65 protein-coding genes (1 of these 65 running past the window's edge) are annotated in these 57,671 nt (G+C 27.1%); 58 read left to right on the plus strand and 7 right to left on the minus strand.

What is annotated here, in order from left to right; all coding sequences use genetic code 11:
• Positions 1–68 precede the first annotated feature (68 nt).
• From rsmB to ACTHUW_RS00680, 8 genes are all read left to right on the plus strand, one after another.
• On the plus strand, positions 69–1,406 hold the full coding sequence (gene rsmB, locus ACTHUW_RS00645) for a 16S rRNA (cytosine(967)-C(5))-methyltransferase RsmB (protein ID WP_442196519.1): 1,338 nt from the start codon (positions 69–71) through the stop codon (positions 1,404–1,406).
• Positions 1,407–1,457: 51 nt separating this feature from the next.
• A complete protein-coding gene (gene rlmN / locus ACTHUW_RS00650; RefSeq protein ID WP_442196551.1) occupies positions 1,458–2,492 on the plus strand; it encodes a 23S rRNA (adenine(2503)-C(2))-methyltransferase RlmN in 1,035 nt (344 codons plus the stop codon).
• A gap of 10 nt (positions 2,493–2,502) precedes the next feature.
• Positions 2,503–3,243, plus strand: a complete 741-nt coding sequence (locus tag ACTHUW_RS00655; RefSeq protein WP_442196518.1) for a Stp1/IreP family PP2C-type Ser/Thr phosphatase — start codon at positions 2,503–2,505, stop codon at positions 3,241–3,243.
• An 11-nt stretch (positions 3,244–3,254) separates the two neighbouring features.
• On the plus strand, positions 3,255–5,081 hold the full coding sequence (pknB, locus tag ACTHUW_RS00660) for a Stk1 family PASTA domain-containing Ser/Thr kinase (protein WP_442212310.1): 1,827 nt from the start codon (positions 3,255–3,257) through the stop codon (positions 5,079–5,081).
• A 25-nt stretch (positions 5,082–5,106) separates the two neighbouring features.
• Positions 5,107–5,979 carry a ribosome small subunit-dependent GTPase A gene (gene rsgA, locus ACTHUW_RS00665; RefSeq protein WP_442199812.1) on the plus strand — a complete coding sequence of 291 codons (873 nt, stop codon included), beginning with the start codon at positions 5,107–5,109 and terminating at the stop codon, positions 5,977–5,979.
• A gap of 1 nt (position 5,980) precedes the next feature.
• Positions 5,981–6,634, plus strand: a complete 654-nt coding sequence (gene rpe, locus ACTHUW_RS00670) for a ribulose-phosphate 3-epimerase (RefSeq protein ID WP_442199810.1) — start codon at positions 5,981–5,983, stop codon at positions 6,632–6,634.
• Positions 6,635–6,665: 31 nt separating this feature from the next.
• The gene (locus tag ACTHUW_RS00675; protein ID WP_442199813.1) at positions 6,666–7,286 is read left to right on the plus strand and encodes a thiamine diphosphokinase; all 621 of its coding nucleotides are present in this window, start codon (positions 6,666–6,668) and stop codon (positions 7,284–7,286) included.
• Positions 7,287–7,356: 70 nt separating this feature from the next.
• Positions 7,357–7,536 (plus strand): hypothetical protein, encoded by a 180-nt coding sequence (locus ACTHUW_RS00680; RefSeq protein ID WP_442196515.1) that lies wholly within the window; start codon positions 7,357–7,359, stop codon positions 7,534–7,536.
• A gap of 41 nt (positions 7,537–7,577) precedes the next feature.
• Here the strand turns inward: ACTHUW_RS00680 and rpmB are convergent, their stop codons facing one another.
• Positions 7,578–7,769 (minus strand): 50S ribosomal protein L28, encoded by a 192-nt coding sequence (rpmB, locus tag ACTHUW_RS00685; RefSeq protein ID WP_442199811.1) that lies wholly within the window; start codon positions 7,767–7,769, stop codon positions 7,578–7,580.
• Between the two features lie 187 nt (positions 7,770–7,956).
• Here rpmB and ACTHUW_RS00690 point away from each other — a divergent pair, with 187 nt between their 5' ends.
• From ACTHUW_RS00690 to ACTHUW_RS00715, 6 genes are all read left to right on the plus strand, one after another.
• Positions 7,957–8,313, plus strand: a complete 357-nt coding sequence (locus ACTHUW_RS00690; RefSeq protein WP_442196513.1) for an Asp23/Gls24 family envelope stress response protein — start codon at positions 7,957–7,959, stop codon at positions 8,311–8,313.
• A gap of 18 nt (positions 8,314–8,331) precedes the next feature.
• The gene (locus ACTHUW_RS00695) at positions 8,332–9,969 is read left to right on the plus strand and encodes a DAK2 domain-containing protein (protein WP_442212313.1); all 1,638 of its coding nucleotides are present in this window, start codon (positions 8,332–8,334) and stop codon (positions 9,967–9,969) included.
• Between the two features lie 50 nt (positions 9,970–10,019).
• On the plus strand, positions 10,020–12,068 hold the full coding sequence (gene recG / locus ACTHUW_RS00700) for an ATP-dependent DNA helicase RecG (protein WP_442212315.1): 2,049 nt from the start codon (positions 10,020–10,022) through the stop codon (positions 12,066–12,068).
• A gap of 205 nt (positions 12,069–12,273) precedes the next feature.
• The gene (rsmD, locus tag ACTHUW_RS00705; RefSeq protein WP_442212318.1) at positions 12,274–12,825 is read left to right on the plus strand and encodes a 16S rRNA (guanine(966)-N(2))-methyltransferase RsmD; all 552 of its coding nucleotides are present in this window, start codon (positions 12,274–12,276) and stop codon (positions 12,823–12,825) included.
• Between the two features lie 2 nt (positions 12,826–12,827).
• Positions 12,828–13,310: a pantetheine-phosphate adenylyltransferase gene (gene coaD / locus ACTHUW_RS00710; protein WP_442210261.1), complete on the plus strand. Its 483-nt coding sequence runs from the start codon at positions 12,828–12,830 to the stop codon at positions 13,308–13,310.
• On the plus strand, positions 13,310–13,753 hold the full coding sequence (locus tag ACTHUW_RS00715) for an ATPase (protein ID WP_442196508.1): 444 nt from the start codon (positions 13,310–13,312) through the stop codon (positions 13,751–13,753). Before coaD ends, ACTHUW_RS00715 begins: the two co-directional genes overlap by 1 nt.
• Before the next feature lie 267 nt (positions 13,754–14,020).
• Here the strand turns inward: ACTHUW_RS00715 and ylbJ are convergent, their stop codons facing one another.
• A complete protein-coding gene (ylbJ, locus tag ACTHUW_RS00720) occupies positions 14,021–15,043 on the minus strand; it encodes a sporulation integral membrane protein YlbJ (RefSeq protein WP_442210259.1) in 1,023 nt (340 codons plus the stop codon).
• Positions 15,044–15,093: 50 nt separating this feature from the next.
• Positions 15,094–16,317 (minus strand): nucleotidyltransferase, encoded by a 1,224-nt coding sequence (locus ACTHUW_RS00725; protein WP_442198932.1) that lies wholly within the window; start codon positions 16,315–16,317, stop codon positions 15,094–15,096.
• A 172-nt stretch (positions 16,318–16,489) separates the two neighbouring features.
• On the opposite strand from ACTHUW_RS00725, the gene ACTHUW_RS00730 reads away from it, so the two are divergent.
• The 21 genes from ACTHUW_RS00730 (at position 16,490) to trmD (ending at position 35,578) form a co-directional block, all read left to right on the plus strand.
• Positions 16,490–17,683, plus strand: a complete 1,194-nt coding sequence (locus ACTHUW_RS00730) for an acetate/propionate family kinase (protein WP_442198931.1) — start codon at positions 16,490–16,492, stop codon at positions 17,681–17,683.
• 81 nt (positions 17,684–17,764) lie between these two features.
• Positions 17,765–18,268: a YceD family protein gene (locus tag ACTHUW_RS00735; protein ID WP_442196505.1), complete on the plus strand. Its 504-nt coding sequence runs from the start codon at positions 17,765–17,767 to the stop codon at positions 18,266–18,268.
• An 18-nt stretch (positions 18,269–18,286) separates the two neighbouring features.
• Complete coding sequence (rpmF, locus tag ACTHUW_RS00740) at positions 18,287–18,466, plus strand: 50S ribosomal protein L32 (protein ID WP_442196504.1); 180 nt, start codon at positions 18,287–18,289, stop codon at positions 18,464–18,466.
• Positions 18,467–18,672: 206 nt separating this feature from the next.
• Positions 18,673–19,230, plus strand: a complete 558-nt coding sequence (gene fapR, locus ACTHUW_RS00745; protein WP_442196503.1) for a transcription factor FapR — start codon at positions 18,673–18,675, stop codon at positions 19,228–19,230.
• A 10-nt stretch (positions 19,231–19,240) separates the two neighbouring features.
• A complete protein-coding gene (gene plsX / locus ACTHUW_RS00750; RefSeq protein WP_442196502.1) occupies positions 19,241–20,236 on the plus strand; it encodes a phosphate acyltransferase PlsX in 996 nt (331 codons plus the stop codon).
• A gap of 1 nt (position 20,237) precedes the next feature.
• A complete protein-coding gene (locus ACTHUW_RS00755; RefSeq protein ID WP_442196501.1) occupies positions 20,238–21,233 on the plus strand; it encodes a beta-ketoacyl-ACP synthase III in 996 nt (331 codons plus the stop codon).
• 16 nt (positions 21,234–21,249) lie between these two features.
• Complete coding sequence (gene fabK, locus ACTHUW_RS00760) at positions 21,250–22,188, plus strand: enoyl-[acyl-carrier-protein] reductase FabK (protein ID WP_442196500.1); 939 nt, start codon at positions 21,250–21,252, stop codon at positions 22,186–22,188.
• Positions 22,189–22,207: 19 nt separating this feature from the next.
• Positions 22,208–23,140, plus strand: a complete 933-nt coding sequence (gene fabD / locus ACTHUW_RS00765) for an ACP S-malonyltransferase (RefSeq protein ID WP_442196499.1) — start codon at positions 22,208–22,210, stop codon at positions 23,138–23,140.
• A 13-nt stretch (positions 23,141–23,153) separates the two neighbouring features.
• Positions 23,154–23,897 (plus strand): 3-oxoacyl-[acyl-carrier-protein] reductase, encoded by a 744-nt coding sequence (fabG, locus tag ACTHUW_RS00770; protein ID WP_442212320.1) that lies wholly within the window; start codon positions 23,154–23,156, stop codon positions 23,895–23,897.
• Positions 23,898–23,916: 19 nt separating this feature from the next.
• Positions 23,917–24,144: an acyl carrier protein gene (gene acpP / locus ACTHUW_RS00775; RefSeq protein ID WP_442196497.1), complete on the plus strand. Its 228-nt coding sequence runs from the start codon at positions 23,917–23,919 to the stop codon at positions 24,142–24,144.
• A gap of 60 nt (positions 24,145–24,204) precedes the next feature.
• Entirely contained in the window at positions 24,205–25,446 is a 1,242-nt protein-coding gene (gene fabF, locus ACTHUW_RS00780; RefSeq protein ID WP_442196496.1) for a beta-ketoacyl-ACP synthase II, read from the plus strand.
• Positions 25,447–25,576: 130 nt separating this feature from the next.
• Positions 25,577–26,290, plus strand: coding sequence for a ribonuclease III (gene rnc / locus ACTHUW_RS00785; RefSeq protein WP_442196495.1), 714 nt, complete (start codon positions 25,577–25,579; stop codon positions 26,288–26,290).
• On the plus strand, positions 26,290–27,357 hold the full coding sequence (locus ACTHUW_RS00790; RefSeq protein WP_442196494.1) for an elongator complex protein 3: 1,068 nt from the start codon (positions 26,290–26,292) through the stop codon (positions 27,355–27,357). The genes rnc and ACTHUW_RS00790 overlap by 1 nt, the downstream gene beginning before the upstream one ends.
• Before the next feature lie 26 nt (positions 27,358–27,383).
• Positions 27,384–30,968 (plus strand): chromosome segregation protein SMC, encoded by a 3,585-nt coding sequence (gene smc, locus ACTHUW_RS00795; RefSeq protein WP_442198928.1) that lies wholly within the window; start codon positions 27,384–27,386, stop codon positions 30,966–30,968.
• A 13-nt stretch (positions 30,969–30,981) separates the two neighbouring features.
• On the plus strand, positions 30,982–31,998 hold the full coding sequence (gene ftsY, locus ACTHUW_RS00800; protein ID WP_442196492.1) for a signal recognition particle-docking protein FtsY: 1,017 nt from the start codon (positions 30,982–30,984) through the stop codon (positions 31,996–31,998).
• A 94-nt stretch (positions 31,999–32,092) separates the two neighbouring features.
• Positions 32,093–32,467: a YlxM family DNA-binding protein gene (gene ylxM, locus ACTHUW_RS00805; protein WP_442196491.1), complete on the plus strand. Its 375-nt coding sequence runs from the start codon at positions 32,093–32,095 to the stop codon at positions 32,465–32,467.
• Complete coding sequence (gene ffh, locus ACTHUW_RS00810) at positions 32,467–33,810, plus strand: signal recognition particle protein (protein ID WP_442196490.1); 1,344 nt, start codon at positions 32,467–32,469, stop codon at positions 33,808–33,810. The genes ylxM and ffh overlap by 1 nt, the downstream gene beginning before the upstream one ends.
• A gap of 29 nt (positions 33,811–33,839) precedes the next feature.
• On the plus strand, positions 33,840–34,109 hold the full coding sequence (rpsP, locus tag ACTHUW_RS00815; protein WP_442196489.1) for a 30S ribosomal protein S16: 270 nt from the start codon (positions 33,840–33,842) through the stop codon (positions 34,107–34,109).
• 21 nt (positions 34,110–34,130) lie between these two features.
• Positions 34,131–34,358, plus strand: a complete 228-nt coding sequence (locus ACTHUW_RS00820; RefSeq protein ID WP_442196488.1) for a KH domain-containing protein — start codon at positions 34,131–34,133, stop codon at positions 34,356–34,358.
• A gap of 51 nt (positions 34,359–34,409) precedes the next feature.
• Positions 34,410–34,901 (plus strand): ribosome maturation factor RimM, encoded by a 492-nt coding sequence (rimM, locus tag ACTHUW_RS00825; RefSeq protein ID WP_442196487.1) that lies wholly within the window; start codon positions 34,410–34,412, stop codon positions 34,899–34,901.
• Positions 34,898–35,578 (plus strand): tRNA (guanosine(37)-N1)-methyltransferase TrmD, encoded by a 681-nt coding sequence (trmD, locus tag ACTHUW_RS00830; protein WP_442196486.1) that lies wholly within the window; start codon positions 34,898–34,900, stop codon positions 35,576–35,578. Before rimM ends, trmD begins: the two co-directional genes overlap by 4 nt.
• Before the next feature lie 37 nt (positions 35,579–35,615).
• On the opposite strand, the gene dapA is transcribed toward trmD, so the two are convergent.
• Positions 35,616–36,491 carry a 4-hydroxy-tetrahydrodipicolinate synthase gene (gene dapA / locus ACTHUW_RS00835; RefSeq protein WP_442196485.1) on the minus strand — a complete coding sequence of 292 codons (876 nt, stop codon included), beginning with the start codon at positions 36,489–36,491 and terminating at the stop codon, positions 35,616–35,618.
• Positions 36,492–36,690: 199 nt separating this feature from the next.
• Between dapA and ACTHUW_RS00840 the strand changes: the two genes are divergently transcribed.
• Entirely contained in the window at positions 36,691–37,689 is a 999-nt protein-coding gene (locus ACTHUW_RS00840) for an aspartate kinase (RefSeq protein ID WP_442196484.1), read from the plus strand.
• Between the two features lie 36 nt (positions 37,690–37,725).
• On the opposite strand, the gene ACTHUW_RS00845 is transcribed toward ACTHUW_RS00840, so the two are convergent.
• Both ACTHUW_RS00845 and dpsA read right to left on the minus strand, forming a co-directional pair.
• Positions 37,726–38,301: a dipicolinate synthase subunit B gene (locus tag ACTHUW_RS00845; RefSeq protein ID WP_442196483.1), complete on the minus strand. Its 576-nt coding sequence runs from the start codon at positions 38,299–38,301 to the stop codon at positions 37,726–37,728.
• The gene (gene dpsA, locus ACTHUW_RS00850; RefSeq protein WP_442196481.1) at positions 38,301–39,149 is read right to left on the minus strand and encodes a dipicolinate synthase subunit DpsA; all 849 of its coding nucleotides are present in this window, start codon (positions 39,147–39,149) and stop codon (positions 38,301–38,303) included. Before dpsA ends, ACTHUW_RS00845 begins: the two co-directional genes overlap by 1 nt.
• A 187-nt stretch (positions 39,150–39,336) precedes the next feature.
• Here dpsA and rplS point away from each other — a divergent pair, with 187 nt between their 5' ends.
• From rplS to ACTHUW_RS00880, 6 genes are read left to right on the plus strand one after another with little or no spacing between them, the layout of a single operon-like run.
• Positions 39,337–39,684, plus strand: a complete 348-nt coding sequence (gene rplS, locus ACTHUW_RS00855; RefSeq protein ID WP_442196480.1) for a 50S ribosomal protein L19 — start codon at positions 39,337–39,339, stop codon at positions 39,682–39,684.
• Positions 39,685–39,744: 60 nt separating this feature from the next.
• Positions 39,745–40,590, plus strand: coding sequence for a ribosome biogenesis GTPase YlqF (gene ylqF / locus ACTHUW_RS00860; RefSeq protein WP_442210248.1), 846 nt, complete (start codon positions 39,745–39,747; stop codon positions 40,588–40,590).
• Positions 40,591–40,606: 16 nt separating this feature from the next.
• On the plus strand, positions 40,607–41,212 hold the full coding sequence (locus ACTHUW_RS00865; protein ID WP_442196478.1) for a ribonuclease HII: 606 nt from the start codon (positions 40,607–40,609) through the stop codon (positions 41,210–41,212).
• 11 nt (positions 41,213–41,223) lie between these two features.
• A complete protein-coding gene (locus ACTHUW_RS00870) occupies positions 41,224–42,621 on the plus strand; it encodes a hypothetical protein (protein WP_442196477.1) in 1,398 nt (465 codons plus the stop codon).
• 8 nt (positions 42,622–42,629) lie between these two features.
• Positions 42,630–42,896 carry an EscU/YscU/HrcU family type III secretion system export apparatus switch protein gene (locus tag ACTHUW_RS00875; protein ID WP_442196476.1) on the plus strand — a complete coding sequence of 89 codons (267 nt, stop codon included), beginning with the start codon at positions 42,630–42,632 and terminating at the stop codon, positions 42,894–42,896.
• Entirely contained in the window at positions 42,893–43,249 is a 357-nt protein-coding gene (locus ACTHUW_RS00880; protein WP_442196475.1) for a YraN family protein, read from the plus strand. The genes ACTHUW_RS00875 and ACTHUW_RS00880 overlap by 4 nt, the downstream gene beginning before the upstream one ends.
• Positions 43,250–43,264: 15 nt before the next feature.
• Here ACTHUW_RS00880 and ACTHUW_RS00885 read toward each other — a convergent pair whose 3' ends face one another.
• The gene (locus ACTHUW_RS00885; protein WP_442196474.1) at positions 43,265–43,573 is read right to left on the minus strand and encodes a putative ABC transporter permease; all 309 of its coding nucleotides are present in this window, start codon (positions 43,571–43,573) and stop codon (positions 43,265–43,267) included.
• Between the two features lie 221 nt (positions 43,574–43,794).
• Here ACTHUW_RS00885 and ACTHUW_RS00890 point away from each other — a divergent pair, with 221 nt between their 5' ends.
• The 16 genes from ACTHUW_RS00890 to ACTHUW_RS00965 form a co-directional block, all read left to right on the plus strand.
• Entirely contained in the window at positions 43,795–44,703 is a 909-nt protein-coding gene (locus ACTHUW_RS00890; protein ID WP_442198926.1) for a dihydrofolate reductase family protein, read from the plus strand.
• A 158-nt stretch (positions 44,704–44,861) separates the two neighbouring features.
• The gene (locus tag ACTHUW_RS00895; RefSeq protein ID WP_442196473.1) at positions 44,862–46,394 is read left to right on the plus strand and encodes a YifB family Mg chelatase-like AAA ATPase; all 1,533 of its coding nucleotides are present in this window, start codon (positions 44,862–44,864) and stop codon (positions 46,392–46,394) included.
• A gap of 35 nt (positions 46,395–46,429) precedes the next feature.
• A complete protein-coding gene (dprA, locus tag ACTHUW_RS00900; protein ID WP_442196472.1) occupies positions 46,430–47,524 on the plus strand; it encodes a DNA-processing protein DprA in 1,095 nt (364 codons plus the stop codon).
• 15 nt (positions 47,525–47,539) lie between these two features.
• Complete coding sequence (topA, locus tag ACTHUW_RS00905; protein WP_442196471.1) at positions 47,540–49,615, plus strand: type I DNA topoisomerase; 2,076 nt, start codon at positions 47,540–47,542, stop codon at positions 49,613–49,615.
• 13 nt (positions 49,616–49,628) lie between these two features.
• Complete coding sequence (gene hslV / locus ACTHUW_RS00910) at positions 49,629–50,159, plus strand: HslVU peptidase proteolytic subunit (RefSeq protein ID WP_442196470.1); 531 nt, start codon at positions 49,629–49,631, stop codon at positions 50,157–50,159.
• A gap of 10 nt (positions 50,160–50,169) precedes the next feature.
• Positions 50,170–51,552, plus strand: a complete 1,383-nt coding sequence (hslU, locus tag ACTHUW_RS00915) for an ATP-dependent protease ATPase subunit HslU (RefSeq protein WP_442198925.1) — start codon at positions 50,170–50,172, stop codon at positions 51,550–51,552.
• A 246-nt stretch (positions 51,553–51,798) separates the two neighbouring features.
• Complete coding sequence (gene flgB, locus ACTHUW_RS00920) at positions 51,799–52,194, plus strand: flagellar basal body rod protein FlgB (RefSeq protein ID WP_442196468.1); 396 nt, start codon at positions 51,799–51,801, stop codon at positions 52,192–52,194.
• 29 nt (positions 52,195–52,223) lie between these two features.
• Complete coding sequence (locus ACTHUW_RS00925; RefSeq protein WP_442196467.1) at positions 52,224–52,532, plus strand: sigma-70 family RNA polymerase sigma factor; 309 nt, start codon at positions 52,224–52,226, stop codon at positions 52,530–52,532.
• A gap of 21 nt (positions 52,533–52,553) precedes the next feature.
• Complete coding sequence (locus tag ACTHUW_RS00930; RefSeq protein WP_442196466.1) at positions 52,554–52,958, plus strand: DUF6115 domain-containing protein; 405 nt, start codon at positions 52,554–52,556, stop codon at positions 52,956–52,958.
• 148 nt (positions 52,959–53,106) lie between these two features.
• Complete coding sequence (rpsB, locus tag ACTHUW_RS00935; RefSeq protein ID WP_442196465.1) at positions 53,107–53,811, plus strand: 30S ribosomal protein S2; 705 nt, start codon at positions 53,107–53,109, stop codon at positions 53,809–53,811.
• Positions 53,812–53,897: 86 nt separating this feature from the next.
• A complete protein-coding gene (tsf, locus tag ACTHUW_RS00940) occupies positions 53,898–54,545 on the plus strand; it encodes a translation elongation factor Ts (RefSeq protein ID WP_442196464.1) in 648 nt (215 codons plus the stop codon).
• A 109-nt stretch (positions 54,546–54,654) separates the two neighbouring features.
• A complete protein-coding gene (gene pyrH / locus ACTHUW_RS00945; protein ID WP_442196463.1) occupies positions 54,655–55,371 on the plus strand; it encodes a UMP kinase in 717 nt (238 codons plus the stop codon).
• 2 nt (positions 55,372–55,373) lie between these two features.
• Positions 55,374–55,931 (plus strand): ribosome recycling factor, encoded by a 558-nt coding sequence (frr, locus tag ACTHUW_RS00950; protein WP_442196462.1) that lies wholly within the window; start codon positions 55,374–55,376, stop codon positions 55,929–55,931.
• A gap of 1 nt (position 55,932) precedes the next feature.
• On the plus strand, positions 55,933–56,118 hold the full coding sequence (locus ACTHUW_RS00955; protein WP_442196461.1) for a hypothetical protein: 186 nt from the start codon (positions 55,933–55,935) through the stop codon (positions 56,116–56,118).
• A 35-nt stretch (positions 56,119–56,153) separates the two neighbouring features.
• A complete protein-coding gene (locus tag ACTHUW_RS00960) occupies positions 56,154–56,924 on the plus strand; it encodes an isoprenyl transferase (RefSeq protein ID WP_442196460.1) in 771 nt (256 codons plus the stop codon).
• 19 nt (positions 56,925–56,943) lie between these two features.
• On the plus strand, positions 56,944–57,671 hold the 5' portion of the coding sequence (locus ACTHUW_RS00965) for a phosphatidate cytidylyltransferase (protein WP_442196459.1). 37 nt of this gene lie beyond the right edge of the window; the window shows 728 of its 765 coding nt (coding positions 1–728); the start codon lies at positions 56,944–56,946; the stop codon falls past the right edge of the window.

A 57,671-nucleotide genomic window follows, 5' to 3' on the forward strand; every position in this document is an offset into this window, starting at 1 on the left:
AGAATAATATGAATTTTAAAAGGGGATTATCCCCTTTTTTTAAAATATTAATATATTAGGAGGAAATCATGAAATATAATGCCAGAAAAATTGCAGCACAAACACTTAATTCCATTGAGAAAAACAATGCTTTTTCTAATATTGAAATAAATAAAATGGTTAAAAAACTAGATGAAATTCGTGATCAAAACTTTGTAAGGGAATTAGTTTATGGTGTTTTGGAAAATAAATTATATATTGATAATATACTTAAAAACTTTTCTAAAACTAAAATAAATAAAATTGATAATATGATTTTACAAATACTTAGGATTAGCATTTATCAAATATATTTCACAGAAAATATACCAGATAGTGCTATATGCAATGAAGCTGTAAAAATAACAAAGATGATAGGTAAAAATAGATTATCAGCTTTTGTAAATGGAATACTTAGAAATATCATCAGAAATAAAACTAAAGAATTTCTACCAGATAAAAAGGAAAATTTATCAACTTATCTTTCTATAAAATATTCTCATCCTAAATGGATAGTAGATACTCATATAAGAGATTATGGTGAAGAATTCACAGAAGATTTACTTGAATTTAACAATAAAAAGCCTAATTTAATCATTAGAGTAAATACTCTTAAAATTGATAGGGAAGGTTTAATAAAAAAATTAATGGAATATGACATAGAAACAGAAAAGACCAAATATTCAGAAGATGGACTTGTGGTATTAAATCCTAAAAATATAACAGGATTAAATGAATTTAAGGATGGACTTTTTACAATTCAAGATGAATCGTCTCAACTTGCATCAATTATCCTGAATCCTAAAAGTGAATCTAAAGTAATAGATATATGTAGTGCTCCAGGTGGTAAAGCAACTCATATGGCACAAATAATGAAAAATAAAGGAAGTATTATATCAAGAGATATATTTGATCATAAATTAAAGCTTATAGAATCAAGTGCTAAAAGATTAGGTATTGATATAATAAATATTGAAAAACATGATGCATTAGAATTTGATGAAAGACTTAGGGATGCTATGGATTATTGCTTAGTAGATGCACCTTGTTCAGGACTGGGACTTTTAAGGAGAAAGCCCGATATTAGATGGAATAAAACTGAAAATGATTTAAACACTTTATCAAATATGCAATTAAAGATGTTAGAAATTGCATCAAAATATTTAAAAAAAGATGGAATATTGGTTTATAGTACATGTACTATTTCTAAGATTGAAAATATAAATGTAATAAATGAATTTTTAAAAGATAATAATAATTATAAATTAGAAAAAATAGATAATATAAAAATCAAAAATTCTACCTTAGATGAAGGATATATAGAATTATTTCCTAATATTCATGCTACTGATGGTTTTTTTGTTGCAAAATTAAAACGTATAAGATAATAAGAGTTAAATATGATATAATACTTTTGAAATAAACTAAGAATAGGGTGGATATATTTGAAAAAAGATTTAAAAGATTTAAAATTAGAAGAATTAGAGGAGATAATAACATCTCTAGGTGAAAAGAAATTTAGAGCAAAGCAATTATTTAAATGGATACATGAAAAAAATATAAAAGATATAGATGACATAACAGTTTTATCAAAGGAATTCAGGATTAAATTAAAGGAAGATTTTTATATTTCTAATATAAAAATGCATGAAAAATTTGAATCAAAGATAGACAAGACAATAAAATATTTATTTTTACTTGAAGATGGAAATATAATTGAAAGTGTTAGGATGAAACATAAACATGGTAATTCAATTTGTCTATCAACTCAAGTAGGTTGTAAGATGGGCTGCTCATTTTGTGCATCTACAAAAGAAGGATTAATAAGAAATTTAACTACAGCAGAAATATTAGATCAAGTTTATAAAATTAAAGAAGATATAGATGAAAATATAAGCAATATTGTGCTTATGGGTACTGGAGAACCACTTGATAATTATGAAAATGTTCTTAAATTTATAAGACTTATTAATGATAAAAATGGACAAAATATATCTATGAGAAGTATAGCATTATCTACTTGTGGATTAGTAGAAGAGATGTATAAATTAGCAGAGGAAAATATTCCTATAACATTGTCAATATCACTTCATTCAGCTTCTAATGATGATAGAAAGAAAATAATGCCTATATCAAATAAATATAGCATAGAAGATATATTAGATGCTAGTAGATATTATATAGAAAAAACAAATAGAAGAATTACATTTGAATACACTCTTATAAAAGATGTAAATGATAAAAAAGAAGATGCTAAAAAACTATCTGAATTATTAAAAGGAATGCTTGCACATGTAAATATAATTCCTCTTAATCCTATAAAAGAAAGTAATTTAGAAACTTCTAATTATGCTAGTGATTTTTCAGAATTACTGATTAAAAAAGGTATCAATACTACTATTAGGAGAGAAATGGGTAGGGATATAAATGCTGCTTGTGGGCAGTTAAGAAATAATATATTAAATGGTAATTAGGGGTGATTTAATGAAGTATGGGGCTTGCACAGATATTGGTAAAAAAAGAAAACAAAACCAAGATTCTTATTATATTAATTATAATGATTCTCTTCCTGTATTTGTTGTAGCAGATGGAATGGGTGGCCATAATGGGGGAGAAATAGCAAGTAAGATAACTGTTGAAGTAATAAAAAATAATTTGGAAATTTACCTTGAAAAAGTACTAGAAGGCAAATTTCATATTGAAAAATTTATAAGAAAGACATTAGAATTAAGCAATAATGAAATTTATAATACTGCCTTAAAAAATAAAGAATATACTGGAATGGGAACAACTGTAACTATGGGTGCTATATTAGATGGCAAAGTTTATATAGGTCATATTGGAGATAGTAGGGCTTATATTATTCGAGAAAACTCTATAGAAAGAATAACAGAAGATCATTCCCTTGTAGCAGAATTAGTGAAAAAAGGCACTATAACAGAAGAAGAAGCCATAAATCATCCACAAAAAAACTTGATTACGCGAGCACTTGGAACAGATAAAAATCCCAAAATTGATATATTTGAATTTGAATTAATCAATGAAGATGTCATACTACTTTGTACTGATGGGCTTACAAATATGATTAAAGAAGAAGAAATAAAAAATACAATAAATGATTCTAAAGATATTCAAGATGTGTGTAATAGGCTGATAAATATTGCGAATGAAAATGGTGGATTAGATAATTCTACAGCTGTTATAATAAAGTTTGATAAGAATTAAGGGGAGAGAATATGATAGGAAAAATTTTAGGTAATAGATATGAAATAATTGAAAAAATAGGTGGAGGAGGCATGGCTTTAGTATATAAGGCTAAATGTAAACTTCTAAATAGATTTGTTGCTATAAAGGTTTTAAGAAAAGAATTTATGTATGATAAATCTTTTATAGATAAATTCAATAGAGAATCTCAAGCTGCAGCAAGTTTATCACATCCTAATATTGTAAATGTTTATGATGTAGGTAAGGAAGATGATATATATTATATTGTCATGGAATATATAAAAGGTCAAACTCTAAAAGAATATATAAAAAGTCAAGGAAATGTTGATCCCAAAAAAACTCTAAATATTTCCATGCAGATAGCTCGTGCTTTAGAACATGCTCATAAAAACAATATTATTCATAGGGATATTAAACCTCAAAATATTATGATTACAGAAGATAATCAGATAAAGGTAACAGACTTTGGTATAGCACGTGCTGTTACAAGCTCCACTATGACTCAAACTAGCAATGTAATAGGTTCTGTACACTACTCTTCTCCAGAACAAGCTAAGGGTGGCTTTACGGATGCTAAATCAGATATTTATTCACTTGGTATAGTTATGTATGAAATGATAACTGGTATTTTACCATTTAATGGAGAAACCCCTGTTTCTGTAGCTCTTATGCATATTCAAGACGAAATGAAATCAGCTCGTGAAATAAATAGCAATATACCTATAAATATTGATAAAATCATAAAAAAAGCTACACAAAAAGATAAAACATTAAGATACCATGATGTTACAGAAATGTTAGATGATATAAAACTTGCAAAGAAAAACATCAATTCAGATGTTATAGCATTTAAAGATTTTGAAGAAAATTCTACACAAGTTTTACCTATTATAGATGAAAACAAATTAAATGAAAATAAGAATATAAAAGATAAAAATGAGCCCATTCCCGCTACTCCTGATAAAAATGAAAAGCAAGTTGATAAAAAAGAAAAAAAGCCTAAAAAGAAAAAGAAAGTTGCAGTTCTTGCAATCTTGTTAGCTTTTTTAATTACAGGCGGAGCTTTAGCCGGATTCTTTGCCTTAAATGGTATTTTTAGTGAGGATGAAATTTCAGTTCCAAACTTTGTAGGTAAAACTTTAGAAGAAGCTAAATTAGAAGCTGAAGAAAAAAATATAGTCTTAAATATTTCAAAAGAGGAATTTAGTAATGAATATGATGAGGGTATAGTTATCGAACAGAATAAATCAGAAGGTCGTAAAATAGTAGAAGGAAGTAGTATTGATATTGTAGTTAGTAAAGGAATAGAAACTGTAACTGTACCTAAAATAACAAGCCAGTATTCAAATAATGCAAGGATATTATTAAATGATTCAGATCTAGAAGAAGGTAATGTCAGTGAAGAATTTAGCGATTTGCCTATAAATATAGTTATTAGTCAGTCCCCAAAATCTGGTGAAAAGGCTGGAAAGGGGACAAAGGTAGATTATGTAATAAGCAAGGGTCCAGAAACAAAAATTACTACTGTTCCAGCTTTAATAGGATCAAATGTAGATTCAGCAAAGAATAGTTTATCAGCATATAATCTTGCAATAGGAAAAATTGAATATAAATTTAATGAAAATGTACCAGAAGGTATAGTTTATAAGCAAAACTATAATTCAGGTGAAGAAGTAGAAGAACAAACAAAAATTGATATTACTATAAGCAAGGGAAAAGAACCACAAGTAGAACCTGAACCAGAGCCTGAACCTGAACCACAACCAGAGCCTGAGCAAGGCCAAGAAGAAGATGAAGAAGTAGAACCTGAACCAGAGCCTGATACAGATGAAGAATAAGCTCTTTAGGAGGAATGTGTAAATGATAGAAGGCATAATAATAAAAGGTATTGGTGGATTATATTATGTATCTACAAAAGAAGAGATAGTTAAATGTAAAGCAAGAGGATTATTTAGAAAAGAAAATATCAAACCATTAGTTGGTGATAATGTATTGATAGAACTAAATGATATAGATGATATGGGATATATAATGGAAATTAAAGAAAGAGAAAATGAATTAATAAGACCACCTGTTGCCAATGTAAATCAATCTATCATTGTATTTGCACTTAAAGATCCAGAACCTAACCTATGGCTTTTAGATAGATTCTTATTATTATCAGAAAAAGAAAATTTAAAAGCTGTAATAGTTTTTAACAAAACAGATTTAATTTCAGAGGAAAAGTTACAAGCTGTATATGATGTTTATAAAAGTACTGGCTATAGGATTATAAAAACAAGTGCTATAGAAGATAAGGGAATAGATGAACTTAAAGAAGTATTAAAAAATAGAATTTCAGTTTTTGCAGGTCCTTCAGGAGTAGGTAAATCTTCTCTTTTAAATTCCATAGAACCTCATTTAGAGCTTAAAATTGGTGATATTAGTGATAAAACTAAGAGGGGAAAACATACTACTAGAAGTTCTAGTTTGCTTACCCTTAGCTTTGGAGGATTTGTGGTAGATACTCCAGGCTTTAGTTCCCTAGACTTAAATTTTATTGATGAAAATGAATTAGAAGAATTTTTCCCTGAAATATATGAAAGTGGTATAGATTGTAGATTTAATGATTGTAAACACAATAAAGAACCAGGATGCAATGTTAAGATTGAATTAGAAGAGGGTAATATAAGTAGAGGAAGATATGAAAATTATCTATCCTTTTTAGAAGAAATAAAAAACTCTAGGAGGTATTAATATGTATAAACTTTCACCATCAATACTTTCAGCAGATTTTAGTAATATAAAAGAAGATATTTTAAAAATTGTTGAAGGTGGAGCTGATTATATTCATTTAGATGTTATGGATGGGATGTTTGTTCCAAATATTACATTTGGAGCTCCAGTTATTAAAAAGATAAGAAATATTACAGATAAACCTTTTGATGTTCATCTAATGGTTGAAAAACCTGAGAGGTTTATTGAAGATTTTAAAGATGCTGGTGCTGATATAATTACTGTACATGCTGAGGCTTCGATTCATATCCATAGAACTATACAAATGATTAAAAATACAGGTTTAAAAGCAGGGATTTCACTAAATCCAGCAACTTCTATTGAAGCAATCAAATATCTATTAAATGATTTGGATATGGTCTTAATAATGACAGTAAATCCAGGATTTGGAGGACAAAGTTTCATAGAAGAAATGAAAGAAAAAATTATAGAATTAAGAAGAATTATAGATGAAAGAAATTTAGATGTAGATATCCAAGTTGATGGTGGTATCAAATTAGATAATATAGAAGAAATAAAGGGCTGGGGAGCAAATATATTTGTAGTAGGATCAGGAATATTTAATGCAGATGATATTGCAAAAGAAACTAAAAAATACAAAGAAAAGTTAATTTAAAATTAGAGGTGATTTTATTAATATACTTATAATTGGTGGAGGAAATTTCATAGATAAAGAACTTGCCTTAGATTTAATCAATAATACAGATAAAATAATTGCAGCTGATGGAGCAGGGAAATATCTATATGAATTAAATAGATTGCCAGATGTTTTAATAGGTGATTTTGATACATTGGAGGCAAATATACTTGAATATTTCAGAAAAAAAGATGTGGATATACATGAGTTTTTACCAGTAAAAGATAAATCTGATTTAGAACTTGCTATTGATTTAGCTACTGAGTATTCTCCTAAAGAGATAATTATAATAGGGGCACTAGGAAGCAGAATGGATCATTCTCTATCTAATATAATGTTACTATTTCACATATTAGAAAAGGGTATTGAGGTTAAAATGATTGATGATAAAAATGAAATTATGCCTATAAAAAATGAAATTAAAATAAAAAAGAGCAAATATGAATATATATCTTTATTACCAATTTTGGAAGATTTAGATGGTGTTGAACTTATAGGTCTGGAATATGAATTTTCAAATTTAAAATTAAAAAGAACTTCTACTCGTGGGATAAGTAATAGATTTAAAGAAAAAGAAGCAAAAATAAAAGTGAAATCTGGAATGGGTCTTGTAATTCTTTCAAATGATTAAAAACAAGTATCTTGTAACTAATTATTTTAAAACTAATATAATATAACATCCTTTATGGGAGGATTATATTATGAAAAAATTTATTAGAAAATATCATTTGCACAGGAAAAAGCATAATAAAATAATAGGGATTGTACTAGGTGTTATAGGTATGATAATAATAATCCAAGTTATTCCTGTAGGACTTTGGCTTTTGATTCTTGGTATATTATGTTTGATGCTTGGTTGGTCATTTTTTAGGATGTGGTAATTTTATAATAGAAAATGGCTTCCTTAGGAAGCCATCATGTATTATAAAGCTCTTTGTACTTTATCAGATCTTAAACATCTTGTACATACATTTATTCTTTTAGGTGTACCGTCTACTATTGCTCTTACTTTTCTAATATTCGGACTCCAACTTCTCTTTATATGACGCTTAGAGAATGTTACAATGTTACCACTTATTTTACCTTTACCACATACTTCACAGTATTTAGCCATTTCTAAAACACCTCCTAACTTCTAATGGTTCAAGAAGCCATTTACTAAACATCAATATTTTAACACATTTACTACGATCTTTGCAATAAAAATTTTTAAATTTCATTTTTATTTAAAGCTAAGTTGAAGAATATGCAATAATACTGTAAAATATAAATATATATAAAGTATAAAAGGAGGCTAAAGAATGCCTGGAAAAATTAATAATGAATATGGTACTATTAATATTGATGATAATGTAATAGCATCTATTGCTGGAATGTCAGCTATGGAATGTTATGGACTTGTTGGTATGTCGATTAAAAATGCTAAAGATGGATTAGTAGAGTTGTTAAGACGTGAACATTTAACAAAAGGTGTAAAGGTATATACTGATGAAAACAAATTAGTTATTGATTTATATATTGTGGTTCAATTTGGAATTAAGATTTCAGTTGTAGCAAATAATATAATTGATACTGTAAAATACAATATAGAAAATTTAACTGGCATGAAAGTAAATAAAGTAAACATTCATGTTCAAAGCGTAAGAGTTCAAAAGTAATGTTAGGAGGAAGTAATTTTGAAAATTGAATATTTAGATAGCACTATTACCAAAAAAGCTTTTATTAATGCTGCTAATAAATTAGATAAAAATAAAGAAATAGTAAATGAACTAAATGTATTCCCAGTTCCTGATGGCGATACGGGAACTAATATGTCACTTACTATGCAATCAGCTATAAAACATATAAGAAATAATGCTTCTAATACAATAGATCAAATAGCAAAATCTGCATCTACTGGTTCATTGATGGGTGCTAGAGGTAATTCTGGAGTTATATTATCACAACTTCTTAGAGGATTTAGTAAAGGTCTTCAGGGAGAAGAAAGTATAGATGTATCTGTATTAGCTAAATCATTTAAATTAGCTTCTGAAACAGCTTATAAAGCAGTTATGAAACCTATAGAAGGAACAATACTTACTGTAGCAAGAGAAGCATCTGAAAGAGCACAAGAGTTGATAGGAGAAGAAGAAGATGTTATATCTTTTCTAGAGAAGATAATAGTGGCAGGTGAAGATGCCTTAAGAAGGACTCCAGATATGCTAGATGTCTTAAAAAAGGCAGGAGTAGTAGATGCTGGTGGAAAGGGTCTTATATATATATTAAAAGGAGCGCTTGAAGCTATATCTGGAAAACAAGTAGAATTATCTGATGAAGAATTTGAAAGGAAAGAAATACAAATTCATGAATCACATGATGATAATGATGAAATAGTATTTGGATATTGTACTGAGTTTATAATTAAAAAAACTGATATTAAAGCTAATGAATTTAGAAACTATATATCTAAATATGGAGATTCCATGTTAGTTGTAGGTGCAGATGAAATGATTAAAGTTCATATTCATACCAATAATCCAGGAGAGGTTTTAGAAGAAGCTTTAAAAAATGGTGAATTAATAGATATAAAAATTGATAATATGAGAGTACAACATCAAAATAGGATTATATCTGATAAAGATATAGAAAATGAGAACAATTCTAAAAGCAAAGAAAGTAAAAAATATAGTTTCATAGCTATTTCCATGGGAAAAGGTATAGAAAATGTATTTAAAGATTTAAATGTAGATTATATTATCTCTGGTGGACAAACTATGAACCCTAGTACTGAAGATATTTTATCAGCCATAGAAAAAGTAGATGGAAAAGATGTTATAATACTTCCTAATAATAGCAATATAATTCTTGCAGCTAATCAGGCAAAAGATTTGAGTGATAGAAATATCCATGTACTTCCTACAAAAACAGTACCTCAAGGAATTTCTGCCTTACTTATATTTGATGAAGAATTAGAAGTGGATGAGAATATTGAAAGTATGAATGACACTATAAAACATGTGAAAACAGGACAGATAACTTATGCTGTAAGAGATACAATAATTGATGATAAAGAAATAAAAAAAGATGATATTATGGGTATTTCTGATGGTGATATAAAAACTGTTGGAAAAGATATTGACTTGGTTGCAATAGAATTATTAAAGGAAATGGTAAATGAAGATAATGATATAATATCTTTATTTTACGGTGATGATATAGACGAAGAACAAGCTAATAAATTAGGCGAAAAACTACGAAATGAATTTGAAGATATAGAAATTGAAATTATATTTGGAGGACAGCCTTTATATTATTATTTGATATCTGTAGAATAAAAGGAGATAGTTTTATATCTCCTTTTATTTTAGTTTAAATCTTAGAGGTGATGAAAGTGAGTTTAGATAGTTCTATTCAATATTTAAAAGGTGTAGGCCCGAAGAGGGCCGCAAAATTAAATAGGATTGGGATTTATACTATATATGATTTATTATTTTATTTCCCAAGAGAATATGATGATAGAAGAAAAATAACAAAAATTAAAGATTTAAAAAACAAAGAAAAGGTAACTATAGAAGCTATTGTCTCTGGTTCATCTACTACTCTTAGACCTAGAAAAAATGTAGCAATAACTAAAATACCTATAAAAGATGATACGGGTATTTGTTATATGGTTTTCTTTAATCAATCTTATATTGAAAAAACTTTCAAAATAGGAGATAAAATAAAGGTAAATGGTAGGGTTGATATATCATATGGAAATATTCAAATACAAAATCCTATCTATAGTAAAAATGATAAAGATTCAAATACAAATAGTATAATACCTATCTATCCATTAACAAATAAACTTACAAATAATGAAATTATAAAATTAATAAAATTAGCAATGTCAAGTAATCTACATAATATAGATGAAATATTTACTGTAGATATGAGAAAAAAACTAAATTTAATAGGAATAGATAAGGCTATAAAAAACATACATTTCCCAGAAAGTAGACAGATGTATAAGTTCTCAAAATACAGATTGGTATTTGAAGAATTTTTAATATTACAATTAGGACTACTTTTAGTTAGATCTAAATTAAAGAATAGTAAAAAAGGTGTTGTATTTAACAAGGTTGATAGAAGTGATGAACTTTTAGAGAGATTACCCTTTCCTTTAACCAATGCTCAATCAAAAGTTTTTACAGAAATAAAAAAAGATATGGAATCAGATAAGATAATGAATAGATTAGTTCAAGGTGATGTAGGTTCTGGTAAAACTATAATAGCCATACTTTCTATATTCAAGGCTATAGTTTCAGGATATCAAACTGTAATGATGGCACCAACCGAAATTCTTGCTAGCCAACATTTTGAAGAAATAAGTAATCTATTAGGAAGCTTCAATATAAAATGTGAGCTGCTAGTAGGAAGTTTAAAAGCTAAGAAAAAGGAAGAATTGTTAGAAGAAATTAAAAAAGGGAATATAGATATAGTTGTAGGAACTCACGCACTTATTCAAGATAGCGTAATGTTTAAAAGACTTGGACTTGCTATCACGGATGAACAACATAGATTTGGTGTAAAACAAAGAGCAAAACTAACAGAAAAAGGTATAACTCCAGATGTATTGGTTATGAGTGCAACACCAATTCCTAGAACTTTAGCTATGATTTTATATGGAGATTTAGATATATCTATAATTGATGAATTGCCCCCTGGAAGACAAAAAATTGATACTTATGCAGTCAGTGAAAATATGAAGATGCGTGCATTTGAATTTTTAAGAAAACAAATTGATGAGGGAAGACAAGCTTATATTGTCTGTCCTCTAGTAGAAGAATCTGAAACTTTAGATATAAAATCAGCAACGGAAGTATATGAGGAAATGAAAGAATTATATGGGCAAAATTATAATGTAGGATTACTCCATGGTAAGATGAAGCCTAAAGAAAAAGATGAAATAATGAAAAGATTTAAAGAAAATAGCATCCAAATATTAATCTCTACAACAGTAATTGAGGTAGGGGTAAATGTATCTAACGCAAATATAATGCTTATAATGAATGCTGAAAGATTTGGGCTTGCACAATTGCATCAACTTAGAGGAAGGGTTGGAAGAGGAAAATATAAATCTTATTGTATATTGATAAATAAAAGTAAAAATAAAGTTGCTCGTGAAAGAATGAGAATTATGGAAAAAACATCTAATGGATTTATAATTTCTGAAAAAGATTTAGAACTAAGAGGTCCTGGAGAATTCTTTGGTATAAAACAACATGGACTACCAGAGCTTAAAATTGCCAATATATTTACTGATATGAAAATATTAAAAATAGCACAAAATGTTGCAAATGATATATTAAAAGAAGATCCATTATTGAATCTACCTAAAAACATTAAAATAAAAAATAAGATTGATAAACTTATAAATGAAAAAATAAATTAAAAGAAAGAATAATTCTTTCTTTTAATTTAAATTAGATGAAAAACAAATTATATTTTATTTATTGAAAAGGGGATAAAATTTACTACCTAATTATTTTAACCATAATTTAAAATCTTATTCAATTTTAAATTATGGTTTGTAACATATTCATTTATATGCTAAAATAATACTTAGTAAGACAGAGTAATATATTGGAGGATTTATATTGAGAGTAATAACTGGAATCGCTAAAGGACATAAGCTTAAAGCTCCCAAAGGATTAAATACTAGACCAACGACAGATAGGATAAAAGAAACTATATTCAATATAATAAATGTTTATCCTGATGATATTGTATTAGATCTTTTCTCTGGAAGTGGATCTGTAGGAATTGAATTTTTAAGCAGAGGAGCTAAAAAATGTTTTTTTATAGATAATGATACTTCAAGCTATAAAGCTATAATAGAAAATATAGAGAAAACTAAATTAAAAGATAAATCAGAAACTTATAAATTGAACTACACTAATGCTCTTAATGTTTTAAAAAATAAAAATATCAAATTGCATTATATATTTTTAGATCCACCATATTCTAAGGATTTAATTAATCAAAGTATAATTCTTATTGATGAATATAATTTATTAGCACAAGATGGTATTATAATAGCAGAACATGAAAAAGAACTTAAATTAGATTGTTTTAAAAACAAATATGTTATAAACACAAGAAATTTTGGAGATACATCAGTATCATTTTTAAAAATAAAGGAGGATTAACTATGGCAGTAATATATCCAGGTAGTTTTGATCCAGTAACTTATGGTCATTTAGATATCATACAAAGAGCTAGCAAAAAATTTGATAAGGTCATAGTGACAATATTAGATAATCCTTCAAAAAAGGCTTTATTTGATGTAGAAAAAAGATTAGAGCTACTTAAAAGTACAACTAAAGAATTGAAAAATGTAGAAATTGATAGTTTTAGTGGATTACTTGTAGACTATGCTAAAAAAAATGATATTTCAATTATTATAAAAGGTTTAAGAGCTATTTCAGATTTTGAATATGAATTTCAAATGGCACATACTAATACTATGTTAGATGAAGATATTGAAACGATTTTTTTAATGACAAGTAATAAATATTCCTTTTTAAGTTCTTCAGTAGTAAAAGAAATATCAAAATTTAATGGAGATGTAAGTAAATTAGTCCCAGAAATAGTTGAATATAATTTGAATAAAAAATTTAGGGGTGATATATAGTGGATTTATTAAAATTATTAAATGAGATTGAAGAAATTCTAAGAGAAAGTTCTGGAATACCTTTATCTGGCAAAGTAATGGTTGATAAACATGAAATTATAGATATAGTAGATGAAATCAGATCTAAGCTACCAGATGAAATAAAACAAGCAGAATGGATAAGAGAAGAAAGGCAAAGAATACTTGCAGAAGCTCAAAATGAGGCTGAAACAACCATAAAAGAAGCTAGATTACATATAGAAGAAATGGTTGAAAGAGATGAAATAACTAAAAGAGCTCAAGCTAGAGCCGATGAAATTATTCAAAAAGCACAAATTAATGCTAAGGATATAAGACTTGGTGGTAGAGAATATGCAGATGAATTACTTAAAACTGTACAAGCTCAATTAGAAGAATTAGTTAAAACAGTTGATAATAATAGAAATGAATTAAATGAAATGTAAGGACCTATTTGATTAGGTCCTTTTTAATTGTTTTTTTAAATGTGAGTTTATATATGCTATATAAAATTGAAGAAATAATTGATGAAATTATAAGAAGAAATAGTATGAATAATATTATTTTAAAAGAAATATATAGATTGTCAAAAAAACCTTTGAAATAAATATCTTGCTTATTTAAATTCATATTATAATTAAAAACTTTTAAAGCACTTGACATTATAGGATTATAAAAAATAATTGTAAAAATGCCAGAAAAAATTCCATGCATTAATTTTGATAACATATATAATTTATTATTAATATCAATTTTTGAAAAAAACTAAGAGCTTGGCTGTGTATAGAAAGTCCACTCCAACCTATTATTATGCTAAGTAATACAAAAACAAATAAGCTATTATTATTACTAGATTCTGAAAGGATTTTAGCTCCATTAGTTATTTCTATCATACCAAATAAAAATCCCTTAACTATATTTTCTTCAATATAGATATCCATGTATTTAAGTAAGTTAAGTATATGAGGTATAATATTAAATGAATTTAAAGATTCAATTACCACTGAATAAAATATTATAAAACCACCAATTATAAGAATGGTGTTCATAGCATCATTTACTGCATTAGACATTATACTTCCAATATCCTTATCTTTTAAGAGATACTTATAAGAGTGTTTCAGATCTTTTTTATAATTTTTCTTAGAATCACTAATTATAGATTCATATTTAAAGAATCTAAAAATCAAACCTACTGTAATAGCACCCATATAATGTGATAAAGCTAAAAGAAAGCCTAAACTTTCATTATGAAACATTCCAATAGCAACAGCTCCTATTATGAAAAGTGGACCAGAAGTAGATGCAAAAGATGCAAGTCTTTGGGCTTCTATTTGAGATATTTTGTTTTCCATCCTTAATTTAGAAATTAATTTTGCACCAACAGGATATCCTGAAGTCACACTCATAGCAAATACAAAAGCACCTTCTCCTGGAACATTAAAAAGGGGTTTCATTAAAGGGCTTAATAGATTGCCTATAAAGTTCACAATACCTAATTTAATAGTTATTTCAGATATTATAAAGAAGGGAAGTAAGGAGGGAAGTACTGTAAAAAACCATATATCTATTCCTCTTAAAGCTGCATCTATAGAGTTCTTAGGATTTAATACTATTAGAACTATTAAAACAATAAATATCAAAGAATATATTAAATTTTTTAACTTGTATAATTTTAAATTCCTATATATTTTATAAAACATTATAAGTATAATTAAATATAATAAATAGTTCATATTAAACCTCCATTTTATATATATTTAATTATATTTAATAGAAAGGGTAATTATGTTTTAATATAAGGAGATATATAGAAATCAAAATTATTTTTTATATTGCTACTATTTTTTATACCCATGAAATAGACATTAGATGCCATTATATCCAAATCTAGCATTTTATTATTATTACTGCTATTGAAATCTGATACTTTATTTATAATAGGCAGATTGGAATTATTTTTTATTTTTTTTAATATTTTAAAACCTTTTTTATTAGAAGCAAGAACTCTTACATAAGCAGGCAAATTTAAAATATCATTTTTATTGTAATTTATATCAAGTAATATATGAATCAATATTCTTTTAATTCTTGTATAAGTATATCTTTTAGTTTTTATAGCTTCGATTATATCTATAATATCGTCATATTTATTTGCAGCTTCTATAATTCTATTTTCAAGTCCTATCTCTACATCTAAGAAGCTACTCAAGTAATCCTTATCGATTGTTCTTAGTTTATATATTAAGATATTGTTAAAATTACATATATCATTAAATATATTATATTTTGACAGATAATCATTTAAATAAAATTCACTACTACTAGGTAAAGCTAAAGAAATATCCCTATTTATATTGTTATTTTTAATCAATAAATTTCTTATTGCAGTTGCACTAGATATCTCACCTGTAAGATTTTTATCGTTATAATTTGAAGAAATTCTTTTTATAGAGTGAGCTTTTATTGTACTTTTTAATTTTATTAAAGACTTCATATATTCTATAGCTAGTATATTATTAGGATTATTTATTATTTTATCAAGATCTTTATCTTTTAAGATTTCTTTTAAAGCTAGAGATCTTGCTTTAGGAAATACATTACCTTCATTTAAGTATTTTTTCAAAGAATATTTAAACTCTAAAGGTTCAAAAGCTAATATCTTTGATATAGAATTCAACTTTTTTAAATCATTTGTTTCACTTCCAAAAGATATAAAATCTATTGAGTTTAAAGAGTCAAGTATTTTAATAGCCCCATATGAAAAGAATTCAGCGCTCATTGTAGAATATAGTGTTGGAAGTTCTATAACTAAATCCACACCTGAATCTATTGCCATTTTAGCTCTAGACCATTTATCACATATAGCAGGCTCTCCTCTTTGTACAAAATTGCCACTCATAATTGCAATGCTATAATCGCAATTTGTTTCATATTTTGATCTTTCTAAATGATACTTATGACCATTATGGAAAGGGTTATATTCTGTAACAAGACCTACAATTTTCATTTATTTTCTCCTTTACATAAAAAAATAGTATATTATAGTATATTATAGTATTTTTTTATGTAATTAATCAAATATTATTTAATATTTGATTAATTATTACATATTTAGTTGATTTTTTAGCTATTTTATAATAACATTAGAATATAAAAAAGAAATTTGTAGGAGGATGAATATGAAAGTATTAGTAATTAACTGTGGGAGCTCTTCACTTAAATATCAATTAATTGACATGAAAAATGAAGAGGTACTTGCAAAAGGATTAGCTGAAAGAATAGGAATAGAAGGAGCTAGAGTTAAACACGAGCCTAGTGGTAAAGAGAAGGTTTTAATTGAGAAGCCTATGAACGATCATAAAAAAGCAATAGAAATAGTTTTAAATGCTTTAGTAGATGAAAATCATGGTGCTATAAATTCAATGGATGAAATAAATGCTGTAGGTCATAGAGTGGTTCATGGAGGAGAAAAATTCTCAGAATCAGTTATTATAGATGAAAATGTATTACACGCAATTGAGGAATGTTCAGAGCTTGCACCTTTACATAATCCACCTAATATTATGGGGATAAAAGCGTGTCAAGAATTAATGCCTAATACACCTATGGTTGCAGTATTTGATACAGCATTTCATCAAACAATGCCTAAATCTTCTTATATATACCCTATACCATATGAAATGTATGAAAAGCATGGAGTAAGAAGATATGGATTCCATGGTACTTCACATAAGTATGTGGCTAATAGAGCAGCAGATATGATTAATAAAGATATTAAAGACATAAAAATTGTTACATGTCACTTAGGAAATGGAGCAAGTGTAACGGCTATAAAAAATGGAGAATCTTTAGAAACTAGTATGGGCTTTACTCCTCTTGAAGGTCTTGCTATGGGAACTAGAAGTGGAGATATAGACCCAGCTATTATAGAATTTTTAATGGAAAAAGAAGATATGACTATAGATCAAGTAAATACTATGTTAAATAAAAAATCAGGAGTTCTTGGAATATCAGGAGTAAGTAGTGATTTTAGAGATATTGAAGATGCGGTTTCTGAAGGTAACGAGAGGGCACAATTAGCGCTTGATAAATTTAATATCAGAGTAAAAAAATATATAGGAGCTTATGCTGCTATTATGGGTGGAATAGATGTATTAGTATTCACTGCTGGTGTTGGAGAAAATTCACCTGAAACAAGAGAAGAAATTTGTGAAGGTTTAGAATTTATGGGAATTAATTTAGATAAAGAAGCAAATAATATTAGAGGGAAAGAAACTGTAATAAGTAAAAAAGAGTCAACAGCGAAAGTACTTCTAATACCAACAAATGAAGAATTAATGATAGCTAGAGATACAAAGACATTAGTCAAATAATTAAAGTTGTAAACTTTATAACTTGACAAACTTAGTATTAATTAATATAATTATGTTTGGTCATAATAAGAGGTGAATAAAATGAAAGTTAACCTATCTAATCTTATAAACGGAAACGATTATCAGATTAATTTAGATGATACATTTGAAATTGATGAGATTAAGACTGAGGGTAACGATATTAAATTTAATAAACCTGTAGAGATTCATGGAGGAGTATATAATACTGATGATGATATATTCTTGCAGGCTAAGGTATCTTTTGAATATATAACTAATTGTGATAGATGCTTAAAAAGTACAATTAAAGAAGAAGTAGCTATGCTTGATTATAAAATTAAAACAGAAGCTGATGATGAAGAATTATCAGAAGATGAATTAATTTTAGAAAAAGGAAAAGTATTAGATTTAAAAGAACCCATTATATCTTCTATTATTTTATCATTACCTATGAAAGCTATTTGCACTGATAATTGCAAGGGTATATGTCCTAACTGTGGAGCGGACTTAAACAAAGGTAATTGTGATTGTAAAGATAATAATATTGATCCTCGGTTGGCTAAACTGAAAAAACTAATGGAATAAAATAAGGAGGTGTTTTAAATGGCAGTACCAAAGCGTAAAACATCAAAATCAAAAAGAGATATGAGAAGAGCTTCAAATTCTAAAATGTCGGCACCTAATTTGATGGAATGTCCTCAATGTCATGAAGCAAAATTACCACATAGAGTATGCTCTTCTTGTGGATATTACAAAAACAGAGAGGTTAAAGAAGTAAAATAATAAAAAAGATGGACACATTATGTGTCCATCTTTTTTATTATTTTGAGATTAAGAATAAATTTGATATAATGAATTAAGACTAAGTAATAAGAATAAGTGTTGAAAATAAAAAAAAATGAAATTAATACTTGAAATAAAATAATTAATAATATATACTTACTATTAGTAACAGGTACTAATTTCAAGTGATAACTTGAGGTGAAATTATGAAAAAGCGAAAACCAAAAAAAGAAAGGCAAAAAGAGTTAAAAGAAAAACTTGCTGAAGATCCTTTTTGGACAGATGAAGAATTAACTAAAATATTTAATGTAAGCATTCAAACTATAAGACTAGATAGATTAGAACTTGGAATTCCAGAACTTAGAGAAAGAGTAAAAAATGTAGCTGAAAAAAATCATACTAAGGTTAGATCTATAGGTGGAAAAGAAATGATAGGAGAACTTATTGATTTAGAACTTGGTAGTACTGGAATTTCAATACTTGAAACAACTAAAGATATGGCTTTTGAAAAAAATAATATAGTAAGAGGTCATCATATATTTTCTCAAGCTGAATCTCTGGCTATGGCAGTCATAGATACTGAAGTAGCATTAACTGGTGTTGCTAATATAAAGTATAATGTAGCAGTTGAGCATGGAAGTAAATTGATTGCAAAAGCAGAGGTTATTAAGCAAAGAGGAAATAAGTATTTTGTTCATGTATTTATATATGAATCTCAAAAACAAATCTTTAGAGGTAAATTTATCTTAGTATCTATAAAATAGGAGTGTTTATATGAAAATAGCAATTGATGCAATGGGTGGAGACAAGGGTTTAACTATGACCATAAAAGGAAGCCTTGATGCAGTAAAAGAACTTGATGTTAATGTAATTCTTGTAGGTAAATCGGAAATGATAAAAAAAGAACTTGAAAAATATAGTTATGATGAGAATAAAGTTGAAATTATAAATGCAGATGAAATTATAGAAAACAATGAGAAACCAGTAGTAGCTATAAGAAGAAAAAAAGAATCTTCATTAGTTAAAGCTTTAAAGTTAGTAAAAGAAAAAGAAGCAGATGCTTTGGTTTCTGCTGGAAGCACAGGTGCATTACTTGCTGGAGGATTGTTTATTGTAGGAAGAATAAAAGGAATAGATAGACCAGCCTTATCTCCTGTATATCCTACAGAAAAAGGGATATCTTTATTAATAGATGCAGGTGCAAATGTAGATTGTAAACCAAAAAATTTAGAACAATTTGCTATAATGGGATCAATTTATGCAGAAAAGGTACTAAATATTAAAAATCCTAAAGTGGGTCTTGTAAACATAGGAGAAGAAGAAGAAAAAGGTAATGAACTTACAAAAGAAAGTTATAAATTACTTAAAAATGCAGATATTAATTTTTATGGTAATCTAGAAGTGAGAGACCTACCAAAAGGTGATTGTGACGTGCTAGTATGTGATGGTTTTGTAGGAAATACAATTCTTAAATTAACTGAAGGTTTATCAGAAACGATTTTTTCTATGTTGAAAAAAGAATTTATGAAGAATTTTAAATCAAAAATTGGAGCTTTGTTATTAAAGGATGGATTAAAAAGTTTCAAAAAACAAATTGATTATAGTGAATATGGTGGAGCCTTGCTCTTAGGTGTAAAGGGTGGAGTTATTAAAGCTCATGGAAGTTCAGATGTAAAGGCATTTAAAAATGCTATAAGACAGGCAAAAATATTTACTGAAAATAATGTTGTTGAAAATATTGAAGGTGAAATATTGAAAATGGAGGATTAAAATGGAGAGAGAATTTGGCGTTGGAATTATTGGTACTGGAAGTTATGTTCCTTCTAATATAATGACTAATAAAGATTTAGAAAAATTAGTAGATACTTCAGATGAATGGATAACTACTAGAACAGGAATAAAAGAAAGAAGAATACTTGATAAAGATAAATCAACATCTTTTATGGCAAAAATAGCAGCTGAAAGAGCTATAGCTTCTTCTGGTCTAAATTCTCAAGATATAGATTTGATAATAGTAGCTACAATAACTCCTGATATGGCATTTCCTTCTACAGCTTGTATTGTTCAAGAAGAGTTGGGAATTAAAAATGCAGCTGCATTTGATTTAGAAGCAGCATGTACTGGTTTTATATATGCATTAACAAATGCCTATGCATATATAAAATCAGGAATCTATAAAAATGTTTTAGTAATTAGTTCAGAAAATTTAAGTAAGATAATGGATTTTAAAGATAGAAATACATGTGTTCTTTTTGGAGATGGAGCAGGAGCAGTAGTAGTAAGTCAAGTTGAGGCTGATAAAGGAATATTATCTATGGATATAGGTGCAGATGGATCGGGAGCAAAGTTTTTAAATCAACCTGCAGGTGGATCTTTAATACCTTCAAGTGAAGAAAGTGTAAAAAATAAATTACATTTCATAAAAATGGAAGGTAACTCTGTATTTAAATTTGCTATTAAAGCTATGACTAAATCTTCAAAAAAGGTTATGGAGGATATAAATTTCACTATAAAAGATATAGATTATTTAATTCCACATCAAGCTAACATGAGGATTATTGAAGGGGCTTGTAAAAGACTAGAAATAGATAAAGATAAAGTATGTATTAATTTAGATAAATATGGAAATATGTCGGCAGCATCTATACCAGTAGCATTAGATGAAGCGGTAAGAAGTGGTAAAATCAAAAAAAATGATAATATAATATTAGTTGGATTTGGTGGAGGTCTTACATGGGGTGCTACACTTATTAAGTGGACACTTTAAATATCAGGAGGTTTTTATGATTAATAATAAATTGATTGATTTATTAGAAGTAAAGTATCCTATAATACAAGGGGGTATGGCTTGGGTAGCTACTGCAGAACTTGCAGCTGCTGTTTCAAAGGCAGGAGGACTTGGAGTAATTGGTTGTGGTAGTGCACCTGTAGAAGTAGTTAAGGACCAGATTTTAAAAGTTAAGGAAATGACAGATAAACCTTTTGGTGTTAATGTTATGCTTTTATCTCCCCATGCAGATGATATTATGGATATGTTATGTAAAGAAAAAGTAAATGTTGTAACTACTGGAGCTGGGAATCCAGGAAAATATATAAAAAAGTTAAAAGATGCTAACATAAAAGTGATTCCTGTAGTTCCCTCAGTATCACTAGCTAAGAGAATGGAGAAAAATGGTGCGGATGCTATAATAGTAGAAGGAACTGAAGCCGGAGGACATATTGGGGAACTCACTACGATGACTATAGTTCCTCAAGTAGTAGATGCAGTTAATATACCTGTCATAGCAGCAGGAGGAATTGCTGATGGCAGAGGATTTATGGCTGCTATGGCTCTTGGTGCAGAAGGTGTACAAATAGGAACTAGATTTGTATGTTCAGATGAATGTATTGCACATAAAGAGTATAAAAATAAAATTGTAGAATCCAAAGATAGAGATGCTATAGTTACAGGTAGAATAACGGGTCATCCTGTGAGAATTATAAAAAACAAATTATCAAGAAGAATTACTAATTTAGAAAAAGATATTAATAATAAAGATGAAATAGATAATTTAACTATAGGCTCCCTTAAAAAAGCAGTTATAGATGGTGATACTGAAACTGGATCAGTGATGGCAGGTCAAAGTAGTGGACTTATATCTGATATTAAAACTTGCAAGGATATAATAGAAGATATAATGAAAGAAGCTAGTGAATTAAAAGAAGAATTATGTAAGTTTTAAGTAAAGGAGATATTAATTTATGAAAACAGCATTTGTTTTTTCGGGTCAAGGGGCACAATATATAGGAATGGGCAAAGAATTTTATGATAATTTTGATGTAGCTAAGAATGTATTTGATATGGCAGATAAAGAACTTGAAATGAAGATTAGTGATGTATGTTTTAATGGTCCAATAGAGGAGTTATCTTTAACTGAAATAACCCAACCAGCAATCCTTACTACTTCTTATGCCATATTAAAAGTGCTAGAAGAAAAGGGGATTAAGGCTGATGTTACTGCTGGTCTTAGTTTAGGTGAATATAATGCTCTCTTATATTCTGGAAGTTTGAATTTTTCTGATGCAGTAAAACTAGTAAAAAAAAGAGGTAAATATATGCAAGAAGCTGTTCCAGAAGGTAGGGGTAAAATGGCAGCTTTAATTGGCATGAGTATAGAAGATGTTAATAAACTTATATGTGACTTAAGTAATGATGGAGTTATAGAGGCTGCAAATTATAATTGCCCAGGTCAAATTGTTATATCTGGTGAGAAATATGTAATAGAAAAAGCAGTTGAACTTGCAAAAGAATATGGTGCTAAAAAGGCAGTATTATTACCTGTAAGTGCTCCTTTTCACTCATCATTACTAAAACCAGCTGGAGAGAAGTTAAAAGGTGATTTAGAAAATATAACTATAAAAAAACCAAATATAGATCTTATATCAAATGTAACTGCTGATGTAATTAAAGAAGAAGATATAAAAAAATTACTAGTAAAACAAGTCTATAATTCAGTATATTGGGAACAATCTATAGAAAAGATGTTAAATGATGGAGTAACAAATTTCATTGAAATTGGACCTGGAAAATCACTCTCAGCATTTATTAAAAAAACAGCTAAAAAACATAAAATTAATATTGACATACAAAATATTGAAAGAGTATCTGATTTAGAAAAATTATCCATAAAATAAATGGGGTGAATAAATGAATATTGAGGGAAAAAATATTATAATAACAGGAGGTTCACGTGGTATAGGGCGTGAAATAGCTCTTACTTTAGCAGGAAATGGTGCAAATATTATTATAAATTATTCAAATAATAAATCTAAAGCATTAGAAGTGGTAGAAAAGATAGAAAAAATGGGTGGTAAGGCTTATGCTATAAAAGCTGATATATCAGATTTTATAGAAGCAGATAATTTAATTAAAGAATCTTTAAATAAATTTGATAAAATTGATATTTTAGTTAATAATGCAGGTGTAACTCGTGATAATTTACTAATGAGAATGTCTGAAGATGATTGGGATACATGTATGGAAATAAACTTAAAAGGCACTTTTAATGTTACAAAAGCTATTGTTAGAAAAATGATAAAACAAAAAGAAGGAAGCATAATAAATATTAGTTCAGTTGTAGGTATAACAGGCAATGCTGGCCAATCAAATTATTCTGCTTCTAAAGCAGGTATAATAGGTTTTTCTAAATCTATTGCAAAAGAAATAGGTAAAAAGAACATAAGAGTAAATGTAGTTGCTCCAGGCTTTATAAAAACAGATATGACTGATAAATTAAGTGATAAAATCCAAAAAGAATATTTAAAAGGAATTCCTTTAAATACCTTTGGTCAGGCAAGTGATGTAGCAAATACTGTATTATTTTTAGCAAGTGATTTATCAAAATACATTACAGGCCAAACTATCGTAGTAGATGGTGGGCTATCAATATAATTGAAAGGAGGTGTAATAAATGGTATTAGAAAAATTAAAAGATATTATAGCTGAGCAGTTAGATGTTGAAAAAGAAGAAATAAAAATGGAGTCATCTTTTCAAGAAGATTTAGATGCTGATTCATTAGATGTGGTTGAACTTATTATGGCAATTGAAGAAGAATTTGATATAGAGATACCTGATGAAGATGCTGAAAAGATTACAAAAGTAAAAAATGCAGTAGAATATATAAATAATCATAAATAATAGATAGGGTCCCGTTCAATCGGGGCCTTAATATTAGAACTCTTCTGTGGGAGGAATTGTATGAATAATAGAGTAGTTATAACAGGAATTGGAGTTATTAGTCCTGTTGGTATTGGTAAGGATGCTTTCTGGGAATCTTTAATAAATGGTAGAAGTGGAATAAGCACTATAACTAAATTTGATACTACAGATTATCCAACTAAAATAGCAGCAGAAGTAAATGATTTTGATCCTTATAAATATATAGATAAAAAAGAAGCTAAAAGAATGGATAGATTTTCTCAATTTGCTGTAGCAGCTTCTAAAATTGCAATTGAAGATTCCAAATTAAACTTAGATGACATTAATAAGGAAAGATTTGGTGTTATACTAGGTTCTGGAATTGGTGGGATACAAACATTTGAAGAACAAAATGAAAAATTAATCAAAAAAGGTCCTAAAAGGATAAGTCCGTTTTTTATACCTATGATGATTGGAAATATGGCAGCTGGACAAGTAGCTATAGCTCTTGATGCAAAAGGACCAAATGAAACCATAATAACAGCTTGTGCATCATCTACTAATTCAATTGGAGATGCATTTAAATTATTACAACGTGGAGATGCTGATATTTTGATAAGTGGTGGAACTGAAGCATCTATTACACCGATAGCTCTTGCAGGATTTTCTTCTATGAAGGCATTGTCTACTAATAATGATAATCCTAAAGGTGCATCTAGACCTTTTGATAAAGATAGAGATGGATTTGTAATGGGTGAAGGTGCAGGTATATTGATACTTGAGACGCTAGATCATGCAATGAAAAGAGGAGCAGATATTTATGCTGAAATAGTAGGATATGGTTCAACTTGCGATGCAAATCATATAACTACACCTTTAGAAGATGGTAGTGGAGCAAGACGTGCAATGGAAATTGCAATAAATGATGCAAAGGCCGATAAATGTGAGATTGATTATATAAATGCACATGGTACATCAACTTATTATAATGATAAATTTGAAACATTAGCTATAAAAGATTTATTTGGTGATAGAGCTTATGATATTAATATAAGTTCAACTAAGTCTATGACAGGACATTTACTTGGTGCTGCAGGTGGAATAGAAGCAATAGCTTCAGCTCTTGCTATTAAAGAAAGCATTATACCACCTACAATAAACTTAGATGAGACAGATTCTGAATGTGATCTTAATTATGTTCCAAATCAAGCAATAAAAACAAATGTAAGATATGCTTTATCAAACTCATTAGGATTTGGTGGACATAATGCTACAATATTATTAAAAAAATTTGAAAAATAGAAGGTAGCAAAAGCTACCTTCTATTTGCATTATATGAGATAAATATAGTAAACTATATAGAGGTATACTTAAAAATATTTTAGATTTATCTAAAGTACTTTTAAGTATATCAATTGACTGGAGGAATTGGATGAAAAATCTATCAAAAAAAAGAATGCAGAAATTAGAAGAATTTCAAAAAAAGATAAATTATAATTATAATAATATTAATTTATTAAATAAGGCATTGACTCATAGTTCATATGCTAATGAATTTAAGAGTAAAAAAATTCTTTATAATGAAAGGCTTGAATTTTTAGGAGATTCTGTACTGGGTTTAGTGGTAAGTGATTATATATTTAATAATTATAAGGATTTACCTGAAGGAGAACTTACAAAAGTTAGAGCTTTATCAGTATGTGAACCATCACTTGCAAAGAGATCTATAAAATTAAAAGTAGGTGAATATTTACTTCTTGGAAAAGGAGAAGAAGCTACTGGTGGGAGAAATAGAATAAGTATTCTATCAGATGCATTTGAAGCTATAATAGGATCAATTTATTTGGATGGAGGAATGGATGCTTCAAGAGAATTTATACTCGATAATTTACTTACAACTATAAAAGGTGCAGTAAGAGGAGAGGTATTACTTGATTACAAAACAGAGCTTCAAGAAATAATACAAAAAAATCCAAATAGTAATATAAAATATAATGTTATAAAAGAGGAAGGTCCTGATCACAATAAAAAATTCTATGTAGAGGTATTAAACAATGAAAAAATCTTAGGTAGTGGTGAAGGTAGTAGTAAAAAAGAGGCTGAACAAGATGCTGCAAAGCATGCCCTAACAAAGGTTAATAGTTAATGAAAAGTCATTACATAATACCTATATTCATCCCTCATAGAGGGTGTCCTCATGATTGCGTATTTTGTAATCAAAGGAAAATAACAGGACTAGATACTGATATTACAAATGAAGATATAGTAAACACTATAGAAGAACATTTAGCTACTATAAAAGCACAAAGTATAATAGAAATTGCATTCTTTGGTGGCAGCTTTACAGGGCTTGATATAGTTTCTCAAAGTTCCTTTTTAGAAATTGCTAAAAAATATAAAGATAATGGAAAAATTGATAAGATTAGATTATCTACAAGACCCGATTATATTAATGAAGAAATATTAAATAATTTAAAAGATTACTCAGTTGATATAATAGAATTAGGTGTTCAATCAATGGATGAAGGTGTTTTAAGTGCAAGTAATAGAGGCCATAATGTAGATGATGTATATAGAGCTATAAAACTTATAAAAAAATATGACTTTAATTTAGGATTACAAATGATGGTAGGATTAGTTAATGATACTTATGAAAAATCTCTTAATACTGCAAAGGAATTTGTAAAGTTAAAAGCTGATTTAGTAAGAATTTATCCTACATTGATTATAAAAGAAACATATTTAGAAAAACTATATAAAAATAATGAATATATACCATTTTCACTAGAAACTACAATAGATTATATAAAAGATATTTTAATGATTTTTAAATACAATAATATACCAGTAATAAGAATAGGGCTTCAACCTACTGACAATATATCTTTTGAAAAAGATGTAGTAACAGGTCCTCTTCATCCAGCTATAAGACAAATTATTGAGTCCAAAATTTATAAAGAAATAATAAAAATACTTTTAAAGGAAAAAGAATTTAATTCTAAAAATCTAAATATAAAATTAAATAATAAAATGATTTCTTTATTTGTAGGTTATAAGAGTGAAAATTTAAAAGATTTGAGAAAAAAGTTTAATGTTAAGATTATTCCAGATAATAATATAGACAAAATAGAAATTTATGATGGGGATGAGAATTACATTATAAATGAATCTTATTTTATAGAAAAATATTTAATAGAAAATAATATAATATAATTTTTATTATAAAGAGGGAAAATAAAATGTATTTGAAAAAACTAGAATTACAAGGATTCAAATCCTTTGCAGACAAAACTACAATTGATTTTGAAAGAGGAATAACAGGAGTAGTAGGACCAAATGGAAGTGGTAAAAGCAATATTTCTGATGCCATTAGATGGGTATTAGGAGAACAAAAAGTCAAAACTCTAAGAGGTTCTAAGATGGAAGATGTAATATTTGCAGGAACCTCTAAAAGAAAACCACTAGGTTTTAGTGAAGTAACTCTTGTATTGGATAATAAAAACAAAAAAATACCAATAGATTATTCAGAAGTGAGTGTCACAAGGAGAGTATACCGTTCAGGAGAAAGTGAATATTATATAAATAAATCTTCAGCTAGATTAAAAGATGTCAAAGAATTATTTATGGATACTGGTATAGGTACTGATGGATATTCTATTATTGGACAAGGTAAGATAGAAGAAATATTATCAAGCAAAGCAGAAGATAGAAGAAATTTGATAGAAGAAGCAGTTGGGATTGTAAAATATAAATCCAGAAAAAAAGAATCTGAAAAGAAATTAGATAAGACAAAAGAAAATTTAATAAGAATAAATGACATAATAGAAGAACTTTCTAAGAATATAGATTCTTTAAAGGAACAAAGTGAAAAAGCAAATGAATATATATCATTAAAAGAAAGATTAAAAAAAGTAGAAGTTAATTTATTTATTAGAGAGATAAGACAAAAGAAAAATGATATAAAACATCTAAATCACCAAAAAGAAGTAGTATTAGAAGAATATTCATCAATTAAAGAAACACAAAATAAGATTGAAGATGAATTTCAAAAGACAAAAAAATTAATAGAAGAAACAGATATTATAATAGAAGAAACTCAAAACAAAAAACAATCTATACAAAAGGATATAGAAAAAAAAGAAATTGATCTTAAAATCAACAATGAGAAAATTTCTTTTTTAAATAGAGAAATAATAAGGTTAGACTTAGAATTAGAGTCAAATATAGAATTAGTGGAAGAAAAAAAAGATGAATTATTAGAATTAAAAAATAAAAAAAATGATATTGATAATCAAATCAAGGATTTAAATCTAAGATTAGATAATATAAAGGAATCCTTAAAGATAAATGAATCAAATATAAAATTTTCAGAAGAAAATATTGAAAAGAAAAAATCTACCATAATAGATATATTAAATAATATTACAGAGAAAAAAGGTAAGATTAATACAATAGAATCATTTAATAAAAATATGAATAAAAGAGAAAAAGATATATTAGAAGAAAAAAATGAATTGATTAAGCGAAAAGAAAGTATAAAAAATGAAACAATTTCTATTAGTGAAGAAATAGATTATCTTAAAGAAGAATTAAAGATTAATATTAATAAAAAAGATAATATTTTAAATAACAAAGAGATGAATCAAGAAAAATTAGAAAAGTATAGCGATAATATTAATAAATTAAGTGCTAGTATTGATTCAAATATATCTCGTTTTAAAATGTTAAATAATACAAAAGAAAGATATGAAGGATATTATAAGGGTGTAAAAAACATACTATTAGCCACTAAAAAAGACAATCAATTTGGATCTGGTCTAAAGGGAGTAGTAGCAGAATTAATAGAAACCGAAGAAAAATATGAAAAAGCTATTGAGATAGCCTTAGGAGGAGCACTACAAAATATAGTAACTGAATCAAAAGAGGATGCAAAAAGATTTATTGATTATTTAAAGAAAAATAAATTAGGAAGGGTTACATTTCTCCCACTAGAGTCTATTAAGGCTCGAAACAATCATACAAATTTAGAAAATTTATTATCAGAAGATGGGGTATATGGGATAGCTTCTTCACTTATAAAATTTGATGATGTATATAAGGACATATTTGAATATTTATTAGGACGTATAATATTAATAAAAGATTTAAATACTGGAATTTCTATATCAAGAAAATTCAAAAATTCATTTAAATTAGTAACCTTAGAAGGTGATGTGATCAATACTTCTGGTTCTATGACAGGAGGGGATTATAAAAACAATAATTCTACAAGTTTAATAGGTAGGGATAGGGAAATTGAAGATCTTAAAGATCAAATTAATAGTCTAAAAGAAAAACATGAGAATATGATATTAAAACATTCACAATTTAAAAAGGAAATTATAAAAGGAGAAAAAGAACTAGAAAAATTAAATGAATATATAAACACTTTAAAAATTGATATTAATAATAAAGAGAATAAAAATTATAATTTAAATGAACAAAGTAGGGAAATAGAAAACAGGGTAAGTAGACATTTAAAAGAATTAAATAATATTAAAGAAGAAAATAAAAACTCTGAAAATAGGGTTAATAAAATTAAAGAAGAAATAAGAGAATTAGAAAATAAAAATAATTTAACTAAAGAAAATGTAGAAATAGATTTTAAAAAACATAATAAAGAAAAGGAAAAAATAACACAACTGAGTAATCTTATAACTAAATTAAAAATTAGTTTAACTTCTTTAGAAGGAAATAAGAAAGAAATATTAAATACTATTAAAAGATTAGAATTAGAAATAAATTCAGCTAATGAAAAAGAAGATACAATAAAAGAAGATATTAAAATTAAAGAAAAAGATATTAAAAATACTGAAAAGTTATTAGATAGTATTGATATAGGAAAAATAAATTTAGAAACAAAGCTTACAAAATGTAATTCAGAATTAGTAGAATCTAAAAACAAAAAGAGACTATATTTAAATAGTTTTTATAAAGAACAAGAAAATTCTAAAGAAGTTAATGAAAATATATCACAAATACAAAAAAGTTTAAATGCAATCGATGTAAATATTACAAAATCAGAAACAAGTTTAGAAAATTATAATCATAAACTTTGGGATGAATATGAATTTACTCTTGAAATGGCACTTGAATTTGAAGAAGAAATTGAAAACTTAATTAAAGTTCAATCTCAGATAAAAGAATATAAAAGAAAAATAAAGAGCCTTGGAAATATAAACTTAGATTCCATAGAAGAATATAAGGATATTTCTAATAGATATGAATTTTTAACTGGACAAAAAGAAGATTTAAAAAATGCAAAAAAAAGTTTGGAAAAAGTTATAAAAGATATGGAAGTAAAAATGGAAGATTTATTTTTAGAAAAATTTAAAATAATAAAACAAAATTTTAAAGAAGTTTTTGAAAAATTATTTGGAGGAGGTAAAACAGATATATTTTTAGTAGATAAGGAAGATGTTTTGGCTAGTGATATAGAAATAATAGCTCAACCTCCTGGCAAAAAACTTCAAAATATTAATTTGCTTTCTGGTGGAGAGAAATCTCTTACGGCTATTTCTCTCTTATTTGCTATCTTAAAGCTTAAACCTACTCCTTTTTGTGTTTTAGATGAGATAGAGGCAGCACTAGATGATGCAAATGTAGTAAGATTTTCAGAGTATCTAAGAGAGTTTGCAGATAAAACTCAATTTATAGTAATAACACATAGAAAAGGAACGATGGAAACAGTTGATTCTTTATATGGAGTGACTATGGAGGAAAATGGTATAAGTAAACTGCTATCAGTTAAGTTATCAGATTTATTAAAAGAAAAGGCTAGTTAAGGGAGAGGAAAGAATGTTTGAAATATTTAAGAAAAATAAAAATCAAGAAGATGTTAAAAAGGATGAAAAAATAGAAGAGACTAATTATGAAGAAAGTGTTGAAGATGAAAAGAAAGGATTTTTTGGTAAATTAAAAGATGGTTTAGAAAAAACTAGAAGAGGAATTACATCTAAGGTTGATGATATAATAAAACAATATCAAAAAATTGATGAAGAACTTTTTGAAGAATTAGAAGAAGTTCTTATTATGGCAGATGTAGGATTTGAAACTACTGAAAAGATAATAGAAAATGTGAAAGATAAGGTGAGGGAAAGAAAACTTACTGAAGCTAGTGATGTTAAGGGAGTTTTAAAGGAAGAATTAAAAGAAATACTAGAAAATGTTGATGGAAGTAGCAAATTAAATATAGAGCCTTCACCTTCTGTAATATTAGTAGTAGGAGTAAATGGTGTAGGAAAGACTACTACTATTGGAAAATTAGCTTATAGATATAGAAACAAAGGCAAAAGTATACTTATTGCTGCCGGGGATACTTTTAGAGCAGCTGCAATAGAACAACTGAATGAATGGACTACAAGGGCTAATGTTGATCTTATTTCTCACAAAGAAGGCTCTGATCCTGCTGCTGTCATATTTGATGGTATTCAAGCAGCTAAGGCTAGAGAAACTGATATTTTAATATGTGATACAGCAGGAAGGCTTCATAATAAAAAGAATCTTATGAATGAATTAAATAAAATAATGAGAATTGTAGAAAGAGAATATCCTGAAGCTACAAAAGAAATATTACTTGTATTAGATGCTACTACAGGTCAAAATGCTGTAATGCAAGCAAAGGTTTTTAAAGAAGCTTGTAATATAAGTGGAATTGCACTTACAAAATTGGATGGTACAGCTAAGGGTGGAGTAATTTTTGCTGTACAATCAGAATTAAATGTTCCTGTGAAACTTGTGGGTGTAGGTGAAGGAGTAGATGATTTACAAGAGTTTGATAGTGAAACTTTTATAGATGCAATTTTTCCGGAATAAATATTTGACAAATATAAAAAAATGTTATACAATACATCTGTCAAGTTAATAGCTTTACAGATGTATTTATTATTACAATGAAAAGGTTGATTTTATGTTTGAAAAAGTAGTGGAGATTGGTTTATTGTTTGATTTTTATGGTAAGCTATTAAGTTTAAGGCAATTTCAAGCTATTGAATTGTATTATATACATGATTTAACATTGACCGAAATTGGTGAGCAACTAGAAATAAGCAGGCAAGGAGCTTATGATTTAGTTAAAAGGGCTGAAGGGTTTTTATATAAATATGAAGATACTTTAGGGCTTGTAGAAAGATTTGAATTAAACAGAAAAAAAGCACAGGAATTAAGGATTTTACTCCAAAAATTAAAAACTGATTCTAATATAATTAATGATGAAAATAAAAAAACATTTGATGAAATAGACTTAATCATTAAGCAATTACTTGGAAATCAGGAGGTGAAATAATGGTATTTGAAAGTTTAGGTGAAAAGCTTCAGAAAACTCTTGGAAAGTTAAAAGGTAAGGGTAAATTAAACGAAAAAGATGTAAAAGAAGCAATGAGGGAAGTAAAACTTGCACTTCTTGAAGCAGATGTTAACTTTAAAGTTGTAAAAAACTTTGTTAATAAAGTAAAAGAGAGATCTATAGGTCAAGAAGTTATGGAAAGTCTGACTCCTGGTCAACAAGTTATAAAAATTGTTAATGAAGAACTTACAGAACTTATGGGTAAAGAAGAAAGCAAAATAAATTTTTCTGATAATCCACCAACTATAATCATGCTCTGTGGACTTCAAGGGGCAGGTAAAACTACTTTATCAGGAAAACTTGGAAATTTACTTAAAAAGAAAGGTAAAAGACCACTCTTAGTAGCTTGTGATATATATAGGCCAGCAGCAATTAAGCAACTTGAAGTTGTAGGAAAGCAAGTAGATATTCCGGTGTTTACCATGGGTGATAAGCAAGACCCTGTAAATATTGCTAAAGCAGGAGTTGAACATGCTAAGAAGAATGGTAATGATTTAGTAATCATAGATACAGCAGGTAGACTTCACATTGATGAAGGGTTAATGGATGAACTTGGGAATATAAAAGAAAATATAAAACCAAATGAAATTTTACTTGTAGTTGATGCAATGACTGGTCAAGATGCTGTGACAGTTGCAGAAAGCTTCGATGAAAAATTAAACATAGATGGTGTAGTACTTACAAAACTAGATGGTGATGCAAGAGGAGGAGCTGCTTTATCAATTAGAGCAGTAACAGGAAAACCTCTAAAATTTGTAGGTATGGGCGAAAAATTAGATGATTTAGAACCATTTCATCCTGATAGGATGGCATCAAGAATTCTTGGAATGGGAGATGTTTTATCTCTTATTGAGAAGGCTCAAGCAAATATTGATCAAAAAAAAGCTATGGAACTTGAAAAGAAACTTAGAACTCAACAATTTACTTTTGATGATTTCCTAGATCAATTAGAACAAATGAAAAATATGGGGCCTATGAGTCAAATTTTAGAAATGATTCCAGGAATGAATAATAAACAAATGAAAAACTTTAATGTAGATGATAAAGAACTAGTTAAAATAGAAGCTATTATCAAATCAATGACTAAAGGTGAAAGAACAGAACCTGCTATTATTGATGGAAGTAGAAGAAAGAGAATAGCTCGTGGTAGTGGTACTAATATACAAGATGTAAATAGACTTTTAAAGCAATTTAAAGAAACTAAGAAAATGATGAAGAAATTTTCTAGTATGGAAAAAAGTATGAAAAAAAAGGGAAGTATGAACTTGCCATTTTTTAAATAAATATATAAGATTTAAAGGAGGTGAAATTAATGTCAGTTAAAATAAGATTAAAAAGAATGGGAGCTAAAAAGAGACCTTTTTACAGAATTGTAGTTGCAGATTCTCGTTCTCCAAGAGATGGAAGATTTATTGAAGAAATTGGTTATTATAATCCTATTTCAGAACCTAAAGAAATTAAAATAGATGATGAAAGAGCAATTGAGTGGTTAAGTAATGGTGCAAAACCAACTGATACTGTAAACAGTCTTTTCAAAAACAATGGTGTTATTCAAAAATTTGAAGAATCCAAAAAAGCATAATAGCTTTTAGGGGGTGAAAAGTTGAAAGATTTAGTAGAAATGATTGCGAAATCACTTGTAGATGATCCAGATGCTGTAGAAGTAAATGAAGTAGAAGGATCTCAATCAGTTATTATAGAAGTAAAGGTAGCCCCAGATGATATGGGTAAGATAATTGGTAAACAAGGGAGAATAGCTAAAGCTATAAGAACTGTTGTTAAGGCAGCTGCTATAAAAGAAAATAAAAGAGTAGTTGTAGAGATTATATAAAGAGATTAGTTTAACTAATCTCTTTTTTAAATATTTAGAGGAGTTATAGATATGAATAAAATAAAAGTTGGAAAAATAATCAATACTCATGGATTAAAAGGTGAATTAAAGATATTAGCTCTAACAGATGATGAAAATAGATTTGAAGATTTAAATGAAATTTATATTGAAGATACTAAATATACTATAGAAAAAGTTAGATATAAAAAGAATTTTCCTATGATAAAATTTAAAGAGTTCTCTGATATAAATGAAGTCTTGAAATTTAAGGATAAATATATTTATATAGATGAAAAAGATTTAGTTGAATTAGAAAAGGATAGTTATTTTATATTTCAAATAAAAGGTCTAATGGTAAAAACTGTAGATGGATTAGAGATAGGAATAGTAAAGGATGTTCTAAGTCCAGGTGCAAATGATGTGTATGTCGTAGATGGTAAGGAGAAAGATCATCTCATTCCAGCAGTAAAAGAATTTATAAAAGATATTAACTTAGATGAAGGGCATATAATTATAAAACCTATAGAGGGGTTACTTGAATGAAAATAGATGTCTTAACTCTTTTTCCTCAGATGTTTGATTCTGTTTTAGGAGAAAGTATTACAGGTAAAGCAATAAAAAACAAGATAGTAGATATAAATTATATCAACATAAGAGACTTTTCAAATAATAAACACAATAAAGTAGATGATTATCCTTTTGGTGGAGGTCCAGGTATGGTAATGAAACCAGGTCCTATATATAGGGCTATAGAAAGTGTTAAAAAAGAAAATACCAGAGTGGTCTATCTTTCCCCCAAGGGCCAGGTCTACAATCAAAGTCTTGCAAATGAGTTTTCAAAAGAAAATCATATAATCTTTTTATGTGGACATTATGAAGGAATAGACAATAGGATAATAGAAAATTATATAACAGATATGGTTTCTATAGGTGATTATGTTTTAACTGGTGGAGAAATACCTGCAATGGCAGTGATAGATTCTATAGTAAGGTTACTTCCAGGAGTATTAAAGAGTGAAGAGTCATTTAAAGATGAATCTCACTATAATGGCCTCTTAGAAGCACCTCAATATACAAGACCACGGGATTTTAATGGATATTTAGTTCCTGAAATCTTATTTTCTGGAGATCATAAAAGAGTTGACGATTGGAGAAAAGAAGAATCTTTTAAACTCACTAAAAAAAATAGACCTGATTTACTTAAAAACCATGATAGATAAAGAATATTCTTTATCTATCATGGTTTTTATTTTATAATTATAAAATATCTAATTTTTTTAAATTATCTCTTATAATTTCAAGTTCTTTTTTTCTTGCATCTATAAGTGGAAGTCTTACACCTCCTACCTTTATATCTATCATATTAAGAGCTGATTTGATAGGAACAGGATTTGAGACTATAAATAAATCTCTAAATATATCTAATAATTTAAAATGTATTTTCTTAGCTTTTTCTACATTTCCTTCTATAAAGAAATTTATCATATTATTCATTTCTTTTCCTACAATATGAGAACATACACTTACTACTCCATAAACTCCAACTGCCATAGATGGAAGTAGAGAAATATCATCTCCGGAATAAACTTTAAAATCTTCTGGTGTTCTCTTTACAATATCAGCTATTTGACTTATATTCCCACTAGCTTCCTTTAGGGCAACAATATTATTGATTTTTGATAGCTTTTCTACGGTTTCTGGCAACATATTACAAGCAGTTCTTCCTGGAACATTATATAGCATTATAGGCAAATCTACTTTCTCAGCTATTTCTTTAAAATGAGCATATAAAGAATTTTGACAAGGTTTATTATAATATGGAGTAACTATTAATAAACCATCAACTCCAGCTTCCTTTGCTTCTATAGCATTTTTAATAGTTTCATCAGTAGCATTTGTTCCTACTCCTGCTATGATAGGTATATTTACATTTTCTTTTATTTTTTTGTATAATTTTATCTTTTCTTCTGCTTTAAGAGTTGGAGCTTCTCCTGTAGTACCTGTAATAACTAAGGCAGTATTCCCTATTTCAACGAGCTTTTTAGCAAGTGATATAGCACTTTCATAATTAACATTTAAATTTTCATCAAAAGGTGTAACCATAGCTGTAATCATTCTTCCCCAATTAGTCATTTATAATCTCCTTTCAAATAAAAAACAAAATTTATTTCATAATAGTATTTTATGTTAATGCTTTTTATATGTTCTTAACTATATGTGATTTAACCATTTTATAAATTATGAATATCATATAAGAGAAGGGCAAATTTAAATAAAAATTAAATTGCTGAACTTCTAATAGCAAGAAATCATAAGTATTAGGAGTGATATTATGAATATTATTGTACAAAAATATGGTGGAACATCTCTTAGAGAAATTTCTAATAAAAGCAAATTTTTATTTCATATAAGAGAATGTATAAATAAAGGAAATAAACTAGTTGTAGTTGTTTCAGCTATAGGAAGAAAGGGAGAAGCTTACGCGACAGATACACTCATTGAACAATTAGAAAAAATTAGTAGTAAAATCAATCCAAAGAAAAAAGATCTTATCATGTCTTGTGGTGAAATAATATCTGCAGCTACTATTGGTCATTTATTAGATAGTGAAAACATTCCTTGTGAGGTTTTAACAGGCTATCAAGCTGGAATATTGACAGATGATAATTTTACTAAGTCTAAAATATTAAATATAGATACCTCTATAATAAATAAATATCTTAATCAAAACAAAGTTGTCGTTGTAGCAGGGTTTCAAGGAAAGACAATAAAGGATGAAATAACTACTTTAGGTAGAGGTGGTAGTGATACAACAGCAGTAGCTTTAGGAAGCTATTTAAAGGCTGATAGGGTAGATATATTTACAGATGTAGAAGGAGTTGCCTTTATAGATCCTAATTTAATAAAAAATCCTAAATATATTAAAGAAATCTCCTATGATGATATGTATAAATTAGCAATAAACGGTGTTTCTGTTCTTCATCCTAGAGCTGTGATGATTGGTAAGGAGTATGATACTAAAATACAAATACGTTCAACTAATTTAAAAAAGAAAGGTACTATAGTTACTAATCTAGATAATCAAAAAACAAATAAAGTTTTAGGTATAGCTATAAAAAATGAAAATAATAAAACTATAATTTCTGTTTTATTTAATAATATTTATAGGGATACAATAATAAAAAAAGCATCTGAATATATAAATAAAGAATATAAAAAAAGTCAGAGAAATATTGATGTCATATACGATCAAGATAAAGTATCATTTATAATTGATTGCAATCAATTATATTATCATATTAATAAATTATATAATTTATTTTCAAATTAAAAAAATCTATCATATGATAGATTTTTTTAATTATTTTCATAAAATAGGTTGTATTTGATTTCCATTCAATGCTTCTTCAATGGTAGGTTTTATTTTATCAAAATGTGATACTAATGATTTGGGTTTTTTAAATGGTGCATCTTGATTAAAAGGTACAAAATATATATTTTTAGCATTCATAAGCAATCCAATATTTTTTAAGCTAGCACCTAAACCATCATTTGTAGCTATAGAAAGAACTACTGGTTTATTATTTCTTATATGGGCTTTCACAGCCATAGTAACAGCACCATCTGTTATGCCATTTGCAAGTTTTGCAATTGTATTTCCACTACAAGGTGCAACTATTAATAAATCTAAATCTAATTTTGGACCTATTGGCTCTGATTCCACTATATTTTTAATAATATCTTTATTTGTAATTTTTTTAAATTTATCTTTCCATTCTTTTGCACTTCCAAATCTAGTATCATAAATATCGACTGATTCTGAAATTATGGGATATATGTCGCATCCTTCTTTAGCTAGCTTTTCTATTTCAGGAAACACATTATGAAAATTACAAAATGAACCTGTTATTGCAAAACCAATTTTTTTATTTTTTAATGACATTATAACATCTTCCTTTCCTCAATAATATTATAAATAGTATCTTTTATTATTTTTGCAGCAGTAATTGGAGCTACCTTTCCTGGAAGTCCTAATGCCCAATTAACATTTAAATTCATTTCTTTAGCTTTTATGAAATCTACTCCTCCTGGTTTTGAAGCAAGATCTATTATTAAAGTATCTTTATTTAAATTACATAATTCTTTTTCTTTTAGTATAAGACTAGGGATTGTATTAAATATAATATTTATATTTGATAAACTTTGATTTAATTTATATAAATCAATAGCTTTATATCCATTTGTATTTATCCAAGCAAGATCTGCTTTTTTTCTTGCAGCCACATAAGTGTTAGCGCCAATACCATTTAACATTTTAGATAAAACCTTTCCAATTCTACCATAGCCTAAAACTAAGGCATTAGAACTTGAAATTGTTACTTGTAATTTTTCCATAGCTATACTAATAGCACCTTCAGCAGTAGGTATAGCATTTAAAATTTGCATTTCTTCTCTATCAAAGTAATCAATTATATTAATATTATTACTAATACATTTATCTGAAAAATCTTTATCTATTTTACCTCCCAGTAGTAATTGATCTTTACTCATCAATTCTAATAAAGAAGTTAAATTTATTTGTTCTTCTAAAATACTAAAGGGTAATGGTCCAATAATTATATCTGAACCTTTTATTGCATCTTCTAAAGATTCACTTTGTTTTATTCTTAAGTTTTTATTTACTTTATCAAAGCCAAACACATTAACTGGATTTTTACTTTCTAAAAGTAAATTTATTAGTTCTATACTTCTTTTATCCCCACCTAAAACAGTAAATTTCTTATTTGACATTAGAAAACCTCCAAAAAAATTTAATTTAATATATCATATGTAAGAAGATATTAAAGTGATATAAGAAAAAAATAAATAAATAAAAATAATTTGTAAAATAAGCTCTAGTATGCTATAATAACATGGGTAACACGGACGGTCCTCTATTTTTTTGATATGAACGTCTAGAGGAAGGGAGGTTATACAAATGGAAATAATTAAAAGAATTGAGCAAGAACAAGTGAGCAATGAACTACCTAAATTTAATTCTGGTGATACTGTACAAGTACATTACAAAATTAAAGAAGGTACTAGAGAAAGAGTTCAGGTTTTTGAAGGTACTGTAATCAAAAGACAAGGCGGAAGCAATAGAGAAACTTTTACTGTAAGAAGAATTTCTTATGGAGTAGGGGTAGAGAGAACTTTTGCGCTACATTCACCTAAAATCGACAAATTAGTAGTAACTAGAAGAGGTAAGGTAAGAAGATCTAAATTATACTACTTAAGAGAAAGAACTGGTAAGAGAGCTAAAGTTAAAGAAAAAAGAAATTATTAATAAAGGATGGGACTGGAAACAGTCCCATTATTTAATATAAAAAAGTATTGAGGTGTTTTTATGAATATTAATTGGTTTCCAGGACATATGAAAAAAACCAAAGAATTATTGCAGACAAATTTAAAATTAGTAGATGTAGTATATGAACTTATTGATTCACGCATACCCTTAAGTAGTAGAAATCCAGAAATTGATAAAATCATAATGAATAAGCCTAGAATTGTTATAATGAATAAATCAGATCTGAGTGATCCTATTATAAATAAAGAATGGATAAAATACTTTAAAGAAAAAGGTATTAATACTATATTGATAGATTCTATAAAGAAAAAAGGAATATCTGAACTTACAAAAGAGACGGAATTAGTTGTAAAGGAAAAAAAAGAAAGACAATTAAATAGAGGCATTAAAAACAGACCTATAAGAGCTATGATTGTTGGGGTACCAAATGTTGGAAAGTCTACATTAATTAATACACTTTCTCGTAAGAAGAGTGCAAAGACTGGTGATAGACCAGGTGTTACTAAAGGTAAACAATGGATAAAGTTAAAAGGAAATATTGAATTACTAGATACACCAGGAATATTATGGCCTAAATTTGAGGATCAAGAAATTGCAAAAAAACTTGCTTTTACAGGTGCTATAAAAGATGAAATAATGGATATTGAAACTTTAGCATTGAAATTATTAGAAAAACTTATAGTACTAGCACCATTTAAATTAGAAAAACGTTATAATATAGAAACTGAGAATAAAACAGCCCTAGAAGTTATGGATGAAATAGCACTTAAAAGAGGTGCAATATTAAAACAATCAGAAATTGACTATTCTAGAGTTGCTAATATAATATTAGATGAATTTAGAGATGGTACAATAGGTAATATTTCACTTGAAATACCTAGCTAATGATTGGAGTTTTTAGATGTTAAAAATAGAAACAGATATTTGGAATAATGGATATGAATATATAGCATGTATAGATGAAGTAGGAAGAGGTTGCCTTGCTGGAGATGTAGTAGCTTGTGCTGTAGTCATGCCTAAAGATTTGCTTATTGAAGGAGTAAAAGATTCAAAAAAAGTAACTCCTAAAAATAGAGAAAAATTATATGATATTATATATGAAAAATCACTTGCCATAGGTATTGGTTCTGTAGATAATAAAATAATAGATAAGATAAATATCAAAAATAGTACTCATTTAGCTATGAAAAAAGCTATAGAGAATTTGAAAACCAAGACTGGAGAAGTTATAAAACCGGATATGCTTCTTATAGATGCAGAAAAAATTGATATAGATATAAAACAAACTAGTATCATAAAAGGAGATGCTAAATGCCATGGTATTGCTGCAGCTTCTATAATGGCTAAGGTTTATAGAGATAGGATATTAGTTGAGTTAGCTAAGGAATATACTGGATATGCATTAGAGAAAAATAAAGGTTATGGTACAAAAGAACATAGGGATGCTTTAAAAGAAATTGGACCTAGTCCAATTCATAGAATGACATTTTTAAAAAATATATTATAATTGGTGATAATATGAGAATAGATAATTTATATTCATTGATAAATAAAAAAAACGAAACATTAAATAAAGATATTCTTGTAAAGAATTCTATAATTAATGCTAAGCTTTTAGAAAAATCAGGAGATCATTTAATATTAAAACTTTCAAATGGTGAAATAATAAAAGCTGAGACTAAAATACCTATGGATATAGACCAAAATGAAAATATGAGTTTCATAGTAAAGGAAAAACAAGGTGAAACAATATATATAAAACCTATTTTAAGCTCTGAAGAAAAACTATCCATCAATTTAACAGATAAGATTTTAAATGAATATAATTTATCAAAAAACAAAGAAAATATCACCTTAATTAAAGGACTTATAAATTTAGATATGAATATTAGTAAAGAAAATATAAAATATATTTCCAATAACATAAATGCATTGGAAATATTATATGAGAATGTAAAAGAAGAATCATTTGTAAAATCTTCAAATGATAATAATTTAAACAGTAATATATTAAATGAAGATTTGATAAATTTAATAGATGGAAAATCTCAATTGTCTAATAGCGAAAAAAATATTATCATAAGTTTTTTTGATGATTTAAATATAAGTAACAATGAATTAAATATTAAAGAAAATACAATTAAATCCATATTATTTTTAATTAAAAATAATATGGATTTAAACATAAAAAATTTAAAATTAACTATGGATATAATAGAAGGAAAGAACTTTTTATCAAATAATATATTAGAAATAAAGAATAGCATTAAAAATAATCCGGAATTTAAAGATATAGAAAGAAAGTTAGAATACATATTAAATATAGATGATAAAATTAAAGACATAAATAGCAAAGATACTAATAATAAAAATGCCAAAGATTTTAATAATGAAAATGCCAAAGATTTCATAAAAGACTATTATAAGGATATATCTAAGCTTGTAAGAGAATTATCAACTAAAGTAAAAGAAAATGAAAGTTTATCTAGTAAAATAAAGGATATAAATGAAGAAATTAAGTTTATAAAAGATATAAATAAAAATATGGATTTTTTCTATATGCCAATTAATATAAAAAATAAGGATAACTTAGATAAAATCTATATGTTTAATAAAAATAAAGGGAAATTAAGTAAGGATAAGATAAAAATATATTTTTCATTGAATACTCTTAATTTAGATAAGCTTGATATAATTTATGAAGTTATAGATAGTAAAAATATTATTAAATTTAATTGCAAGAACAAAGAAATCAAAGATTATATTGATGAAAATAAAGGTAGATTAGATGTATATTTAGAATCTATAAATATAAAAAACACAACTATAAAGGTAGATATAAAAAAAGAAGATATTTATTTTGAACCATTAGAAGATATAGATTTTGATAATTATATATTTGATGCTAGGGTGTGAAAAAATATATGAAAAATCCTAATATAGCTATAGCTATAAAATATAAATCTGACATTGATAAGGCACCTAAAATTGTAGCAAAGGGCAAGGGAATTGTTGCAAGCAATATAATAAAAAGGGCTAAAAGTTCTGATGTATTTATAAATGAAGATGAAAATTTAGCTAATAAGCTCTATAATATAGAACTAGGCAATGAAATACCTTTAGAACTTTATGAAGCAGTTGCAAGCATTTTGGCTTTTGTATATGAGATTGATGAGGAGAAGAATAAATGAAAAAACAAAATAAAATTAAAGGTGATATTGGAGAAGAAATAGCAATAAAATCCTTGCTAGGTAAAGGGTATATGATATTAGAAAAAAACTTTACTACAAAAATAGGTGAAATAGATATAATAGCAAAAGATAAAGATATAGTAGCTTTTATAGAAGTTAAATCTAGGTTAAATTCAAATTACGGTAATCCCTATGAAGCAGTAAATATAAAAAAACAAAGAAAAATAATCAATACTGCAAAACTATATCAAAAATACAACAATCTTTATAACACTCAATTTAGATTTGATATAATAGAAATTTATGTAGATGAAAATAAAATAAATCACATAGTAAATGCCTTTTGGGCTTAAAATGACTTTAGAAAACTAATCTAAAGTCATTTTAAGTTTTCCCATAAAAGCATCTAAAAAGTCATGTATTTTTTCAAAAATTAAACCTAGTACAAACCAATAAGGAATATAGTCAATCCTTATTAGTCCAAACAAAGCATAAGGTGAGCTACCAGTATAATCCCAAGGACATACACCTATCAATTTTTGAAGTAAGAAACCTGTTATTAATTCAATAGATAATATTAAAACTACCCATAGACCTCCTCTTATAATAATATTTTTTTCTCTTATTAAATCATGAATTTTTTCTAGAAATGCTCCCGAACCATATATAAAAATCATTTGATATAAGCGAATGTACTCCTGTAAATAAAATTTCTACTATCAAACCTAAAAACCCATATATAAAAAATTTTGTTATCATATAATTATTATTTCTTTAATCGTATATATTATTCTCAAAAAAATTAATGTAATTTGTCAAAAAAACAATTAAAATGCCTTGATTTGCATATTTCCTCGGCAATATATATAATTAAAATAAAAAGAAAAGGTGGTATAATATGAAGCTTCCTAGAATTAAATTTAACAAAAAAAAAATAATCTTAAATAAAATTTTTAATTCGAGTTTACATCCATCAAATGAAAATACTCCGGATTATATAAAAGAAATATATGGAGATTTTAATATTCCAAAGGATAATAGATTTCCATATCTATATGGTAGTTTGATAATGACTTTAGATGGTAAGATTGGATTTGAAGATCAAAATAAAAGTAATGAAATATCAAAAGGAAATTTTTTAGATCCAGATGGTGGTCTAGCTGATTTATGGGTATTAAATTTACTTAGAACCTATAGTGATGGAATAATATTTGGTAGTAAAACATTAGAAGTAGAGACAAATATCACAGGTCATATATATGATGAAATCTTAGAAAAAATAAGAATAGAAGAATTAGATAAAAAGAGCATTATGCCATGGAATATAATAATAAGTAGAAGTGGGAGGATGAATTTAAAGCACAAGATAATTAGAGAAGATGATGTACCTACAATAATTTTAACTACTAAAAAAGGATATAAATATATTCTTGAAAATATAGATAAAGAAATAGAAGAGATAAGAATAGATAGTTATGATGGCAAGTTAAAAAACAACAAGAAAATTAAAGTAATGTATGAAGAAAATAATGAAGAATTTAATATTAACAATATATTAAAAAAATTAAAGGATTTAGGCTTAGATAAAATATTAGTAGAATCTCCTGGATTTATATCTATATTATTAAAAGAAAGGTTATTAAATGAAATGTTTATAAATTATTCGGGACTATATTCAGGGGGTAATTTAATATTAAATGAAAAACATCCATTCTCTAAGGATGATTATCCAGGTGTTGATATAAAATCAATTCATATGCATAAAAACAACTTCTTATATATGAGGCAAAAGTTAATATACAGATAAAAAAATATAGTTTAAGCTATATTTTTTATCTATATATTGATCATAATAAATCTTATCATAATTGATAATGAAAATATTTATAAATTTTCTAATAAAAAAGAGGATTTTGTAAAAAAATATTGAATTATAAGAGTATATGATTAAAAGGAGAAATGAATATGCTATCTAAAATAAATACTTGTGTACTTCAAGGTCTTGATGGAAATATCGTAGAAGTTGAAACTGACTTATCAAATGGCATGCCTTGTTTTAATATTGTAGGACTACCAGATGCTTCTATAAAAGAATCTAAAGATAGGGTTAGAACTGCAATCAATAATAGTGGATTTAAATTCCCGCTAAATAGAATAACTATTAATTTAGCTCCTGCTAGTCTTAAAAAACAAGGATCACAAATGGATTTAGCTATAGCTACAGGTATATTAAATTGTATGGAAATAATAAAAAAGGATGATTTAACAGATACTTGCTTCATAGGAGAACTGTCTTTAGATGGTGAAGTTACAAAAATAGATGGGGCGCTACCTATGGTTATATCTTTACTTTCACTTGGAATAAAAAGAGTTATAATCCCCTTTAACAACAAAGAAGAATGTGGTGTAGTTAAAGGAATAGAAGTTATTCCTGTAAAAAATATAAAAGAATTAGTAAATTTTTTAAATGGACTAGAAGAAGTAAATCCATGGAAGACTGAAAGTTTAAACAATGATAAAGATGAATATGTATTTCAGGATTTTAAGGATATTAAAGGTCAAGAGACATTAAAAAGAGCTATGGAAGTAGCAGCAGCTGGGGGACACAATATATTGATTATTGGCCCCCCAGGATCTGGAAAAACAATGATAGCTAAGAGACTCCCTACAATACTTCCTCAGATGTCTTTTGATGAAGCATTGGAAGTGACGAAAATATATAGTATTGCAGGACTTATAAAGGAAAATGGTCTATTAAGTAAAAGACCATTTAGATCTCCTCATCATACAATATCTAGGGTATCTTTGGTAGGAGGTGGAAGAACACCTTCACCAGGTGAAGTCTCACTTGCACATTTTGGTGTTTTATTTTTAGATGAATTACCTGAATTTGCTAAATCTGCACTTGAAGTATTAAGACAACCTATGGAAGATAATATAGTTACTATATCTCGGGTTAATGCTACACTTACATATCCATCTAATTTTATGCTAGTAGCAAGCATGAATCCATGTCCATGTGGTTACTATGGTGATCCTCTACATGAATGCAGCTGTAATCCTCGTGATATTGATAGATATTTAAAGAAAATAAGTGGACCTTTGTTAGATCGTATAGATATACATATAGAAGTAAGTCCTGTTAATTTTGATGATTTAAAATCTAAAGATATTAAAGTAGAATCTTCAAAGGATGTATCATTTAGGGTAAATAAGTGTAGGGATATTCAAATTGAAAGATATTCAGAAGAAAATATTTTTTCAAATTCAGAACTTGAGGGTAGAAATGTAAATAAATACTGTAAAATAGATAAAGAGGCAGAAGAAATATTAAAGAATGCTTTTGATAAATTAGGATTAAGTGCTAGAGCTTATAATAAAATATTAAAGGTATCAAGAACAATTGCTGATTTAGATAAATCCAAAAATATAAAGAGTCTACATATATTAGAAGCAATCCAATATAGAAGTATGGATAGAAAATATTTTTCTATTTAATTTATATTGAATAAAATTGAACTTGGGGGATAAAAATGAGAAATAGAGATGTTTTAATATGGCTTAATAGCATAAGAGGAATAGGAAATAAAACTATAGAAGTTATCAATAACAAGTTTGAAAACTTGACAGATTTATGGAATTTAAGTAATAATGATATAATGAAATTAATGTTTTTAAAAAGTAATATAAAAAACAAATTAGTAGAATTTAAAAACGAAAAATATTATAATGATATTTTATCTTCGGCATCAGATAATAATATAAATATACTAACAATACTTGATCATGAATATCCTTTGAAATTAAAGAATATATATAATCCACCAAATGTTTTGTATTATAAGGGTAATATAAATTTATTAAATAAACTTTCTATTGCTGTAGTAGGATCTAGAAAAGCTACCTACTATGGTAAATGGGCAGCTGAGAAATTTTCCAAAGAACTTTGTGAATTTGGAATTTGTATAGTCAGTGGTATGGCTTTAGGAATTGATGCTATAAGTCATAAGGCTAGTTTAGATAAAAAAGGAGATACTATAGCTGTATTAGGATCTGGAGTAGATCAAGCTTATCCTAAAACAAATACTAATTTATATAATGATATTTGTGAAAATGGTTTAGTAATATCTGAATTTCCTATAGGAATGGCACCTGTAGCTGGTAATTTTCCACTAAGGAATAGAATAATAAGTGGATTATCAAATGGTCTACTAGTAATAGAAGCAAAAGAAAGAAGTGGATCATTAATTACTGCTTATCATGCATTAGACCAAGGTAAGGATGTATTTGCAGTTCCTGGAAATATAAATAGTATATATAGTAAAGGAACAAACCTTTTGATAAAAGATGGTGCTAAAATAGTTACATGTGTAGAAGATATATTAGAAGAAATGATAGATTTCAGTTTAATATTAGAACAAAACAAAAAAAACAAAATAAATTATGATAATTTTAGTAAAAATGAGATTTCTGTTATAAGGACAATAGAAAATGGACCCATACATTCAGATATGATAGCATATAATACAGATATAAATATAATAGAACTTACAAGTATACTTACAATACTAGAGATGAAAAATATAATTAAGGCATTACCAGGAAAAGTTTTTACAATAGTTAATTAATCGGAGGCGAATATTTTGGGAAAGACATTAGTTATAGTTGAGTCGCCTGCAAAGGCTAAAACTATAGGCAAGTTTTTAGGAAGAAAATATAAAATTAAAGCTTCGGTAGGTCATGTTATTGACTTACCTAAAAGTAAGCTTGGTATAGATATTGAGGATAATTTTGAACCGAGATATATCACAATAAGGGGAAAGGGACCTATACTCAGTGAATTAAAAAAAGAAGCAAAAAAAGCTGATAAAGTTTATTTAGCAACTGACCCTGATAGAGAAGGTGAAGCCATATCATGGCATTTAGCTAGAGCTTTAAAATTAGATGAAGGGGAAAATAATAGGGTAGTGTTTAATGAAATAACAAAAAACACTGTTAAAAATGCAATTAAAAATCCTAGAGCTATAGATATGGACTTAGTTGATGCCCAACAAGCAAGAAGGGCATTAGATAGATTAGTTGGATATAAGATAAGTCCTTTGCTTTGGAAAAAAGTTAGAAAAGGTTTAAGTGCAGGTAGAGTACAGTCTGTTGCAACTAAACTTATAGTAGATAGAGAAAGAGAAATTGAAAAATTTAATCCGGAAGAATATTGGTCTATTGATTTTCTGCTTCTTAAAGATAAAAAAGAATTTGAATCATACTTAAATGGAAAAATAATAGATGGAAAATTAGAAAAAATAGAAATAAAAAATGAAGATGAATCTAAGGTAATTGTTGATGAAATTTCTAAATCAAATTTACTCGTAGAAAATGTTAAAAGAGGAAAGAAAAAAAGAAATCCTTATCCATCTTATACTACTAGTTCCCTCCAACAAGATGCATCTAATAGGCTTGGATTTTCAACCAAAAAAACTATGAAATTAGCTCAAGATTTATATCAAGGAATAGATATAAAAGGAGAAGGCACTATAGGGCTTGTAACTTATATAAGAACAGATTCTACTAGGATTTCTTCTGAAGCTCAAGAAAATGTTAAAGAATATATAGAAAATAACTTTGGAAGTAAATATTTATCAAATAAAAAAGCTTCTAAAAATAAAAAAAATATTCAAGATGCACATGAAGCTATAAGGCCTACTGATGTGTTTAAATCAGCAGATAAAATCAAAGATTCTTTAAGTAATGATCAATTTAAATTGTATAATTTAATATGGCAAAGATTTGTAGCAAGTCAAATGGCTCAAGCTATTTATGATACTTTAACTATAGATATACAAGCATCTGATTATAGACTTAGAACCAGTGGATCTCAAATAAATTTTGATGGATTCTTAAAAGTTTATCCTGTAAAAAACAAAGATAAAAATATAGATATTCCAGATATGAAAAAAGATGATAAATTAGATATAAAGGATATTTTGCCAAAACAACATTTTACTCAACCATCTGCAAGATTTAGTGAAGCTAGTTTAGTAAAGACAATGGAAGAACTTGGTATAGGAAGGCCTGCTACTTATTCACCAACTATAAGTACGATTTTAAGTAGAGGGTATGTGATTATAGAGAATAAAGCGTTTAAACCTACAGAACTTGGAATTGTGGTTACAGATTTATTAATAGAATATTTTAAAAATATCATAAATGAAGAATTTACAGCTGATATGGAAAATAGACTTGATAAAGTAGAAGAAGGTAAAATAGTATGGAAAAAAGTAATTTCTGATTTTTATGATGACTTTAAAGGAGTACTAAAAGTTGCAGAGGAAGAAATAGAAGAAATTGATATGGATGAAGAGACAGATATTCCATGTGAAAAATGTGGTAGAAATATGATTATAAAACATGGAAGATATGGTAAATTCTTAGCATGTCCAGGTTATCCTGAATGTAAAAATACAAAAGCTATATTAAATAAACTAGATATTGATTGTCCTAAGTGTAAAGATGGAGAATTAATAGAGCGAAAATCTAAAAAGGGAAGAAAATTTTATGGATGTACAAATTATCCTGAATGTGATTTTGTATCATGGGATATGCCTATAAAAGAAAATTGTCCTGAATGTGATAGCATTCTTACTAAAAAAACAAGTAAAAAAGGTACTACTATTAAATGTAGTGAATGTGATTATAAAAGGAAAGAAAATAAAGACGAATAGGTAGGTGTTGTATATGTTAAGAGCTACTACAATTATAGCTGTAAGAAAAAATGGTGAATTGGCTTTTGCAGGAGATGGTCAAGTTACTATGGGTGATAAAACTATAATGAAAAGTACTGCTAAAAAACTTAGAAAATTATATAAGGATAGTGTAATAGTTGGATTTGCTGGATCTGTTGCAGATGCTATAACATTATCTGATAAATTAGAAGAAAAACTTCAACAATTTAATGGCAATTTAACCCGTGCAGCTGTAGACTTAGCTAAAGAATGGCGTGGAGATAAGGTTCTTAGAAAGTTAGAAGCCATGTTAATAGCTGGAGATAAAGAAAATCTTTTGGTCATCTCTGGTGGTGGAGAAGTTATAGAACCTGATGAAGGTATAGTTGCAATAGGTTCTGGTGGAAATTATGCTTTTGCTGCTGGAAAAGCATTGAAAAGCAATACAGACCTTAGTGCCAAGGATATAGCATATAAATCTATAAAGATTGCTTCAGAAATATGTGTCTTTACTAATGACAATATAATAACGGAAGAATTTTAGGAGGTATCTAATGGAAAATTATACACCTATTGAAATAGTAGAAAAGTTAGATAATTATATAATAGGGCAAAAAAGAGCTAAGAGGTCAGTAGCTGTTGCACTTAGAAATAGATATAGAAGGAATAAATTAGATGATGAATTCAAAGAAGAAGTAAGACCTAAAAACATTATCATGGAAGGCCCCACTGGTGTAGGTAAGACTGAAATAGCAAGAAGGCTTGCAAAACTTGTAAATGCTCCTTTTGTAAAAGTGGAAGCTACTAAATTTACTGAGGTTGGATATGTGGGTAGGGATGTAGAATCTATGGTAAGAGATCTTGTTGAAACTTCTATACGATTAGTGAAGAATGAAAAAATATCAAATGTATATGATAAGGCAGAAGAACTTGCAGAAAAAAGAATTTTGAAAATATTAATAAATGGTCCAGAAAAAAAGAAAGAAAAAAATTCAAATCCATTTGAAGCTTTCTTTGGCTCAAGTAATTCCGACGAAGATGAAGATATAGATAAAGAAAAAGATGACATAGGAGATAAAAAGACTATAAGGGACAAATTAAGAAATAAAGAATTAGAGTTTCAATATGTTGAAATATTAGTTGAAGAAAATAGTTCACAACCTATGGGTATGATGGGTGCTATGGGTATGGATGATATGAATATTAATGATATGTTTTCTGGAATTATTCCCAAAAAGAAGAAAAATAGAAAGGTTACAATTAGAGAAGCTAGAAAAATTCTTGCTAATGAAGAAGCTCAAAAAATGATTGATATAGATGATATAAACTCAATTGCTATAGATAGGGCTGAAAATAATGGAATTATATTTATTGATGAAATAGATAAAATAGCAGGAAGAGGTGGTTCTGGACCTGATGTATCAAGAGAAGGTGTACAAAGAGATATTTTACCTATTATAGAAGGTTCAACTATTATGAGTAAATATGGTCCTATAAAAACCGATCATATATTATTTATTGCAGCAGGAGCTTTTCATATTGCAAAAGTAACTGATTTGATACCTGAAATACAGGGAAGATTTCCAATTAGGGTGAAACTTGATAATCTTACAGAAGATAACTTCAAAGAAATACTTACAAAACCTCAAAATGCTTTAATCAAACAATATAAATATTTATTAGCTACAGAAGAGGTAGAACTTAATTTTACAGATGAAGGCATATCAGAAATTGCCAAGATTGCATTTGTTGTAAATGATCAAACAGAGAATATTGGAGCAAGGAGATTGTATACAATACTTGAAGAATTATTAGAAGAAATTTCTTTTAATGCATCATTATATCAAGGAAAAGAAATTACTATTGATAGAGAATATGTTAATAAAAAATTAAAGCATGATATAGAACAAATTGACCTATCAAAATATATACTATAAAAGACAGTTTAAACTGTCTTTTATATTGCATTTTTTTATACCCGAAAATAATAGGTCTAAACTACTATTTTTTGTTTGGACTATATATTATAACATCATAAAAACTGGTAATTATGGCCTTTATTATATCATTTATATCATAATATAATAATATAATAATATACAACAAAATAGAACAAAAAAACTATTTGTTTTATAAATAATTTGTATTATAATGATAATTAAGCTAAAAAAGGGGGAAATATCTTGCTAGGTAATACTTTTAATAATATGAACTTAATGAATCAAGCCCTTGATGGTTATTCAAAGAGAAATGAATCTATAAACAACAATATATCAAATGTAAATACGCCTGGATATAAAAAAACTAAAATTTTATTTGAAGAAAATTTAAAGAGTCAAATAAATAAAAATGATAATTTGAAATTAAAAACTACAAACAATAAACATATAAAAGATGTAGGCGGAACAAATATGGTGATAGAGAATAAACATTTTTCTACTAGGAGAGATGGAAATAATGTAAATATTGATGTGGAAATGGCAGTTCTTGCAAAGAATACTATGATGTATAATGCTGTAATAAGACAAGTTTCAAATGAATCAAGAAAAATCAGAAGTATTATAAAAGAAGGAAATTAAATATTGAAATTAATGAAGTTGAAAATATAATGAAAGAAATTAATAGATTTAATATAAATTCATTAGATGAAATAATCTCAAACAGTGGTATAGAACCCTTAGATACTAAAGATGATCCACAATTAATTATTGAAGATAAAGAATTTCTACATACATTGGCATCTTACATAGATAAATTAGCTAAAAATGAAAGAGAAGTTATAACGCTGTATTATTATGAAGAGCTAAATTATAAAGAAATAGGAAGTATTTTAAAGCTCTCAGAATCTAGAATTTCTCAAATCCATAGTAAGGCTATCAAAAAAATAAAATCAAAGCTTATAAATTATGAGTTTTAATAAATCTTAAAGGAGAAAAATATGGTATTAGGATTACTGATTTTAGGTATAATATTAATTGTAATATCTATAATATTGCTTATAAAATATAATAATGATGAAAATATAAAAATGATGAAAATAAATCAAGTATATGATGAAATAGATGAATATAGTAATGCATTGAATGATATAATTTCTAATTTAGAATACTTAATGAAAGATGATAAAATTGAAGAAGAAAAATTGGAAAATAAAGATATAAAAGAAAAGAAAATAAAAGAAGAGCATACTAATAAAGAATACATAAAAGAAAATACTTTTAAAGAAGATATATTGTTGCTTCACAAAAATGGCAAATCAAAAGATGAAATAGCTAAAATACTTAATAAGGGTAAAAGAGAAATAGAAATAATATTAAAATTAAATGATTTCAATAAAAACTAAAAAAAGCTTGAAATTAGTATTTACTTCATGGTATAATGATAAAGGTTAAAATACACACATTCATTAATTCTTTTGGTTGTTCCTTTTTATAAAAAAGGTTCTAAAAGAAGATGATTTGAATGGAGGTAAAAAAACAGGAGGTGTAGCAATGTCAGTTATAAGTATGAAGCAACTTCTTGAAGCAGGTGTTCATTTTGGACATCAAACAAGAAGATGGAATCCAAAAATGGCTGAATACATTTTCACTGAAAGAAATGGAATCTATATAATAGATCTTCAAAAAACAGTGAAAAAAGTAGAACAAGCTTATAATGTTATAAGAGATATCGCTCAAGAAGGTGGAGAGATACTTTTTGTAGGAACAAAGAAACAAGCTCAAGAATCTATAGAGAATGAAGCAAAAAGAAGTGAAATGCATTTTGTAAGCCAAAGATGGCTTGGAGGTATGCTTACAAACTTCAAAACTATTAAAAAGAGAATTAATAGACTTCATGAACTTAAAAAAATGGAAGAAGAAGGAACTTATGATTTACTTCCTAAAAAAGAAGTTATTAAGTTAAAGCATGAAGAAGAAAGATTAGAAAAATTTCTTGGTGGTATAAAAAATATGAAAAAAGTGCCAGATGCACTATTCGTAGTTGACCCTAGAAAAGAAAAAATTGCTATAAGTGAAGCTAAAATCTTAGGTATTCCTGTGATTGCAGTAGTTGATACTAATTGTGATCCAGATGAAGTTGATTATGTAATACCAGGAAATGATGATGCAATTCGCGCAGTTAAATTACTTACTGAAACTATGGCTAATGCTGTATTAGAAGGTAAGCAAGGCGAACAAATAGAAGATAACGAGTAATTTAAATGGTAAGGGCATATAAGGGGTTTTCCCTTACTACTCTTACCATTTATTAATATGAAGCAAACAAACAAGGAGGAATAGAAATGGCAGTAACAGCGGCAATGGTAAAAGAATTAAGAGAAAAAACTGGTGTAGGTATGATGGATTGTAAAAAGGCATTAGTAGAAACTGATGGAGATATGGAAAAAGCTGTAGAATTATTAAGAGAAAAAGGACTTTCAAAAGTTGCTAAAAAATCAGATAGAATAGCAGCAGAAGGACTTATTGAATCATATATACATGGTGGAAGAATAGGTGTTATAGTAGAAATTAATAGTGAGACAGATTTTGTTGCTAAAAATGAAGGATTTAAAGACTTTGCAAAGGATGTTGCTATGCAAATAGCTGCACAAAATCCTGAGTTTGTATCAAGAGATGAAGTTCCTTCAGATAAGATAGAGGCTGAGAAAAAAGTATTAAAACAACAAGCTTTAAATGAAGGCAAACCAGAGAAAATTGTTGATAAAATGGTAGAAGGTAGAATTGAAAAGTATTATAAAGAAGTATGTTTAATGGAACAACCTTTTATAAAAGATTCAGATAAAACTATAAAAGATTTATTAAATGAAAAAATATCTACTTTAGGTGAAAATATAAAAATAAGAAGATTTACTCGTTATGAAGTTGGAGAAGGTATAGAGAAAAAAGAAGAAAACTTTGCTGAAGAAGTAGCTAAGCAAATGGGAAAATAATAATTAATATTTAAATGGAGAACATAGAAATGTTCTCCATTTAAATAAGTATAAATTTAAAAGAGGTTTTTTAAATTTTATGTAGAATAATATAATTAGGGGTGTTTATATGGATAAACCTATATATAAAAGAATAGTATTAAAATTAAGTGGAGAAGCCTTAAGTGGTGATAAAAAATTTGGTTTAGATGAAGAGACCATAAGTAAGGTTGCAAAAGAAGTAAAAGTTTTACAAGAAGCAGGCGTAGAAATTGCTATTGTAGTAGGTGGAGGCAATTTTTGGCGAGGTAGAAGTAGTAAAGAAATGGATAGAAGTACAGCAGATTATATGGGAATGCTTGCTACAGTTATAAACTCTCTTGCTATGCAAGATGCACTTGAAAATATAGGAGTACTTACTAGAGTTCAAACTGCTATTGAAATGAGACAAATAGCAGAACCTTATATAAAGAGAAAAGCTGTAAGGCATCTAGAAAAGGGAAGAGTAGTTATATTTGCAGCAGGTACTGGAAATCCTTATTTCACAACAGACACTACAGCAGCATTAAGAGCTGCAGAAATTGAATCTGATGTTATCTTACTTGCAAAAAAAGGTGTAGATGGGGTATATGATTCTGATCCTAAGGAAAATCCTAATGCCAAGAAGTTTAAAAAATTAAAACATAAAGAAGTATTAAATTTAGAATTAAAAGTAATGGACTCTACAGCAGCATCATTATGTAAAGATAATAATATACCAATAATAGTATTTAGTATAGAAGATGCTAAAAATATAACTAAAGTTGTGTTTGGTGCTGATATTGGTACAACATTAAAGGAGGATTAATTATGTATTTAGAAGTTCACAAAAATGTGGAAAACAACATGAAAAAAACAGTTAAGGCTTTTAATGAAGAATTAAAAAGTATTAGAGCAGGAAGAGCTCATCCATCATTATTGGATAAGATAATGGTTAATTATTATGGAACAGCTACTCCTTTAAATCAAATTTCAAATATTTCTGTTCCTGAAGCTAGACAATTACTTATATCTCCTTGGGATGCTAATTCAATTCCTGAAATTGAAAAAGCTATTCAAAAAAGTGATTTAGGTTTAAATCCTTCTAGTGATGGAAAAAACATACGTCTTATCATTCCTCAATTAACTGAAGAAACTAGACGCGATATGACAAAAGTATTAGGTAAAATTACTGAATCATCTAAGGTTGCTATAAGAAATGAAAGAAGAAATGGAAATGATGAATTAAAGAAATTAAATAAAAATGGTGAGTTATCTGATGATGAACTCATAAAATCAGAAGGAAAAATTCAAGAATTAACTGATACTTATATTAAAGAATTAGATAGACTTGCCAAGGAAAAAGAAGTAGAATTATTGGAGGTTTAATTTGGATCTTGATATTATAGGATTGCCATTAAAAGAAGCTTTTGATTTAATAGATGAAGATTTATCTATTAATATAGTAGAAACTAAAGGCACAAACAAACGATTTATAAATGAGTTGGATCAATTACGGGTTATTAAATTTGACATAAAAGATAATTCAATTAAAATTATAGTATGTGCATTTTAATCCCCTTCTTTAAAGAAGGGGTTTTAATCTTTATAATGGAGGTATTAAAATTGGATATATTAAAAAACATAAAATCTACAGAAAAATTTAAAGATAAAATAGATAAAGATAATTTACCTAAACACATAGCTATAATAATGGATGGCAATGGAAGATGGGCTAAAAAACGATTCTTACCTAGAACTGCAGGCCACAGAGAAGGCGTAAAAAGAGTGATGGATATTGTAGAGGAATGTGGTAATTTGGGTATAAATCATCTTACGCTATATGCTTTTTCTACTGAAAATTGGAGTAGACCAAAAGAAGAAATAGATTATTTGATGAAATTATTAGTTGAATTTTTAAAGAGTAAATTAAAACAAATTCATAAAAACAATGTAAAAATAAATATATTAGGAGACTTATCTAGATTAGATAGATCTATTACTAATGAAATAGAAAATGCTATAGAGTTAACTAGAAACAACTCTAAATTAGAACTTAATATAGCTTTAAATTATGGTGGAAGAGATGAGATAATTAATGGGATTAAATCTTTATATAAAGATTTAATGGTTGGAAATGTATCCTTAAAAGAAATTGATGAAGATTCATTTAAAGATTATTTATATACAAAAAAACAGCCAGATCCTGATATTGTTATAAGAACTAGTGGAGAAAAAAGATTGAGTAATTTCTTAAACTATCAAATAGCATATAGTGAGTTTTTCTTTGTTGATGAAAATTGGCCTGAATTTTATACTAATAATCTACATAGAGTGATATATGAATATCAAAATAGAGTTAGACGTTTTGGTGGAATTTAAATGGGGAGTGTAAAAATATATGAAAACAAGAATAATTAGTGGAATAATAGGAATAATTCTTTTGCTTCTTGTTGTAATGACTGGTGGAATAGCTCTTAAATTAGGTGTGTTGATAATCAGTATAATTGGAATAAGAGAATTTAAAAATGCTTTTTCTAATATAAATATAAAGATAACAAATTATTTATATTTATATTCTGTTGTTTTATTTTCACTTTCTTTATTTAATTCTTATATACTTATAAATTTTAGCATAATAATAAATTTCTTAATAATAATGTTTATATATGTATTTAATAAAGAGTATAATATTAATGAAATAGGTTTGAATTTACTTGCTAGTATTTATATACCATTTTCATTAGTTCATATATCTTTATTAAGTGATAATAAATTAATTTGGTTGATTTTTATAATTGCATTTTCTACTGATACATTTGCATATTTTACAGGAAGACTGTTTGGTAAAAGAAAACTTGCCAAAGTCATAAGTCCCAATAAAACTATTGAAGGAGCTATAGGAGGGCTAATAGGTTCCATACTTGCTACATTAATATTTGTTAGTTTTATGAATCTTAAAAATTTATATATATTTATTTTACTTGCTTTCTTATGTTCATTAGCTTCTATGATTGGTGATTTGACAGCTTCTAAAATCAAAAGATATATAAAAATAAAAGATTATGGAAATATTATGCCAGGACATGGTGGAGTATTAGATAGATTTGATAGCATACTTTTCATTGC

The sequence above is a fragment of the Senegalia sp. (in: firmicutes) genome (assembly GCF_052088025.1).
In the GTDB taxonomy this organism is placed as follows: domain Bacteria; phylum Bacillota; class Clostridia; order Tissierellales; family SIT17; genus Anaeromonas.

What these genes read in the sequence shown, in the direction of transcription:
- dpsA (WP_442196481.1), bottom strand. Translation starts at nt 39,149, where the DNA reads ATGTCAAATAAGAAATTTACTGTTTTAGGTGGGGATAAAAGAAGTATA.
- ACTHUW_RS00880 (WP_442196475.1), top strand. Translation starts at nt 42,893, where the DNA reads ATGAAAAAACAAAATAAAATTAAAGGTGATATTGGAGAAGAAATAGCA.
- fabD (WP_442196499.1), top strand. Translation starts at nt 22,208, where the DNA reads ATGAAAACAGCATTTGTTTTTTCGGGTCAAGGGGCACAATATATAGGA.
- ACTHUW_RS00930 (WP_442196466.1), top strand. Translation starts at nt 52,554, where the DNA reads ATGGTATTAGGATTACTGATTTTAGGTATAATATTAATTGTAATATCT.
- ffh (WP_442196490.1), top strand. Translation starts at nt 32,467, where the DNA reads ATGGTATTTGAAAGTTTAGGTGAAAAGCTTCAGAAAACTCTTGGAAAG.
- ACTHUW_RS00790 (WP_442196494.1), top strand. Translation starts at nt 26,290, where the DNA reads ATGAAAAGTCATTACATAATACCTATATTCATCCCTCATAGAGGGTGT.
- rplS (WP_442196480.1), top strand. Translation starts at nt 39,337, where the DNA reads ATGGAAATAATTAAAAGAATTGAGCAAGAACAAGTGAGCAATGAACTA.
- pknB (WP_442212310.1), top strand. Translation starts at nt 3,255, where the DNA reads ATGATAGGAAAAATTTTAGGTAATAGATATGAAATAATTGAAAAAATA.
- plsX (WP_442196502.1), top strand. Translation starts at nt 19,241, where the DNA reads ATGAAAATAGCAATTGATGCAATGGGTGGAGACAAGGGTTTAACTATG.
- hslV (WP_442196470.1), top strand. Translation starts at nt 49,629, where the DNA reads ATGTTAAGAGCTACTACAATTATAGCTGTAAGAAAAAATGGTGAATTG.
- fabK (WP_442196500.1), top strand. Translation starts at nt 21,250, where the DNA reads ATGATTAATAATAAATTGATTGATTTATTAGAAGTAAAGTATCCTATA.
- recG (WP_442212315.1), top strand. Translation starts at nt 10,020, where the DNA reads ATGAAAGTGAGTTTAGATAGTTCTATTCAATATTTAAAAGGTGTAGGC.
- ylbJ (WP_442210259.1), bottom strand. Translation starts at nt 15,043, where the DNA reads ATGAACTATTTATTATATTTAATTATACTTATAATGTTTTATAAAATA.
- acpP (WP_442196497.1), top strand. Translation starts at nt 23,917, where the DNA reads ATGGTATTAGAAAAATTAAAAGATATTATAGCTGAGCAGTTAGATGTT.
- ACTHUW_RS00890 (WP_442198926.1), top strand. Translation starts at nt 43,795, where the DNA reads ATGAAGCTTCCTAGAATTAAATTTAACAAAAAAAAAATAATCTTAAAT.
- coaD (WP_442210261.1), top strand. Translation starts at nt 12,828, where the DNA reads ATGGCAGTAATATATCCAGGTAGTTTTGATCCAGTAACTTATGGTCAT.
- tsf (WP_442196464.1), top strand. Translation starts at nt 53,898, where the DNA reads ATGGCAGTAACAGCGGCAATGGTAAAAGAATTAAGAGAAAAAACTGGT.
- smc (WP_442198928.1), top strand. Translation starts at nt 27,384, where the DNA reads ATGTATTTGAAAAAACTAGAATTACAAGGATTCAAATCCTTTGCAGAC.
- hslU (WP_442198925.1), top strand. Translation starts at nt 50,170, where the DNA reads ATGGAAAATTATACACCTATTGAAATAGTAGAAAAGTTAGATAATTAT.
- ACTHUW_RS00690 (WP_442196513.1), top strand. Translation starts at nt 7,957, where the DNA reads ATGCCTGGAAAAATTAATAATGAATATGGTACTATTAATATTGATGAT.
- ACTHUW_RS00680 (WP_442196515.1), top strand. Translation starts at nt 7,357, where the DNA reads ATGAAAAAATTTATTAGAAAATATCATTTGCACAGGAAAAAGCATAAT.
- ACTHUW_RS00845 (WP_442196483.1), bottom strand. Translation starts at nt 38,301, where the DNA reads ATGTCATTAAAAAATAAAAAAATTGGTTTTGCAATAACAGGTTCATTT.
- fapR (WP_442196503.1), top strand. Translation starts at nt 18,673, where the DNA reads ATGAAAAAGCGAAAACCAAAAAAAGAAAGGCAAAAAGAGTTAAAAGAA.
- ACTHUW_RS00840 (WP_442196484.1), top strand. Translation starts at nt 36,691, where the DNA reads ATGAATATTATTGTACAAAAATATGGTGGAACATCTCTTAGAGAAATT.
- ACTHUW_RS00655 (WP_442196518.1), top strand. Translation starts at nt 2,503, where the DNA reads ATGAAGTATGGGGCTTGCACAGATATTGGTAAAAAAAGAAAACAAAAC.
- ACTHUW_RS00960 (WP_442196460.1), top strand. Translation starts at nt 56,154, where the DNA reads ATGGAGGTATTAAAATTGGATATATTAAAAAACATAAAATCTACAGAA.
- fabF (WP_442196496.1), top strand. Translation starts at nt 24,205, where the DNA reads ATGAATAATAGAGTAGTTATAACAGGAATTGGAGTTATTAGTCCTGTT.
- ACTHUW_RS00875 (WP_442196476.1), top strand. Translation starts at nt 42,630, where the DNA reads ATGAAAAATCCTAATATAGCTATAGCTATAAAATATAAATCTGACATT.
- rpmB (WP_442199811.1), bottom strand. Translation starts at nt 7,769, where the DNA reads ATGGCTAAATACTGTGAAGTATGTGGTAAAGGTAAAATAAGTGGTAAC.
- ACTHUW_RS00870 (WP_442196477.1), top strand. Translation starts at nt 41,224, where the DNA reads ATGAGAATAGATAATTTATATTCATTGATAAATAAAAAAAACGAAACA.
- rnc (WP_442196495.1), top strand. Translation starts at nt 25,577, where the DNA reads ATGAAAAATCTATCAAAAAAAAGAATGCAGAAATTAGAAGAATTTCAA.
- rsmB (WP_442196519.1), top strand. Translation starts at nt 69, where the DNA reads ATGAAATATAATGCCAGAAAAATTGCAGCACAAACACTTAATTCCATT.
- rpe (WP_442199810.1), top strand. Translation starts at nt 5,981, where the DNA reads ATGTATAAACTTTCACCATCAATACTTTCAGCAGATTTTAGTAATATA.
- dprA (WP_442196472.1), top strand. Translation starts at nt 46,430, where the DNA reads ATGAGAAATAGAGATGTTTTAATATGGCTTAATAGCATAAGAGGAATA.
- ftsY (WP_442196492.1), top strand. Translation starts at nt 30,982, where the DNA reads ATGTTTGAAATATTTAAGAAAAATAAAAATCAAGAAGATGTTAAAAAG.
- ACTHUW_RS00755 (WP_442196501.1), top strand. Translation starts at nt 20,238, where the DNA reads ATGGAGAGAGAATTTGGCGTTGGAATTATTGGTACTGGAAGTTATGTT.
- ACTHUW_RS00865 (WP_442196478.1), top strand. Translation starts at nt 40,607, where the DNA reads ATGTTAAAAATAGAAACAGATATTTGGAATAATGGATATGAATATATA.
- dapA (WP_442196485.1), bottom strand. Translation starts at nt 36,491, where the DNA reads ATGACTAATTGGGGAAGAATGATTACAGCTATGGTTACACCTTTTGAT.
- ACTHUW_RS00895 (WP_442196473.1), top strand. Translation starts at nt 44,862, where the DNA reads ATGCTATCTAAAATAAATACTTGTGTACTTCAAGGTCTTGATGGAAAT.
- ACTHUW_RS00730 (WP_442198931.1), top strand. Translation starts at nt 16,490, where the DNA reads ATGAAAGTATTAGTAATTAACTGTGGGAGCTCTTCACTTAAATATCAA.
- frr (WP_442196462.1), top strand. Translation starts at nt 55,374, where the DNA reads ATGTATTTAGAAGTTCACAAAAATGTGGAAAACAACATGAAAAAAACA.
- rpsB (WP_442196465.1), top strand. Translation starts at nt 53,107, where the DNA reads ATGTCAGTTATAAGTATGAAGCAACTTCTTGAAGCAGGTGTTCATTTT.
- ACTHUW_RS00735 (WP_442196505.1), top strand. Translation starts at nt 17,765, where the DNA reads ATGAAAGTTAACCTATCTAATCTTATAAACGGAAACGATTATCAGATT.
- ylqF (WP_442210248.1), top strand. Translation starts at nt 39,745, where the DNA reads ATGAATATTAATTGGTTTCCAGGACATATGAAAAAAACCAAAGAATTA.
- fabG (WP_442212320.1), top strand. Translation starts at nt 23,154, where the DNA reads ATGAATATTGAGGGAAAAAATATTATAATAACAGGAGGTTCACGTGGT.
- rpmF (WP_442196504.1), top strand. Translation starts at nt 18,287, where the DNA reads ATGGCAGTACCAAAGCGTAAAACATCAAAATCAAAAAGAGATATGAGA.
- ACTHUW_RS00925 (WP_442196467.1), top strand. Translation starts at nt 52,224, where the DNA reads ATGAAAGAAATTAATAGATTTAATATAAATTCATTAGATGAAATAATC.
- pyrH (WP_442196463.1), top strand. Translation starts at nt 54,655, where the DNA reads ATGGATAAACCTATATATAAAAGAATAGTATTAAAATTAAGTGGAGAA.
- rpsP (WP_442196489.1), top strand. Translation starts at nt 33,840, where the DNA reads ATGTCAGTTAAAATAAGATTAAAAAGAATGGGAGCTAAAAAGAGACCT.
- trmD (WP_442196486.1), top strand. Translation starts at nt 34,898, where the DNA reads ATGAAAATAGATGTCTTAACTCTTTTTCCTCAGATGTTTGATTCTGTT.
- rimM (WP_442196487.1), top strand. Translation starts at nt 34,410, where the DNA reads ATGAATAAAATAAAAGTTGGAAAAATAATCAATACTCATGGATTAAAA.
- ACTHUW_RS00725 (WP_442198932.1), bottom strand. Translation starts at nt 16,317, where the DNA reads ATGAAAATTGTAGGTCTTGTTACAGAATATAACCCTTTCCATAATGGT.
- ACTHUW_RS00885 (WP_442196474.1), bottom strand. Translation starts at nt 43,573, where the DNA reads ATGATTTTTATATATGGTTCGGGAGCATTTCTAGAAAAAATTCATGAT.
- ylxM (WP_442196491.1), top strand. Translation starts at nt 32,093, where the DNA reads ATGTTTGAAAAAGTAGTGGAGATTGGTTTATTGTTTGATTTTTATGGT.